General features: G+C 30.6%; 55 protein-coding genes (2 of these 55 cut by a window edge). 14 read left to right on the top strand and 41 right to left on the bottom strand.

The annotated features are described in order from the left end of the window. The 14 genes from ACREVX_RS04825 to ACREVX_RS04760 form a co-directional block, all read right to left on the bottom strand. On the bottom strand, window positions 1–447 hold the 5' end (the start) of the coding sequence (locus tag ACREVX_RS04825) for a DNA polymerase III subunit alpha (RefSeq protein ID WP_431543032.1). Its footprint begins 3,129 nt before the window's first position; 447 of the gene's 3,576 nt are visible here — the first part of the coding sequence; its start codon is at window positions 445–447; its stop codon lies beyond the left edge, outside the window. A 54-nt stretch (window positions 448–501) separates the two neighbouring features. Next, a complete protein-coding gene (locus ACREVX_RS04820) occupies window positions 502–1,806 on the bottom strand; it encodes a DRTGG domain-containing protein (protein ID WP_431543031.1) in 1,305 nt (434 codons plus the stop codon). 7 nt (window positions 1,807–1,813) lie between these two features. Then, complete coding sequence (gene whiA / locus ACREVX_RS04815) at window positions 1,814–2,764, bottom strand: DNA-binding protein WhiA (RefSeq protein WP_431543030.1); 951 nt, start codon at window positions 2,762–2,764, stop codon at window positions 1,814–1,816. Between the two features lie 20 nt (window positions 2,765–2,784). Continuing rightward, on the bottom strand, window positions 2,785–4,116 hold the full coding sequence (gene mgfK, locus ACREVX_RS04810; RefSeq protein WP_431543029.1) for a gluconeogenesis morphogenetic factor MgfK: 1,332 nt from the start codon (window positions 4,114–4,116) through the stop codon (window positions 2,785–2,787). Then, complete coding sequence (gene rapZ / locus ACREVX_RS04805; protein WP_431543028.1) at window positions 4,113–4,997, bottom strand: RNase adapter RapZ; 885 nt, start codon at window positions 4,995–4,997, stop codon at window positions 4,113–4,115. Before rapZ ends, mgfK begins: the two co-directional genes overlap by 4 nt. A 287-nt stretch (window positions 4,998–5,284) precedes the next feature. Next, the gene (gene murB, locus ACREVX_RS04800; RefSeq protein WP_431543027.1) at window positions 5,285–6,220 is read right to left on the bottom strand and encodes a UDP-N-acetylmuramate dehydrogenase; all 936 of its coding nucleotides are present in this window, start codon (window positions 6,218–6,220) and stop codon (window positions 5,285–5,287) included. Window positions 6,221–6,397: 177 nt separating this feature from the next. After that, window positions 6,398–8,263 (bottom strand): excinuclease ABC subunit UvrC, encoded by a 1,866-nt coding sequence (uvrC, locus tag ACREVX_RS04795; RefSeq protein ID WP_431543026.1) that lies wholly within the window; start codon window positions 8,261–8,263, stop codon window positions 6,398–6,400. Between the two features lie 234 nt (window positions 8,264–8,497). Next, window positions 8,498–9,928: a peptidoglycan D,D-transpeptidase FtsI family protein gene (locus ACREVX_RS04790; RefSeq protein WP_431543025.1), complete on the bottom strand. Its 1,431-nt coding sequence runs from the start codon at window positions 9,926–9,928 to the stop codon at window positions 8,498–8,500. After that, a complete protein-coding gene (locus tag ACREVX_RS04785) occupies window positions 9,921–11,165 on the bottom strand; it encodes an FtsW/RodA/SpoVE family cell cycle protein (RefSeq protein ID WP_431543024.1) in 1,245 nt (414 codons plus the stop codon). Before ACREVX_RS04785 ends, ACREVX_RS04790 begins: the two co-directional genes overlap by 8 nt. A 26-nt stretch (window positions 11,166–11,191) precedes the next feature. Beyond that, window positions 11,192–11,620 carry an FHA domain-containing protein gene (locus tag ACREVX_RS04780; protein ID WP_431543023.1) on the bottom strand — a complete coding sequence of 143 codons (429 nt, stop codon included), beginning with the start codon at window positions 11,618–11,620 and terminating at the stop codon, window positions 11,192–11,194. Between the two features lie 65 nt (window positions 11,621–11,685). After that, window positions 11,686–14,508 (bottom strand): excinuclease ABC subunit UvrA, encoded by a 2,823-nt coding sequence (gene uvrA / locus ACREVX_RS04775; protein ID WP_431543022.1) that lies wholly within the window; start codon window positions 14,506–14,508, stop codon window positions 11,686–11,688. Between the two features lie 54 nt (window positions 14,509–14,562). Then, window positions 14,563–16,548, bottom strand: a complete 1,986-nt coding sequence (uvrB, locus tag ACREVX_RS04770) for an excinuclease ABC subunit UvrB (protein ID WP_431543021.1) — start codon at window positions 16,546–16,548, stop codon at window positions 14,563–14,565. Between the two features lie 306 nt (window positions 16,549–16,854). Then, the gene (locus ACREVX_RS04765) at window positions 16,855–17,694 is read right to left on the bottom strand and encodes a YncE family protein (RefSeq protein WP_431543020.1); all 840 of its coding nucleotides are present in this window, start codon (window positions 17,692–17,694) and stop codon (window positions 16,855–16,857) included. A 38-nt stretch (window positions 17,695–17,732) separates the two neighbouring features. Continuing rightward, window positions 17,733–18,164 (bottom strand): hypothetical protein, encoded by a 432-nt coding sequence (locus ACREVX_RS04760; protein ID WP_431543019.1) that lies wholly within the window; start codon window positions 18,162–18,164, stop codon window positions 17,733–17,735. 230 nt (window positions 18,165–18,394) lie between these two features. Here ACREVX_RS04760 and ACREVX_RS04755 point away from each other — a divergent pair, with 230 nt between their 5' ends. The 3 genes from ACREVX_RS04755 (at window position 18,395) to ACREVX_RS04745 (ending at window position 19,972) form a co-directional block, all read left to right on the top strand. Further along, the gene (locus tag ACREVX_RS04755; protein ID WP_431543018.1) at window positions 18,395–18,580 is read left to right on the top strand and encodes a DUF2281 domain-containing protein; all 186 of its coding nucleotides are present in this window, start codon (window positions 18,395–18,397) and stop codon (window positions 18,578–18,580) included. Between the two features lie 258 nt (window positions 18,581–18,838). After that, complete coding sequence (locus ACREVX_RS04750) at window positions 18,839–19,237, top strand: hypothetical protein (RefSeq protein WP_431543017.1); 399 nt, start codon at window positions 18,839–18,841, stop codon at window positions 19,235–19,237. Window positions 19,238–19,582: 345 nt separating this feature from the next. Next, window positions 19,583–19,972: a hypothetical protein gene (locus tag ACREVX_RS04745; protein ID WP_431543016.1), complete on the top strand. Its 390-nt coding sequence runs from the start codon at window positions 19,583–19,585 to the stop codon at window positions 19,970–19,972. 562 nt (window positions 19,973–20,534) lie between these two features. Here the strand turns inward: ACREVX_RS04745 and ACREVX_RS04740 are convergent. The 12 genes from ACREVX_RS04740 to ACREVX_RS04685 form a co-directional block, all read right to left on the bottom strand. Continuing rightward, window positions 20,535–21,833: a PDZ domain-containing protein gene (locus ACREVX_RS04740; RefSeq protein ID WP_431543015.1), complete on the bottom strand. Its 1,299-nt coding sequence runs from the start codon at window positions 21,831–21,833 to the stop codon at window positions 20,535–20,537. Window positions 21,834–22,013: 180 nt separating this feature from the next. Further along, a complete protein-coding gene (locus tag ACREVX_RS04735; RefSeq protein ID WP_431543014.1) occupies window positions 22,014–23,285 on the bottom strand; it encodes a S41 family peptidase in 1,272 nt (423 codons plus the stop codon). A gap of 146 nt (window positions 23,286–23,431) precedes the next feature. Beyond that, complete coding sequence (ftsX, locus tag ACREVX_RS04730) at window positions 23,432–24,322, bottom strand: permease-like cell division protein FtsX (RefSeq protein WP_431543013.1); 891 nt, start codon at window positions 24,320–24,322, stop codon at window positions 23,432–23,434. Next, window positions 24,312–24,998 (bottom strand): cell division ATP-binding protein FtsE, encoded by a 687-nt coding sequence (gene ftsE, locus ACREVX_RS04725; RefSeq protein WP_431543012.1) that lies wholly within the window; start codon window positions 24,996–24,998, stop codon window positions 24,312–24,314. Before ftsE ends, ftsX begins: the two co-directional genes overlap by 11 nt. 307 nt (window positions 24,999–25,305) lie before the next feature. After that, a complete protein-coding gene (locus ACREVX_RS04720) occupies window positions 25,306–25,653 on the bottom strand; it encodes a type II toxin-antitoxin system PemK/MazF family toxin (RefSeq protein ID WP_071614469.1) in 348 nt (115 codons plus the stop codon). Beyond that, entirely contained in the window at window positions 25,613–25,933 is a 321-nt protein-coding gene (locus ACREVX_RS04715; protein ID WP_431543011.1) for a CopG family transcriptional regulator, read from the bottom strand. Before ACREVX_RS04715 ends, ACREVX_RS04720 begins: the two co-directional genes overlap by 41 nt. Window positions 25,934–26,092: 159 nt before the next feature. Beyond that, entirely contained in the window at window positions 26,093–27,253 is a 1,161-nt protein-coding gene (gene alr / locus ACREVX_RS04710; RefSeq protein ID WP_431543087.1) for an alanine racemase, read from the bottom strand. A 36-nt stretch (window positions 27,254–27,289) separates the two neighbouring features. Then, window positions 27,290–27,904 carry a germination lipoprotein GerS-related protein gene (locus ACREVX_RS04705; RefSeq protein WP_431543010.1) on the bottom strand — a complete coding sequence of 205 codons (615 nt, stop codon included), beginning with the start codon at window positions 27,902–27,904 and terminating at the stop codon, window positions 27,290–27,292. A gap of 118 nt (window positions 27,905–28,022) precedes the next feature. Continuing rightward, window positions 28,023–28,448 (bottom strand): holo-ACP synthase, encoded by a 426-nt coding sequence (gene acpS, locus ACREVX_RS04700; protein ID WP_431543086.1) that lies wholly within the window; start codon window positions 28,446–28,448, stop codon window positions 28,023–28,025. Between the two features lie 219 nt (window positions 28,449–28,667). Continuing rightward, a complete protein-coding gene (locus tag ACREVX_RS04695; protein WP_431543009.1) occupies window positions 28,668–29,021 on the bottom strand; it encodes a DUF6514 family protein in 354 nt (117 codons plus the stop codon). A 388-nt stretch (window positions 29,022–29,409) separates the two neighbouring features. Continuing rightward, a complete protein-coding gene (locus tag ACREVX_RS04690) occupies window positions 29,410–30,009 on the bottom strand; it encodes a hypothetical protein (protein ID WP_431543008.1) in 600 nt (199 codons plus the stop codon). Between the two features lie 141 nt (window positions 30,010–30,150). Next, window positions 30,151–30,609 (bottom strand): COG2426 family protein, encoded by a 459-nt coding sequence (locus ACREVX_RS04685; protein ID WP_431543007.1) that lies wholly within the window; start codon window positions 30,607–30,609, stop codon window positions 30,151–30,153. A gap of 254 nt (window positions 30,610–30,863) precedes the next feature. Here ACREVX_RS04685 and ACREVX_RS04680 point away from each other — a divergent pair, with 254 nt between their 5' ends. Beyond that, on the top strand, window positions 30,864–33,413 hold the full coding sequence (locus tag ACREVX_RS04680) for an FAD-dependent oxidoreductase (protein WP_431543006.1): 2,550 nt from the start codon (window positions 30,864–30,866) through the stop codon (window positions 33,411–33,413). 38 nt (window positions 33,414–33,451) lie between these two features. On the opposite strand, the gene ACREVX_RS04675 is transcribed toward ACREVX_RS04680, so the two are convergent. The 5 genes from ACREVX_RS04675 to ACREVX_RS04655 all read right to left on the bottom strand — a co-directional run bounded on the left by ACREVX_RS04675 (window position 33,452) and on the right by ACREVX_RS04655 (window position 36,405). After that, window positions 33,452–33,661, bottom strand: a complete 210-nt coding sequence (locus tag ACREVX_RS04675) for a hypothetical protein (protein WP_431543005.1) — start codon at window positions 33,659–33,661, stop codon at window positions 33,452–33,454. 70 nt (window positions 33,662–33,731) lie between these two features. Next, window positions 33,732–34,010: a hypothetical protein gene (locus ACREVX_RS04670; RefSeq protein ID WP_431543004.1), complete on the bottom strand. Its 279-nt coding sequence runs from the start codon at window positions 34,008–34,010 to the stop codon at window positions 33,732–33,734. Between the two features lie 107 nt (window positions 34,011–34,117). Beyond that, on the bottom strand, window positions 34,118–34,366 hold the full coding sequence (locus ACREVX_RS04665; protein WP_431543003.1) for an SHOCT domain-containing protein: 249 nt from the start codon (window positions 34,364–34,366) through the stop codon (window positions 34,118–34,120). Window positions 34,367–34,896: 530 nt separating this feature from the next. Continuing rightward, window positions 34,897–35,103: a hypothetical protein gene (locus ACREVX_RS04660; protein ID WP_431543002.1), complete on the bottom strand. Its 207-nt coding sequence runs from the start codon at window positions 35,101–35,103 to the stop codon at window positions 34,897–34,899. Window positions 35,104–35,421: 318 nt separating this feature from the next. Then, complete coding sequence (locus tag ACREVX_RS04655) at window positions 35,422–36,405, bottom strand: N-acetylmuramoyl-L-alanine amidase family protein (RefSeq protein WP_431543001.1); 984 nt, start codon at window positions 36,403–36,405, stop codon at window positions 35,422–35,424. A 260-nt stretch (window positions 36,406–36,665) separates the two neighbouring features. Here ACREVX_RS04655 and ACREVX_RS04650 point away from each other — a divergent pair, with 260 nt between their 5' ends. Next, window positions 36,666–36,824, top strand: a complete 159-nt coding sequence (locus ACREVX_RS04650) for a hypothetical protein (RefSeq protein WP_431543000.1) — start codon at window positions 36,666–36,668, stop codon at window positions 36,822–36,824. A gap of 230 nt (window positions 36,825–37,054) precedes the next feature. On the opposite strand, the gene yidA is transcribed toward ACREVX_RS04650, so the two are convergent. Next, window positions 37,055–37,900 carry a sugar-phosphatase gene (gene yidA / locus ACREVX_RS04645; protein WP_431542999.1) on the bottom strand — a complete coding sequence of 282 codons (846 nt, stop codon included), beginning with the start codon at window positions 37,898–37,900 and terminating at the stop codon, window positions 37,055–37,057. Window positions 37,901–38,264: 364 nt separating this feature from the next. On the opposite strand from yidA, the gene ACREVX_RS04640 reads away from it, so the two are divergent. Further along, window positions 38,265–40,601 (top strand): diguanylate cyclase, encoded by a 2,337-nt coding sequence (locus ACREVX_RS04640; protein WP_431542998.1) that lies wholly within the window; start codon window positions 38,265–38,267, stop codon window positions 40,599–40,601. A 99-nt stretch (window positions 40,602–40,700) separates the two neighbouring features. On the opposite strand, the gene ACREVX_RS04635 is transcribed toward ACREVX_RS04640, so the two are convergent. Beyond that, complete coding sequence (locus ACREVX_RS04635; protein ID WP_431542997.1) at window positions 40,701–41,237, bottom strand: cytidylate kinase family protein; 537 nt, start codon at window positions 41,235–41,237, stop codon at window positions 40,701–40,703. Between the two features lie 174 nt (window positions 41,238–41,411). Here ACREVX_RS04635 and ACREVX_RS04630 point away from each other — a divergent pair, with 174 nt between their 5' ends. Further along, the gene (locus tag ACREVX_RS04630) at window positions 41,412–41,864 is read left to right on the top strand and encodes a ferritin-like domain-containing protein (protein WP_431542996.1); all 453 of its coding nucleotides are present in this window, start codon (window positions 41,412–41,414) and stop codon (window positions 41,862–41,864) included. 355 nt (window positions 41,865–42,219) lie between these two features. On the opposite strand, the gene ACREVX_RS04625 is transcribed toward ACREVX_RS04630, so the two are convergent. From ACREVX_RS04625 to ACREVX_RS04615, 3 genes are all read right to left on the bottom strand, one after another. Continuing rightward, window positions 42,220–42,954, bottom strand: coding sequence for a ChbG/HpnK family deacetylase (locus ACREVX_RS04625; RefSeq protein ID WP_431542995.1), 735 nt, complete (start codon window positions 42,952–42,954; stop codon window positions 42,220–42,222). A gap of 73 nt (window positions 42,955–43,027) precedes the next feature. After that, a complete protein-coding gene (locus tag ACREVX_RS04620; RefSeq protein WP_431542994.1) occupies window positions 43,028–44,356 on the bottom strand; it encodes a family 4 glycosyl hydrolase in 1,329 nt (442 codons plus the stop codon). A 14-nt stretch (window positions 44,357–44,370) separates the two neighbouring features. Continuing rightward, on the bottom strand, window positions 44,371–45,987 hold the full coding sequence (locus ACREVX_RS04615) for a PTS transporter subunit EIIC (protein WP_431542993.1): 1,617 nt from the start codon (window positions 45,985–45,987) through the stop codon (window positions 44,371–44,373). Between the two features lie 304 nt (window positions 45,988–46,291). On the opposite strand from ACREVX_RS04615, the gene ACREVX_RS04610 reads away from it, so the two are divergent. Beyond that, complete coding sequence (locus tag ACREVX_RS04610; RefSeq protein ID WP_431542992.1) at window positions 46,292–47,041, top strand: MurR/RpiR family transcriptional regulator; 750 nt, start codon at window positions 46,292–46,294, stop codon at window positions 47,039–47,041. 129 nt (window positions 47,042–47,170) lie between these two features. Here the strand turns inward: ACREVX_RS04610 and ACREVX_RS04605 are convergent, their stop codons facing one another. Together ACREVX_RS04605 and ACREVX_RS04600 are read right to left on the bottom strand one after the other, a co-directional pair. Then, on the bottom strand, window positions 47,171–47,770 hold the full coding sequence (locus ACREVX_RS04605; RefSeq protein ID WP_431542991.1) for a hypothetical protein: 600 nt from the start codon (window positions 47,768–47,770) through the stop codon (window positions 47,171–47,173). 175 nt (window positions 47,771–47,945) lie between these two features. Next, complete coding sequence (locus ACREVX_RS04600; protein ID WP_431542990.1) at window positions 47,946–48,950, bottom strand: hypothetical protein; 1,005 nt, start codon at window positions 48,948–48,950, stop codon at window positions 47,946–47,948. Between the two features lie 192 nt (window positions 48,951–49,142). Between ACREVX_RS04600 and ACREVX_RS04595 the strand changes: the two genes are divergently transcribed. Together ACREVX_RS04595 and ACREVX_RS04590 are read left to right on the top strand one after the other, a co-directional pair. After that, complete coding sequence (locus tag ACREVX_RS04595) at window positions 49,143–50,966, top strand: MutS-related protein (RefSeq protein WP_431542989.1); 1,824 nt, start codon at window positions 49,143–49,145, stop codon at window positions 50,964–50,966. A gap of 236 nt (window positions 50,967–51,202) precedes the next feature. Further along, window positions 51,203–51,364 carry a hypothetical protein gene (locus tag ACREVX_RS04590; RefSeq protein ID WP_431542988.1) on the top strand — a complete coding sequence of 54 codons (162 nt, stop codon included), beginning with the start codon at window positions 51,203–51,205 and terminating at the stop codon, window positions 51,362–51,364. Between the two features lie 97 nt (window positions 51,365–51,461). Here ACREVX_RS04590 and ACREVX_RS04585 read toward each other — a convergent pair whose 3' ends face one another. Together ACREVX_RS04585 and galE are read right to left on the bottom strand one after the other, a co-directional pair. Next, a complete protein-coding gene (locus tag ACREVX_RS04585; RefSeq protein WP_431542987.1) occupies window positions 51,462–51,797 on the bottom strand; it encodes a hypothetical protein in 336 nt (111 codons plus the stop codon). A gap of 335 nt (window positions 51,798–52,132) precedes the next feature. Then, on the bottom strand, window positions 52,133–53,119 hold the full coding sequence (galE, locus tag ACREVX_RS04580; RefSeq protein WP_431542986.1) for a UDP-glucose 4-epimerase GalE: 987 nt from the start codon (window positions 53,117–53,119) through the stop codon (window positions 52,133–52,135). A 190-nt stretch (window positions 53,120–53,309) separates the two neighbouring features. On the opposite strand from galE, the gene mgtE reads away from it, so the two are divergent. Continuing rightward, the gene (mgtE, locus tag ACREVX_RS04575) at window positions 53,310–54,653 is read left to right on the top strand and encodes a magnesium transporter (protein WP_431542985.1); all 1,344 of its coding nucleotides are present in this window, start codon (window positions 53,310–53,312) and stop codon (window positions 54,651–54,653) included. 89 nt (window positions 54,654–54,742) lie between these two features. Here the strand turns inward: mgtE and ACREVX_RS04570 are convergent, their stop codons facing one another. Further along, window positions 54,743–55,483 carry a hypothetical protein gene (locus tag ACREVX_RS04570; RefSeq protein WP_431542984.1) on the bottom strand — a complete coding sequence of 247 codons (741 nt, stop codon included), beginning with the start codon at window positions 55,481–55,483 and terminating at the stop codon, window positions 54,743–54,745. A gap of 235 nt (window positions 55,484–55,718) precedes the next feature. Here ACREVX_RS04570 and ACREVX_RS04565 point away from each other — a divergent pair, with 235 nt between their 5' ends. The 3 genes from ACREVX_RS04565 to ACREVX_RS04555 form a co-directional block, all read left to right on the top strand. Next, window positions 55,719–56,345, top strand: coding sequence for a GntR family transcriptional regulator (locus tag ACREVX_RS04565; RefSeq protein ID WP_431543085.1), 627 nt, complete (start codon window positions 55,719–55,721; stop codon window positions 56,343–56,345). Between the two features lie 106 nt (window positions 56,346–56,451). Continuing rightward, window positions 56,452–56,628: a hypothetical protein gene (locus ACREVX_RS04560; protein WP_431543090.1), complete on the top strand. Its 177-nt coding sequence runs from the start codon at window positions 56,452–56,454 to the stop codon at window positions 56,626–56,628. A gap of 133 nt (window positions 56,629–56,761) precedes the next feature. Next, window positions 56,762–57,671, top strand: partial view of an ABC transporter ATP-binding protein gene (locus tag ACREVX_RS04555; protein WP_431542983.1) — the 5' portion only. 236 nt of this gene lie beyond the right edge of the window; the window shows 910 of its 1,146 coding nt (coding positions 1–910); its start codon is at window positions 56,762–56,764; its stop codon lies beyond the right edge, outside the window.

Raw genomic sequence — 57,671 nt, 5'->3', positions numbered from 1 at the left:
AAGACAAGCACTACTAGCAATTATTCCCTCGGTATGTTTTGACAAGAATTCAAAATCAACCCTTGGTTTATAATAAAAGCCCTTAATTGAAGCCGCTGAAACTATTTGCATCAGATTGTCATAGCCCAATGTATTTTTAACTAGTAGAACTAAATGATGAGTTTTATTTTCCCTATCAGCTTGTTTTATATTCATGGATTTTGCGGCAACATATATTTCGCACCCAATAATAGGTTTAATCCCTTGCTCTTTTGCCTGTTTATAAAATTCTACGCATCCATACATAACTCCATGGTCTGTTATAGCAAGACTCTTCATTCCTAGTTCCTTAGTTTTAGAAATGAGTTCTTTAATTTTACCAGAACCATCTAGCAAACTATACTCTGTATGGACATGAAGATGCACAAAACTTCCTAAATCTTCTTTTATCTTTAGTTCTTCATTCACTTTTTTCACTTCCCCTTGGACTATAAATTTTCTTATTATATTAGTAAATAAACGTTATTTACTAAATATTTTAGCAGAAATCATAGCTTTCGCAACAGGTTCCTTAAGTCTATTAAACATACTTATCTCTACCTTAGAAAAACTCCTACCTTTATCCACAACTTGTGCATATATATCTATATCACTACCCATTTGTACAGGCTTCATAAAATATGCAGTAATACTATCTACTGCAATATTTATATTGTTATTTTGCCTTAATGCCATTATTCCCATAGTTGACAATAACATATTAAGTGAGCTCCAAGAGGCTGTGCCAAAAGGATCTAGCATTTGAGGAATAATCTGACCATTAAAATGCAAACTATCTCCCTCATGTATACAGCTAAAATTCATTAAAACAAGATCCTCTATAGTTTCAGCAACTTGTGGTTGCCTTAATGCAAACTCCATTGCTTTCATAACATCTTGTATACTTAAAACTCCTACCAACTTCTTCTTATTAACTACAGGACAAAGTTTTTTTCCATCCCAACCCATAATATGAGCAGCATAAGCTACAGTTGTTTTAGGCGTAACACTTATAAGTTCCTTACTCATAATTTTATGTATTTGTTCATTTTCATCATCATGTCCTTGCACATCGCGAAAAGTAATCATTCCAATAAGTTTCATATTATCATCTACAACAGGATATCTTTCATGATTTGTGCAAGTCATAAGTTCTCTCCAAGTAGCTATAGTATCGCTGCCTCTGAGATACTTAGCATCACTTTCCATAACATCTTCAACTAAAATAATTTCTTTCTTAATCATACTGTCATAAATAGCTTTATTTATCATACTTGCTACGGTAAAACTATCATATGTTGATGATAGAAGTGGAATACCTTTTAAATTTGCAAGTGCCTTTATTTTTTCACTACAATTAAATCCACCAGTAATTAATACCGCAGCCTCATTTTCAAGTGCAAGTTGTTGTGCTTCTTCCCTATTACCAACAATAAGTAAGTACCCTGGCTTTAAATATCTACTTATGGATTCAACCGCCATAGCTCCTATAATAAATTTATTTAAACTTCTATTTATGCCTACTTTTCCACCTAAAATTGTTGCATCAAGTATACTTACAACTTCAGCATAAGTAAGTGCTTCAATATTTTTTTTACAAACTTTCTCAACCCGAATGGTTCCAACTCTAGGCACAGTTTTAACAATGCCCATATTTTCTGCTTCTTTCATAGCTCTATAAGATGTACCATCACTAAGCCCTAATTCTGAGCTCACTCCTCTTACAGAGATTTTAGCTCCAATTTGCAAGGAAAGGATATAATTAATAACTTCTTCACGTTTTGACATTATATGTTTACCTTCCTTCGCTTCTTAATTCTTCCGCAATCTTCTCTATTCTTCTTAATCTATGATTTATACCAGATTTACCCACAGGAGGTTCAAGTATAGCACCAAGTTCTTTTAAAGATTCGTCTGGATATTCAAGTCTAAGCTCTGCTATCTCCCTTAAATTTTTAGGAAGCCTTTGAAAACCTAGCTCTACTTGAATAAGTTTAATGCTTTCAACCTGTCTTACTGAGGCATTTACTGTTTTACTAAGATTTGCAGTTTCACAATTTACAAGCCTATTTACATTGTTTCTCATTTCCTTCATTATTCTTACGTTCTCAAGGAACAATAACGAATTATGTGCACCTATTATATTAAGCAAATCAACAATTTGCTCACCCTCTTTAATATAAATTACGAAACTACTTTTTCGCTGAATTATTTTTGAGAGTAATCCATAACTATTAATAAGTGTTTTTAGTTCCTCAGCATAATCACTATCATGTGTAACAAACTCAACATGGTAGTTTTTTTCAGGATTACTAATACTCCCACCACCTAAAAAGGCACCTCTTATATATTTACGTTTGCATTCCTCAGCATCAATTAACCGCTCAGGTATAGTATAATCTATTGAAAAAAAGTTACCGTCCTCAAGAACAGCCACTTGTTTTAGTAAGTCTTTAACGCCCATTTCATGCGTAATTATAACTACGTAAACATTCTTTTTCTTAAGAGAATTACTCCGTTTAACTAAAAGTCTTGCGTGAATACTAAAATGTTCCTTTAATAATTTAAATATAAGCCTTGCTATTGCAGGATTTTCAGTTGTTATTTGAAAATTTATTTGTTTGTTTGATCCAAGTCCAATAGTTCCACTAACCTTCATAATAGCAGCTAGTTCTGACATAGCTTCTTTCTTGCTCATATCTGTAAATCTACAAATTTCATTTTTAACCTTAGACGAAAATGACATTGTTTTACTCCTCATTGCATTTATTTATTTTTATTTTCTTTAAGCCTTTGTGATAAATAAAAGTATTCAACTATTTTCTTTTTATCGTTTAATAATTTTTTCTCCATAATTGTTTCAACTAAGGTTGATGCAAGTTTATCTGCATCATGTCTTACATATCCTTTTCCAATTTTAACAAAATCACTTTTAATTATTCCAATGCCTTGTTTTTTAACTAAGGACTCATTTATACTTACTAACTTAGAATTATCATTATTATATTTTTGCTTAAGTTCACTACTTATTTCCCCTGTGTTTACCACCACATAGTCAATAACTTTGCATCTAGTATGTTTATTAATAGCCTTTATGTGGTCTTCAACACTATAGTTGTCCGACTCACCAGGTTGCGTCATTATGTTTGAAACATAAATTCTTATAGCTTTTGTTTTACACAATGAATTTTTTATATCCTTTACTAATAAATTTGGGATAATACTAGTATAAAGACTACCTGGCCCTAGGACTATTGCATCCGCTTCATTTATAGAAGTTAAAGCTTCCTTAATGGCTCTAGCATCTTTAGGTTCTATAAAAACCTCATCTATAGCACTATCATTTTCAATTACGCCTGTAGGAATATTTGATTCTCCATCAATAATTTTACCATTTTTAAGTTTTGCCTTTAAAGTCATATTATCTAAAGTAACAGGGATAACTTTTCCCGTTACTGCTAAAACTGAGCTCATTTTGTGCACAGCTTCTTCAAAATTATTTGAAATCCCATCCATTGCAGCTAAAAACAAATTACCAAAACTTTGATCTTTAAGCCGCCCATCTTTAAATCTATACTGCAATAACTCTTCCATTAACGGTTCAGTATCAGCTAACGCTAAAATACAATTTCTAATATCACCAGGTGGAAGAATACCCAAATCTTCTCTTAAAACTCCTGATCCACCGCCATCATCCGCAACCGTTACTATTGCAGTTATATTGTTTGTATATTTTTTAAGCCCACGGAGCATAGTTGATAAACCAGTTCCGCCTCCAATAACTACAATTTTAGGCCCTCTTAAAAGCACCCTTTTTTCATATATTAAATCCCCTAATTTTTTAGAATTTATATCTACGTCCATACTTCCAGTATTTATTAGTAGGACAAAAAACTTAATAATTTTAATTATTGCTATATATACAAGCACTGCACCTATCAATATAATAAATATTAAAAATCCTACACTACTTATTGTAAGATTTTCATTATTTATAAGTTTAAGAATTCCAAAGGCTAAAACGGAGGTACCTAGAATGCCTAAAATAATCCACCTTTTTAAATTAATTCCAGGCGTAAGCAAATTACTGGGCATCATAGTTTAATATCGCTTCTAGTCACATCTTCATTTACATCTCTGTGATCTATATTTACATTGTACCCATTTTGTTTGAGTATTTCATGAATTCTATTAGATATTGCCACAGATCTGTGTCTTCCCCCTGTGCAGCCTATAGAAACTATGAGTTGTCTTTTACCTTCTGTCTTGTAATTTGGAATTAGAAAAAGTAACATCTCTTTAAGCTTATCTATAAATACCTTAGTACCCTCAAATTCTAACACATAATCTCGAACAAGTTTATCATTACCCGAATACGGCTTAAGCTCTGGAATATAATATGGATTCGGCAAAAATCTAACGTCAAATACCAGATCTGAATCCATAGGTATTCCATATTTAAACCCAAAAGAAAGCACAGTTATAACAATTTCTGTTTCTATTTGACCTTCCTCACCATAAATATTATTTATTTCTACTGTAAGTTCCCTTGCTGAGAGCCTAGTAGTATTTATTATATGATCAGCGCGTTCACGTACATCCTTAAGTTTTCGCCTTTCAGTATCTATTCCATTTAAGACTCTTCCCTCTGGTGCAAGTGGATGTTTTCTTCTTGACTCCTTATATCTTTTGATAAGTGCTTTATCTGAAGCCTCTAAAAATAGAATTTCATACTCATATCCTTGTTCTTTTAGGTATGATAAGCTTTCAAATAAATCGTCAAAAAACTTTCCACTTCTAATATCTATAACTAAAGCAATCCTATCTATATTCCCGTTGGATTTATAACATGCCTCCGCAAATTTTGGAATTAATACAGGTGGCAAATTGTCCACACAAAAAAATCCTAAATCTTCAAGATTTCGCACAGCTTGTGTTTTTCCGGCACCGGATAACCCTGTTAATATAACAAATCTCATTAAAAGCCCCCCTTTTTCATTCTCTATCTTTATAAATATGTTTAATATCTCTAATATGTTCTTTTTAAATGTTTTTCAACCTTTTATACTAATAAGTTTCACTTTTATTATAACACATTAAGCAATATTTATAGATGTGCATTAACAAAAAAAATGCATAACAAATAAACTTGTTATGCATTTTGAGTCCATACTTTTATATAAATTTTAGTTTGCCAATGATGTTGCAGCACCGAAAGTGATGATTACAGCACTAAAGGTGATGATTACAGCACTAAAGGTGATGATTAAGCCTCTTTAGCCAATAACAAGTCTTCTCCCAAAATTTTTACTTCGGTACTAAGTTGTACACCAAATTTCTCTTCTACTTGACGTTGAACAAGATTTATAAGATCTAAAATGTCCTTTGCACTGGCATTCTTTTTATTAATGATAAAACCAGAATGTTTCTGGGACACCTCCGCATCACCAACACATGTTCCTTTTAAATTACACTCTTGTATAAGTACACTTGCATAATGACCTTCTGGCCTTTTAAATGTACTTCCTGCTGATGCATATTCTAAAGGTTGTTTATCACTTCTTTTTTTAGCAAGGTCATCCATCCTTGCTTTTATAACTTCTCTGTCACCTTCTTCAAGTCTCAGAGTAACACTTATTACTGTATATCCGTATTTTAGAACTGCACTACTCCTATAAGAAAGTTCCATCTCATCTTTAGTTAAAATTAATAATTCACCATTATTATCAATAACTAATGTACTCTCAAGAACCATAGACATTTCACCATTATATGCTCCTGCATTCATTGCTGCCGCTCCGCCTATACTACCTGGAATACCATTTGCAAATTCAACACCTTTAAGTCCCTTAGATAATGCAACCATTGTAACATCATATAAACTAGCTCCACTTTGTGCTGTTATCCTGTTTCCGTCTACATTAATTTGGTTAAGTTTACATAGTTTTACAACAATACCTCGAATTCCACCATCACGAACAAGTAAATTAGAACCATTTCCAATCAAATAATAATCAACATCATTTTCTTTACATATTTTAACTATTGACTGAACTTCTATAACACTTTCTGGTGTCACTAAAATGTCAGCAGGTCCCCCTACCTTGAATGAAGTATGTTTTTCCATTAGTTCATCTATCTTTATATTTTCTTTTGCAGTTACTTTATTTATTTGTTTAATTATCGTCGCATATCTCATCATATTCTACTCCTTGAACGTATTAAGTATTTATATTCTTCCATATGGCGTCTCATATTACTAGGTTATGGAAGTCATAGTTATTATAGTTTAACCTTTTTATTAAAATATTTCAACATTTTAAACTGTTAATAATCCATTATTAATCTCTTTGACATATTTTATGCAGGTATTTTCCCACTATTTACTACTCTTAAAATATTCTATAACGTTTTGTGCGGCCTTACTATCTATGGATGGGGTCTCCATTAGTTCAACCTTACTTGCCTTTTTAATATTATCAATGCTACCAAATTTTTTAAGTAACTCTCTTCTTCTCTTTTCCCCTATATTGGGTATATTGTCTAGTATTGAATATAAAGTTCTTTTATCTCTTAACGTTCTATGATAAGTAATAGCAAATCTATGAACTTCATCTTGTATTCTTGTAATTAGATGCATGCTTTGAGAATTGCTTCTCATATTTATCTCTATATTATTATATATTAAACCTCTTGTTTTGTGCTTATCATCCTTAACCATTCCACATACAGGTATATTAATATTAAGGCTGTTTAAAACCTCAAGCGCCACATTAACCTGTCCTTTCCCACCATCCATCAAAATTAAATCTGGAAATATACAAAACTTACCCTTACTTAATTCTAAATTTCTTTGTTTTATTTTTTCCACTTCTTCTAGTCCATGAATAAATCTTCGCTCTAAGATTTCTCGCATACTATCATAATCATTAGCTCCTATTACCGATTTAATTTTGAACCTTCTATAATCACTGCTTTTAGGTTTACCATTTTCAAAAACAACCATACTGCCAACAGAATCCACACCCATTATATTTGAAATATCATAGGATTCTATCCTCTCGGGCACTTCATCAAGCTCCAATAATTCTACAATTTCCTCAAGCGCTATTTTGTGAACTTCCTTATCTTGCATGTCCTTTAATTTAAAATTCTCAAGGGTTATCTTAGCATTATTTTGAACCATATCTAATGTCTTTTTCTTTTCTCCCATCTTAGGAACCTTAATAATTACTTTTGATTCTTTCCTTGCACTAAGCCACTGCTCTAAAATCTCTACGTCATTTATAAATGGTACATATATTGTTTTGGGAACAAATGTAGCAGACCCATAAAATCTCTTAATAAATTCTTCAATAAGTTCATATCCTACCTGATCCGCTTCGTCATTTAAAATGAAATGTTCACGCCCTACTATCATACCATCTCGAAGGAAAAACACTTGAATACAAACATCTTTTTCATCCACATACATATTGATAAAATCTTCATTTTCACAATTTCCAATAACAATCTTTTGCTTCTCATTTATCTTATCTATAGCCATTATTTTGTCACGAAACATTGCTGCTTTTTCAAATTCTAATAATTGGGACGATTTCTCCATCTTCTTTTTTAAATCATCTTTTATAATTTTATCTTTTCCAGTAAGAAGCTCTATTATACCCTTTATTATTTCCCCATACTCCTGTTTATTAATATATCCTGCGCATGGCGCTTTACATAACCCAATATGATAATTAAGACAAGGTCTAGCTGGCAGTGACCCCTCTTTAATAGTTCTTCTACATGTTCTAACCGGGAATACTTGTTTTATAAGTTCAATAGTACTATAAACCGCTGCCGAATCTGTATAAGGTCCAAAATACTTGCATCCATCATTTGCTATGTTACGAGTTACAAAAACCCTTGGAAACTCCTCATTTATAGTTATCTTTATAAAGGGGTAGTGCTTATCGTCCTTAAGCAAAATATTGTATCTCGGACTATATTTTTTAATAAGATTACATTCCAGGATTAAAGCCTCCATTTCCGAATCCGTAACTATATATTCAAACTCAGATATGTTTTTAACCATAGCCAAAACTTTTACAGAATGATTTTTCGAGTTTTTAAAGTATTGTCTTACTCTATTTTTTAATATTTTAGCCTTTCCAACATATATTATTTCACCAAGATTATTTCTCATAAGATATACTCCAGGCTCGCCTGGAAGCATCTTTAGTTGATATTCAAAATCAAACACAATAACTCACCCCCCTTTAATTAGCTCCAAATTTGTTCATTATCTTCAATGTTATTCACCTTTATCAGAGCTTTTTTTCATCTTCGATAATGTTAAACATATACAGTCACAAGTCTACCTTTATAATAAAATTTCCTGGGCAATATGTCATAAAATAATATAAAGTCAAATATTGTAACAATATTTGACTTTATAATATTACCATTCAATACCTATTCCCTTATTTATATGCTTTTATTTTAAATAATTTTCAATTAGTTTCCCAGTTATTTTGGCAGCTTTCCCACCGCCAGTTCCACCTTCTTCTACAATTACCGCTATGGCAATTGTAGGATTATCATAAGGTGCAAATCCTATAAACCATGAATGAGCAGCTGTTTGCGTGCTAGCATCTGCTTTATGGTCCGCAGTTCCTGTTTTCCCACTAACCTCAATGCCATTAGCCGCAGCATTTCCGCCTGTACCACCAGTTACTACGCCTCTCATTAACTCCTTCATGGTGCTCGATGTTTCAGGAGTCATTACTTTTCCTAATTGTTTAGGCGCAGTCACCGCGAGTGATTTACCCTTGCTATTTAATATTTCTTTAACAAGCATTGGTTCCATCATAATACCGTTATTAGCAACACTACTTGCAACTAATGCCATTTCCATTGGAGTAGCTAAAACCGCAGCTTGACCTATAGCACTTTGAGCTATGTTACCTTTTTCATTACTTTTATAAGTTGGAAATTGACTATGGTCTATTGTCATCCCTGTTGCATTTATATCCTTATTAAAATAAAATTTTTCTGCAGTATCCCTTAGCGCTTTATTACCCAAATCAATACCTAGGGACCCAAAAAATACATTACTAGAATGCACATAAGCCTTCTTAAAGTCTATTTTTCCAAAAACTTCACCATCGTAATTCCTTAAAAGTTGTGTTCCATTTACCACTAGTTTACCATTATCAGTAAATCCCTTATTATAAACACCTTCAATGTTTTCTAAAGCACTTACTGCCGTTATAGTTTTAAATATAGATCCCGGCGGATATAAACCTGATACAGCCCTATTAAGAAGTGGAACATCATTATTTGTATTTAAACCTTTCATATCTTTTTTTAAATTATTCGGATCATAAGATGGGTTAGAGACCATCGCTAAAACTTCCCCAGTTTTAGGATTAAGGGCCACTATTGCCCCTTTATGGTTCGTTTGTTTTAAAAGTTCATATGCTTTTAATTGAAGTTTTGAATCAAGTGTAGTTCTTAATCCATTTCCTATTTTTTCCTCAGTATCTTGATTAAAGAAAACTAACTTTGAAATTGCTGATTCCCCAGAATCCATAAGCTCAGCATCATATTTTTTTTCAAGACCAGCAAGCCCATATATAGGGTCCATATAACCTATAGCATGTGAAAAAGCTGCACCTTGCAAATATTTCAATTTTTGTGATGTTTCACTTATTTTCGTACTTTCCGTTAAAGCATTCATATCTTTATCGTAAATTGTTCCTCTTAATACCTTATTTCTCTCTGCCCAAAGCCTTTTATTAAATGTACTGGCTAAAGTTGTTTCGCTTCTAAACATGAATGAATAAGTTATATATGAAATTAAAGCGATAAAAAGTATTAAAAACACCAACATAACCTTTTTTATATTATTTACGAAATCATTCATAACTTTGACCGTCCTCCGAAATTTTTTGAAGTACACCTAGCGAAAAGAAAGTTATTATCATAGAACTTCCTCCGTAACTAACCAGTGGTAGTGTAATTCCCGTTAATGGTATAGCCCCAACTACTCCGCCTACTATAACCAAAGCTTGAGCCGCTATCATTGTGCTGTATCCAACTGCCAGGAGCCTTGTAAAGTTATCCTTGCTGTAAATTGGCACTCTCATACATCTATAAAACATTAAAAAATATAAAATTAGTATAGCAAAACCAGTAAGAAGTCCCATCTCCTCAGAAATAGCTGAAAATATAAAATCTGACTCACGTACAGGTACCATTTTAGGATATCCAAGCCCAAGACCTGTTCCAAAAAGGCCCCCTGACGCTATAGAAATTAAAGATTGCACCACCTGATGTCCTTCTTTATAACCATATTTCCACGGGTCACCCCAAATCATAAACCTTAATTGAACATGCTCATAAAGTTTATAACTTATTAATCCCCCTATAATGAAAAGTCCTAAACATACTAATATATATTTAAAATTTGAAGTAGCAATATATAACATCGTTATTGAAATAGCAAAAAATATAAGTGCTGATCCTAAATCCTTTTGAATAACCATAAATCCAAGAGATACCATAACCACAATTCCAGGTTCAATTAAGGCCTTTATTTTTAATAATTCTGCTTTCCCTTTGAAGTTTTCTCCGTAATCCTGTAATGATGATGCCAAATATGCCACCAAAGATAATTTACCGAATTCTGTTGGTTGAAAAGTAACCCCAGCTATACTTATCCAGTTTTTCGCTCCGTTAACTTCTTTCCCGAATATACTTCCCATAGACATAAGTATAATTGTACATATCAAATAGAAATATTTGTACTTTGAAAACTTAGATAGACTTGGCATAAGTACTACTACTAAAATGAATGTTGCAATTCCAACGGTATACCATATAAGTTGTTTTAGGGCCATAGCCGAATCCAACCTATATATCATTCCCATGCCTATAACTGCCAAAACATTTGAAAATAGCAATATGTATTTATCACCATCTGGGAAAAATCTTCTTATAATGAAATGAGAATATGCAAAAATGAAGCATATTATACCCCCCATTATTAATGCACCTTTATCAAGCCCATTCTCCCCTACAAAAAATAAATTAAAAAATAAAACTATACTTAAAAGATAAGTATACATAAGAAGTTTTTTCTCTTCCTTTATGCTTTCCATAATATCACCTCACCCGCACTTTTAATTTATCCAATAACCTTAAAAATTGAGGTTCCTATTTTTATCTCGTCACCTTTTTTTATAACTACCGTATCCGTTACCTTTTTATTGTTTTTCATTGTACCATTAGTACTACGTAGATCCTTTAAAATATAATCTGTGTTTTTCAAATAAATTTTTGCATGAAGTGACGACACATACTTATCACCCAAAATCAAAAGATTATCTGCCTTTCTGCCTATTGTAAGCTCATCATTAAGGGGAATAACCGCACCTTGCCTTAAGTTAAAATTTTCTCCTCTTTCCATAACTTCAAGCCCCATAGTTTTTCGTGCCACTGGTTTCTTTTTTGGGCCACCCTTAATGTCTTTATACATTATTTTTAAAGCAAATATTATTATAATGTAAATAATAGCTATAATTGCATATCTCATAATCAAACTTATCTCAGCCATAATGAACTTCTCCTCACTAAAAAATTATAAAAGGCCAGCATAGTGTCATGCTAGCTTAATATAAATTATAACATTTTTTTAAGATATTGTCCTGTATATGAATTTACATTTACAGATATTTCTTTTGGCGTTCCTTTGCACAAAATGCTGCCCCCTTTGTCTCCACCCTCAGGACCTAAGTCTATAACATAATCCGCGCACTTTATAACATCTAAATTATGTTCAATTACAACTACTGTATTTCCGCACTCTACTAGTCTTTGCAGTATTAGTATAAGTTTACTAACATCATCAATATGAAGTCCTGTAGTCGGCTCATCTAAAATATAAAATGTCTTACCAGTACTCCTCTTAGATAGTTCTGAAGCAAGTTTAATTCTCTGAGCCTCGCCACCAGACAATTGTGTTGAAGGTTGCCCTAGCCTTACGTACCCAAGCCCAACATCCATAAGAGTCTTAAGTTTGCTATAAATTCTAGGAATATTTTCAAAGAATTTTAGCGACTCCTCCACAGTCATATTCAGAATCTGATCAATATTTTTTCCTTTATATTTAACCTCTAAAGTTTCTCTATTATATCTTTTTCCTTTGCAAACCTCACAAGGAACATATACATCAGATAAGAATTGCATTTCTATTCTAATTATTCCATCACCCCTACACGCCTCGCATCTTCCACCCTTTACATTAAAACTAAATCTACCTGGCTTATATCCTCTAATCTTCGCTTCTGCGCTCATTGAGAAAACATCACGAATCACATCAAATACGCCTGTATATGTAGCTGGATTAGATCTTGGAGTACGACCTATAGGCCCTTGGTCTATATTTATAATTTTATCTATATTTTCCGCACCTAATATATCTTTATGTAGGCCTGCATTTTTTTTAGATTTATTAACCTTTTTATTAAGGCCTTTAAATAATATTTCATTAACTAAAGTACTTTTCCCAGAACCTGAAACTCCAGTTACCGCAGTAAATACTCCAAGTGGAAATTCCACGCTAATGTTCTTAAGGTTATTTTGCCTAGCATTAAGTATTTTTATACTATGCCCATTAGATTGTCTAGTTTTTTTAGGTACATCAATTTTCTTTTTACCACTTAAATACTGACCAGTAATTGATCTTTCACAATTTTTAACATCCTCAATTGTTCCTGCAACCACAATTTCTCCACCATGTTCTCCAGCTAGCGGTCCAACATCTACAATAAAATCCGCCGCCTTCATAGTATCCTCATCATGTTCTACAACTATAAGTGTATTACCTATATCTCTTAAATGTTTTAATGTCTTAATAAGTTTATCATTATCTCTTTGATGAAGACCAATACTAGGTTCATCTAAAATATATAAAACTCCCATTAAACTAGAGCCTATCTGAGTAGCTAATCTTATCCTCTGTGCTTCTCCACCAGATAGTGTTCCTGCAGATCTTGATAAATTTAAATAATCAAGACCAACATCCTTAAGAAAATTAAGTCTGTCATTTATTTCCTTGAAAATTTGATTAGATATAATCTTATTTTTCTCTGAAAATTCTACTTCTTGTAAAAATGTCGCTTCATCTGTAATTGATAGTCCGCAAAACTCACTTATATTCTTGCCACCAACTGTTACAGCTAGTGCTTCAGGGCTTAATCTTGCACCTTTACACTTAGGACATGGATTATCACCCATATATTGTTCTACATCTCTTTTTATATAATCAGATGAAGTTTCCATATATCGCCTTCTTAAGTTATTGATGATACCTTCATAAGAATGATTAAAAGTACCTGATCTATATTCCTTAACGTACTCCACCTTAACCTTTTCTCCATTTGTCCCATATAAAAGCATTTTAAGAGTTTCAGGATCATAATCTTCTATAGCTGTATCTAAACTAAACTTATATTTGAGGCTTAATGCTCTCAGAACTGAAAAAGTCCAAGAATCTTCCTTAAGGCTACCTTCACCAAAAGATAAAATAGCGCCTTCTTTAATACTTTTACTTTTATCTGGTATAATTAAATCCTCATCAATTTCCATAAGTGTACCAAGCCCATCGCAAGTATCACACTTACCAAATGGTGAATTAAATGAAAACATCCTAGGTGCTAATTCTCCAAGACTAATTCCACAATCAATGCAAGCAAAATGTTCACTAAAAAGAATATCTTCTCCATCCGAAATGCTAGTGATAGCAGTACCTTCAGCCAGCTTTAACGCACTCTCTAAAGATTCAGAAAGCCTACCGCGAACCTCTTCCTTAACAGAAATTCTGTCTATTACTATCTCTATACTGTGTTTCTTAGTTTTAGCAAGCTTAATATCTTCTTCCATAAGTTCTACGGTGTTTCCGTCAATTCGCGCACGTACAAATCCATTCTTTTTAATATTCTCTATTACTTTGAGATGTTCACCCTTTTTTCCTCTTATAATAGGAGATAAGATTGAAATCTTAGTTTTTTCAGGTAGTTCCATTATTCTATCCACCATTTGATCTACCGTCTGCTGCGTAATCTCCTTGCCACATTTAGGACAATGAGGTGTACCAACTTTAGCATAAAGAAGTCTCAAATAATCATAAATTTCTGTAACAGTACCCACTGTAGACCGTGGATTTCTATTAGTAGTTTTCTGATCTATAGAAATAGCTGGAGATAACCCCTCTATGTACTCTACATCTGGTTTATCCATATTACCTAAAAATTGCCTTGCGTAAGCTGAAAGAGACTCTACATACCTTCTTTGTCCCTCAGCATATAATGTATCAAAAGCAAGTGATGATTTACCAGATCCCGAAAGTCCAGTAAACACCACAAACTTATCTCTTGGTATCTCCAAATCAACATTTTTTAAATTGTGAACTTTAGCGCCCTTTATAAAAATCTTATCTCTCATGTTATCTCCTCTGCATTCTAATAGTAATAATACTACTCTTACTATTAATAATAATTATACTTCCTTAATCTGTTTCTTAAGTTTATAAAGTATATCTCTAATCTGAGCAGCTCTTTCAAAATGTAAATCCTTAGCTGACTGCTTCATCTCATTCTCATATTTATCCATTAACTTCTTAGTCTCATCATAATTTGCACCCATTGCAGCTTCAAGGGTTTCGTATACAACCTCATCCTCAGCTACCATTACAGCCCCTATTACATCCCTAATATCTTTGACAATAGTAGTTGGCACTATATTATTCTCTTCATTATATTTCATCTGGATTATTCTACGCCTTGCTGTTTCATCTATACACTTCTTCATAGACTTTGTAATTCTGTCTGCATACATTATTACCTTGCTCTGCGAATTTCTCGCAGCCCTACCAACAGTTTGAATAAGAGATGTTTCAGAACGGAGAAATCCTTCCTTATCTGCATCAAGAATTGCAACAAGAGCTACTTCTGGAATATCTAGCCCTTCTCTTAAAAGATTTATACCTACAAGCACATCAAATGTACCCAGCCTAAGGTCCTGAATTATCTTCATTCTCTCTATAGTATCAATATCAGAATGTAGATAAGTTATTTTCATATTCATTTCTTTAAAATATTTAGTCAAATCCTCCGACATCTTTTTAGTAAGAGTAGTAACTAAAACTCTAAATCCTCTTTCTATTGTTTCCTGAATGCTGGCATATAAATCATCTATTTGCCCCTTAACAGGCCTTATAATTATTTCAGGGTCAAGTAGTCCTGTAGGTCTTATTACTTGCTCTGCTACATTCTCACTATGCTCAGCCTCATAAGTACTTGGGGTAGCGCTTACGAAAACTGTTTGATTTAAACTATTCTCAAACTCTGGAAAAGTTAGAGGCCTATTATCATATGCGGATGGAAGCCTAAATCCATATTCAATTAAATTAGTTTTCCTTGATTTATCTCCACCAAACATAGCCCTAACCTGTGGTAACATTACATGACTCTCATCTATAAACATTAAATAATCATCCGGAAAATATTGCATCAAGGTTTGAGGGGCTGTCCCTGCAGGTCTACCATCTAGTATCCTAGAATAATTTTCAATTCCAGTACAGTAACCAACTTCACGCATCATCTCAATGTCATAGTTTGTCCTTTGTTTAAGTCTTTGAGCCTCTAAAGCTTTATCTTGTCCTATAAGTTCCTTTAATCTTTGCTCTAGCTCCTGTTCTATTTGAGCTATACCAATCTCTAATTTATCTTTTGAAGTCGCGAAATGGGATGCTGGAAATATAGATACGTGTTTTCTATTCCCAGTAATTTCTCCTGTAAGCGAATCAAATGATCTAATCTTTTCTATCTCATCCCCAAAAAACTCTACTCTAATTCCTTCACTCGATGAAGCTGCAGGGAATATATCAATAATATCTCCGCGAACTCTAAAAGTTCCGCGAATAAAATTAATATCATTTCTCTCGTATTGTATGTCTACTAAATGCCTAATTACCTCGTTTCTATCCTTTTCCATACCAACCCTTAAGGACACTGTAAGTTTTTTATACTCCTCAGGATTTCCAAGTCCATATATACATGAAACAGAAGCCACAACAATAACGTCATTACGCTCAAGCAATGCAGATGTAGCTGAATGTCTTAATTTATCAATATCATCATTAACTGATGAATCTTTTTCTATAAATGTATCCGTCTGCGCTATATAAGCCTCAGGCTGATAATAATCATAATATGACACAAAATACTCAACACAATTATCAGGGAAAAACTCCCTAAACTCTGAGCAAAGTTGTGCAGCTAAAATTTTATTATGAGCAAGCACTAATGTAGGTTTTTGAACTTTCTCAATAATATTTGCCATGGTAAAGGTCTTGCCTGAACCAGTTACTCCTAAAAGAGTCTGATACTTTTTACCTTCCTCAATTCCGCTCACCAGACTATCAATAGCCCGAGGTTGGTCTCCAGTAGGTTTGAACTTTGAGTGCAACTTAAACTCATGCATAAAATCACCGCCTTGTATTCCTTATCTGAACGTTTGTTCGCTACTTACATTTTAACTATAAGTTTTTAATATGTCAACATACCTTTTAAATAATATCTACTTACTATAATAACATCATTATCTATTATTATAGAGCCTTCTAGCAATATTATTTCTAGTAATTATTTACTTTATATTATATATATTACAATAATATTAAATATTATTCAATAATAATTATTTATTTAATTCTTTTTATCAACTTAAATAAGGGTTATGAAATTAATCATAACCCTTATTTAAGTTATAGTATCTATTGTATACTCTTTATGATTTAATAAGTATTTTATAAAATCTATTTGGAGAATTGTATCCTACCGCTAAATACGTAGCTCCATGGTCTGATATTATTGTTATTCCTTCACTCTCTCCTCGTTTATTAACATGGTAAGTTGCAATTATTGCCCCCTGATAATTAAATACTGTAATTTTATTATTCGTATAAAGATAAATATATTTTCCATCCGTTTCTAATCCTTGTGGAACACCTTTGCAAGCAACGTTAAAAGAATTTATTGCTTTCATTTTAGCTAAATCTATAATAGTAAATGTAGGATTTCCAGCATCTCCATGATTTAAAACAGTATGCAATATTAAATAATCATGGACATTATCTATAGCAAGCAAAGCAGATGTTCCCAGCCTTTCATAGTTTAAAGTACTTTGTATTTCACCTTTTTCATAATCAACAACATAAATTCGGGTTAAATTATTCCCTCCACCATTAGCCACATAAATTTTATTAGTTCTGGTCCTATAACTAAGGTCAGCACAATGTCCTAGCATCATTGGTTTTGTTTGTGAAATTCTTTCTCCCGCCATATTATATTTAACTATTTTCCCCTTTCCACCACCTATATCAAACCCACAATACAAATACTTATTAAAGAATGTAATCCCTTGAAGATTATTCTTATCCTTTATATTAAATAGTAAATCATTTTCAAGCAACGTAGATTTTTCTTTTTTATTATTGGAATTAACCGTATAATTTATTTGACTTGATACCTGTGATGTTTGTACTGTAGCTGTTACAACTTTATTTGGAGTGTCTGCTATGATAAAGAATAACACCAACATACATAAATATACTTTATGTCTTTTCAATTAAAAACACCCCCTATTGATATGAATCTAATAAGATTTTAAGAGGATTTCAGTTTAAAATCTAAAATCTTTGATAAAACATCTATGTCACCCTTGAATGGGTAACAAAGTAATTTATTTTCATCATCAAAAATTATAAAAAATGGCATATCCTTTTCGGGAATTATAATATAGACATCATTTACAAGTATATTTAAACATTTACCCTGCACTCTAACCTTAGGATCGAGTGGCACTCTAATTGCATATCCATCATTTGTAATTGGGTTACTTTTACCATAGATATCATCCACATCCTTTATCCAGGCTGTTACCATATTATTAATATCTTCATTTAACTGAACTAGTTTAACTACCTTCTCTTGCTTTGGATCAAAAATTTCCACATATTTAAACTCTTGCGCAAAAACCATTGTTGAATGTAAACTAAAAATAAATAAGAATATAATTGCTAGTATTTTTTTATTCATACGCATCACCTACTATTAACATTCCCATAATTATTTGTACTTATGTTGAAAATAAATATTTATTAAAAATTATGAAGTTTTAAATTTTGGCATTTATTATAATTATTACTTAAATACCATAAATATCTTTATATACCTAAGATAACTTAAAATAACAAATAAAACATTATGTATTTTATTGCATTATAGTATATAATTATAATTAAAACCCACAAAGTGAGGTGAAATTAATGACCTTATCGGAAAAACTAATAAAAGATTTTGAGTCGCTTTCAGAAGACAAAAAAATAGAAGTATTAGACTTTATTGATTTCTTAAAAAATAGAGAGCAATACAGATCAGAAAACACAATGGATCTAATTATTACAGACAATAATCAAGCGCTCAAGGAAATAAACAAACAATTAGAAGTTTAGCTGTTAGAAATTAAGGGATGTCTAAAAATGATTTAAAATTATTTCAAGGCAACCCAGTTTTTCAAATTGTACATCCAAAAGTTTCACATCATCTTTTTTTAGTTTGCATTGAAGTTCTTCTAAAAAGTAAAAATTAATAACCCTCTTATATACAGTTATCACCAATTGTATACGCTTACATAACGTGCTATAATTAAGGTAATAAACTCAGGGTGTACTTAACTAAAAGTATTATTTATAAGGGGGGGACACATCAGCATGTATAAATTAAAAGACAATATAATGATGCATAATAATGATACCGAAGTAAAAAACATTTCATTTGAGGGAATAATAATAGGCAACATATCTTTTGAGCTTAATAAAAATCATATGCTCGTAAACAATATAAATATAGATATTAAATATACACATAAGAAGCATGCAACAAATTTATTAATACAATTAGTAAAAGAATTTAACATTGATATTATCTATGGTACTGGAACATATGATGAAGGAGAATACTTCTGGGAAAAGTTAGGCTCTAAAATGTCAGAGTATATATATACTAAAGATATTATAGACACCCAAGGAGACACTCCACAAAATTGTTGTTTAGGTAGGAATTTTAAATTGACAAGAGAACAACTAATAAAACATAGTAACCTAGTTTAAATATTATAGAAAACAAATGTGGTGCAAATTTATTTTATTTTAACGACATTTCGCTTTATGCCCCCACGTTTCCTAACTATTGAAATGTAAGCCATCATTATAAGATTATATCCTTTTCTTAGAGAATGCACTACAGTATATATTTCGTAGAATGCGTTCGAATTAGCCCCTTAGTCTGTATAATTTAACTACCGCACAACCACCTATTAGTAAATTTTAATTCTTAAAATTATATATATTTTTACAAGTATATAGAAATCATGTTATAATTTTCTTATAAGCTGTTTATCACATTTTCTATTAACCAAATAAAATAATAGACAACGTAAGAAAGGAGATATTAATATGTCAATTACTATTAAACGAAATACTGGATGGCAGGGCATGGGCTCAAAAATTCAAATAAAAGTAAACGGAGAAAAGGCAGACAGTGTCATGGAAAATAGTAGTGTAGACATTGAACTACCAGATGGTAAAGCTCAAATAAAAGTCACACAATTTGGAATAAAGAGCAATGAAATGGCAGTTAAAGAAGGAGATATAATACGATTAACATCAACAAGATGGCTTCGAATGAGTTTCCCTTTAATATTGATTATATTCGTTTTAACAATTTTCCTTCCTAATTTAACATATAGACTAACCGTATTTTCCATTTTATGTGTATTGATTGTTATTAGTATATTCTTGTTTAATGGATTTAATCTTAGCGTTTTTGACAGAGAAAATGGATAATGATATTTTCAAAAATTAACGAAAACAGAACTTCTTATAATATATCGAAATAACTCCATATCTAATAATGTGAGGTTTAATATTTTTTATAGTTGAACATTGAGAGCTTATCGGAGGGGATTGAAAATTAAGAGTTTATATGGAGCGAATTGAAATGAGTATTGAAAAAATGTTATTTAAAAAAATGCGCTAAGATTGAAACAAATTATTACATATTCTAAAAATAACCTTTTTCTTTTAAATCCTCAAAACCCGCCAGCCTACCAGCTAAAAGATCTTAAGGATTTTCAAAGTTTTTAAGTGTTTTGGCGCAATTCATTTTTTTTCTTAGAGGATGCTAACAAAAGTATATATTGCGTAGAATGCGTTCGAATAAGCCTTAGTAATTCTTAATTTATTTTATTTTTAGGTGCGTAAAGAAAAATGCATGTTTGAGCGATAGTGAGTTTGCATTTTTTAGCAACTGAAAATAGAATAAATTTTAGAATCACTTGGCGAAGTGAGCGCATTTTAGCAATATATACTTTTAGTTACAGCATCCTCTAAGAAAATCGAAAACCTTCTATTTTTTATCTTTATCTTTGTCTCTTATCTTATCCATCACATCTTTAAATGTCTCATCATGAATATTTACTACAGTAGTATCTTTTGGTACCTCTCTAGGTACAATTACAATTCCAAGTCTTTTTTTCTTAGCCATATTGTTAAAAGCAATGTCTTTTAACTCCCCCGAAGCCTTCTTAATCTTCATAGATAAGAAACTAAAATTCCCTTTAATCACATTGAAAATTTCATCTTCAATCTCTATTTTTTTATCATTAAGTAATACAATTAAATCTCCGCTTTCAATTCCCATCTCAAATGCAGGAGAATTCGGTGCTACTGCAAGCACCATAATTCCTTCTTCACTACTAACAAACTTAGGTTTAGAAGTAAACTCCATATGTTTTTCAAATCGAAGCATCCCCTCATGAAGAGCAGCTGTAAATATTAAAATAAATAATTGAAAGCCTACCCCAAATACTGCAAGTTGTGATATAGCCGTTACAATTAAACCATATCCAACTATTAATGCTCCAGAAGTAAGAGTCTTGCGTTTTTTACTCTTAGTAAATGTGATGCTGCCATATCCTATAACTCCGTACAAAGCAATAGTAGCTATAACTGAATTCTTAACAATTCTATTTATTATATCTCCTTGTATCAAATGCCTCCACTCGGGAATCATTACACTCTGCGCAACCACTGTATCTGCTGTAGTTGAACTTAATAATATAAGTAAAGCAATTGGTAATGCCCAATATCTTTTTAAAGAGAACCCACCAAGAATTTTGTTATCTCTGTTAGTAAACACTGGAATAGCTCCTCTTGAACCATCAATCATTACTAAACTTCCCTCTATAATGTGCAATATACCAACCAATGTCATCAAAGTTAGAACATCTATGTTTATAACATCTAGTTGTGGCATATTGAAAGTACTAGCTAAAAATTCAAATAATAGGCTAGCTAAACCTAAAACTGCGCCAGAATATGAAAAACAAATATACCTAGGCTTAAATGCCATGAAAAATAATGACACCATAAACAATAAATAAATATTTGAATTTTCATCAAAAACTAATCCAGCATATGTAAATATTAGACTCGCTATAGCCCCCGCAAAAATCCCTATTACAACTTGGGATATAGTTAGTTCGAATGGTGTATCCAAACTTTCTCCCATTATCATTTTCTGCATTGCTGCAATTTTCTTGTTTTTGTTATAAAAAATTAGCGATATCATTATTAAAATAAACGCATTTGATGGGTCTACAATTGCATAAGCGACTGCTCTTAAAGTATGTATTGCAATTTCCATTCAATTAAATTCTCCTCCCCAAGCTCTTCCCAGTACAATCACTCATAACACATTATATTTTCCATATAGCCTGTGTCCCCTTGCCTAAGTGATTACATTAAATAACAAGTATCTACCAAATTTATTTGGTAGATACTTGTTATTTATTAAAATGTGCCTTTCACAAATATCCTTATGGTATTACTTAACTTTATCCTTTGCTAGCTGTAAAGCCTTTATAAATTGTGGATCTGTTTTTCTATCATATGCTTTTTCTTTAAGAGCTGCTGGGAACTTAACTTCAACTTCTGGTTTTATTCCTATATGATGTATATTCTCACCATTTGGAGTATAGTATTTAGATATAGTTACTTTTAATGCAGTACCGTCATCAAATCCATCTTGACTTCTGTAAAGCATAGTTTGAACAATACCTTTGCCAAAAGTTTTTTCTCCAACTAAAGTACCAACTTTATAGTCCCTTATAGCACCAGCAAAAATTTCTGAAGCGCTTGCACTTCCTCCATCTGTTAATACTGTTAAAGGCATTCCTATAGCAATACCACCATTAGATTTATATTCTGTTTTTTTCTTATTTTTATCTATTGTATACGTTATATTTTTTCCCTTTTCTACAAAGTTAGAAGTTAGTGCTACAACTTGATCTAAAAGGCCACCTGGGTTTCCTCTTACATCTACTATTAGACTTTTCATACCCTTGTCTTTTAATTCTTGTAATTTTTTTTCAAAATTCTTAGAAGTATTTTCATCAAACATTGTAAGCTGAATATACCCAACATTATTTTCTAGCATCTCACCTTTAACTGTTACTAAATCTATCTTAGCACGTTTCATTTTCACATCAAACATACCTTTTTCTGCTCTATTAATAGTTAAAGAAACCTCTTCACCTTCTTTTCCTTTCATCATTGTAACTGCCTTTTCAAGTTCTTTGCCAGTAACTTCTGTTTTATTAACCTTTTCAATTATATCTCCAGAAATTAACCCCGCTGCTTTAGCTGGTGAACCATCAAAAGGTGCAATTACAACTATATTGTCATCTTTAACTCCTACTTGTAATCCAAGACCAGTATAGGCTCCTTCTGTTTGAGAATTAAAGTCAGTAAACTCTTGTTTATTCATAAAAGTTGTATAAGGGTCTTTTAGAGAATCAGTCATCCCCTTTATAGCACCTTCTACTAAAACATCATCGCTTACCTTGCCATCATAGTACTCATATAATTTATTTCTCACTAAAAACAGTTTTTGAAATTTTAATACCTGGTCATAAGCTTCTCTCCCAATTAGCACTTTTCCATTAGGTAATGCTAAAGAAAGCTGTGTTGTAGCAAACAAAGTTATGGCATTAGTAACCAAGACTAATACTACAACCATCGCTATCCATTTTTTCTTTTTCTTTTTATCTCTTTCGCTACCATTCCCTACGATTTTAACTTTATTTTCATCGCCCATTTTATACACCTCTTTGCAATTCTCTATATATTATTATGTTAATATAATAATTTTATAACACTAATATTAAATAAAATTTATTTTAGTGTAATTATAAATCCCATTCGGAGTCATAATATCATAGCTTCGGAAATAATTATTTAATATTATACAACCAAGAATTTTCTTATTGATAGAGCGCTTCCTATTGCTCCAATAACTAAACCACCAAGTGTAAACTGCCATAAAAGAGTACTTAATATAAAATGTGGGTTAATTAACGTCATTCCTAGTAATGCATTAGTGTACTTTAAGAAAACCAATCTATATGCATAGTAAATTAATCCAGTAGAAATAAGTGCTCCTGATATTCCCAGAATCATGCCTTCAATAATAAATGGCCATCTTATAAACCAATCAGTAGCTCCAACAAATTTCATAATACCTATTTCTTTTTTTCTAGAATAAACTGTAAGTTTAATTGTGTTTCCTATTAAGAATAAAGATACACTTATTAAAATTACAAATAGTACAGCTCCTATTATCTTAAGAGTGTTAGTTATGCTTATTACTTTATCAACAACTTCTCTAACATCCTTAATCTGGTCTACACCACTTAGTCCCTTCGCTGACTTAACCACATCATCTACAATTATTGGGTTTGAGACCTTTACAACATATGCACTTGGAAAAGGATTCGTCTTTTCAAACCCTTGTACTAAAGATTCACTATTTTCTCCAAATTGTTTTTTTACATTATCAAGTGCATCATCTTTATCCTCAAATTTAATATCAGATACTCCCTTAACTTTACCAACAGCTGCTTCTATGGCTGATTTATCCCCTATTGTTACATTATCCTTAAGATAAATCTTAACCTCGAGCTTAGCCCCTAGTTCCTGAACTCCTGCATTAACATTAAAGACGATTAATAAAAACACGCCTAAAATGAACACAGTAGCTGCTACTGTAGCAACTGAAGCTATACTAACTGTACTATTTCTTTTTAAACTCTTTAAAGCATCTATAACATAATATTTAATTGTGCTAATCTTCATAACCGTATCTTCCTCTCTGCTCGTCTCTAACTATAATACCTTTTTCTATAGCAATTACTCTCTTTTTCATAGAATCTACTATGTTTTTTGCATGTGTCGCCATAATTATTGTAGTTCCTGCCTTGTTTATATCATTTAAAATATCCATAATACCTAATGCAGTTTCAGGATCTAAATTCCCTGTTGGCTCATCTGCTATAAGTAAAGTGGGATTATTCACTATAGCTCTAGCAAGAGAAACTCTTTGTTTTTCTCCACCTGAAATCTCATTTGGAAAAGCCGTGTATTTTTTTGATAATCCAACTAAATTTAAAACATAAGGTACTTTTTTCTTAATATCCTTAGCGGAAGCCTCCGTAACCCTTAGAGCAAACGCTACATTTTCATAAACATTTAAAGTATCAATTAATCTAAAGTCTTGAAACACTACTCCAATTTTTCTTCTAACATATGGTATATTTTTTCTACGCAGTGCTGTAATATCAGTTCCGTCCAAAGTAACGGTTCCTGTAGTTGCTTCTGTCTCTTTTAGTAACATTTTTACAAAAGTAGATTTACCTGCACCACTAGGGCCAACAAGAAATACAAATTCTCCTTTTTCAATAACAATATTAATATTCGACAAAGCTATTACATTGTTATCATAAATCTTAGTTACGTTCTTTAGTTGTATCATATTTAACTCTCCTTACCATGTTTATGTAGTTTATTTCAGTAAAATCACTAATAACAGTATAACATAATGACTCAATATGTTATAAATTTTTATATAAAATTTTCGTGAATATTAAATAATATATGTTAATTTGTTATATTACCCCTAAAACTTATTCCTAATTTTTATTGTTTCCTAAAAATCGAAAAAATATTATATATATTAATTTCTAAATCTAAGCAAAAATAAGGGCACTCATGCCCTTATATATTTAGTAAGTGCATAAATGTCCTTATTTATCTATCAAAGCAAAATGCCCCTATGCATTTTATAGACCCACACTAATTAAAAGTGCAGTATCTACCTTTTTCATATCTCCATCAGTCATATGACCAATTTTTTCCTTTAGTCTCTTTTTATCTAATGTTCTTATTTGTTCAAGCAAAACTACAGAATCTTTATTTAGACCATACTCCTCTGAAGAAATTTCAACATGAGTAGGGAGTTTTGCTTTATTTATCTGAGAAGTAATAGCTGCAATTATAATAGTGGGACTGTACTTGTTACCAATATCATTTTGAAGTATGATTACTGGCCTAATCCCGCCTTGTTCCGAACCTACAACCGGGCTCAAATCAGCATAAAATATATCTCCTCTTTTTACTATTGTTGTCATTTGACAAATCACTCTCCGAAAGCTTAACTTCGTATTCTTTAAAATCTTTGATATCAGTCTCAAAACCCATATTAGATATTTTTAAATTTAACTCCGCCATTTCTAAATATCCTTGTTTCATTTCATTAATATAATTCAGTTTTTTCTTTTCCTCACTATATAGTATTATAGCAACCCTAATAAATTCACTTCTTTTTTTACAATCTTTTTGAAGTGCCTTATTAAATTGCATATAAAGTTTTTTTGAGAGGTTTATTACTAATTTCTTTGAAGTTGACATAGAAAATTCAATACCTCCTATTAAGTAAAGCAACAATATGTATGAAATATATTATAATTCAACCTATGTCAGTCTGTCAAAGAAATTATTCGCATTTTCGCCTTTTTTCAACAATTGATTTACATTTTTTTGTATTATTATACATATAAAATATACATTTTATATGTATTTTCTTATTTTTACAACAACGCCATCTTTAATGTACACTCTTGGAACTCTTTTCCCAATCATGCAAACTACTTCATAACTTATAGTACCTATTAATTCCGCGATAACTTCTGCAGTAAATTTATTATTACCATCTTCTCCAATTAATATAACCTCATCTCCAACTTTTGCTCCCCTAATGTGCGTAACATCAATCATGCATTGATCCATGCAAATTTTACCTATCACAGGAGCAAATTTGCCTCTTAAAATCACCTTTGCCTTTTGAAATAAAAGTCTTGTATATCCATCAGCATATCCAATAGGAAGTGTCGCTATAACAGTTTCTTTCTCTGTTTTATATTGTCTTCCGTAACTCACATATTCTCCAGGTGGAAGTGTTTTTATGTTTACTACATTTGTTTTCAAAGTCATTACTGGTAATAAATCTATGTTTTCCTTATTTACTTCGTCAGACGGATAATATCCATATATTATTATCCCTGGGCGTACTGCCTCATAATGGGTTTGTGGTAAATCTATAATAGCTGCACTATTGGCAATATGCCTTATCTTTATGTATACTTTTTTAGCTTTTAACTTTTCATAAAAATCATCGTATTTTTTAACTTGCCCATAAGTGTAAGTCTTATCCTTTTCGTCAGCCGATGAGAAATGACAAAACATTCCTTCTATAATTATATTAGGTAACCTACTTATCTTATATACTTCCTCGCAACTTGCGTCACTTGGCAGAAAACCTATCCTCCCCATACCCGTATCTACGGCTATGTGAATTTTAGCTATTTTATTTTTCTTAACCGCCATCTTTGATAATCTTCTTGCAAATTCAAAAGAATATACAGTCTGCTCAATATCATATTTAAGCAAATTATCTATTAAATTTGGTGGTGTAAACCCTAAAATCATTATTGGACATTCTATGCCTGAGCGTCTTAACTCCACCGCTTCGCTTTGGACTGCCACGGCAAGTCTATTAGCACCGTTCTCAAGGAGCACTGGAGCCACATCAATTGCTCCGTGTCCATAGGCATCTGCCTTTACAACTGCTATAATATTCTCGCTTTTAGCTATCCTCCTAATTTCTCTCATATTATGTGCTAATTTATCTAGATCAATCTCTGCCCATACAGGCCTTAAATGTTTAAAAATAATGTTCACCTCATTTGTTTATCTTTTTATCTCACCTTATGGAACTGAAAATACTGAAGGTTCAATTTTTACATTTGGCAAAAAGTTAGTATATGATATGTTGATTTTCTCTTTACCGTTAACATCATAGATAACCATTTTATCTGGTATCATTTTTTTAGTATCAACATACAGTAGTGCCTTATTAATATTTTTATTGCTTCCAGGTATTAATAAATCAATTACTGTGTATTCGGTATCATTAATTGTCTTGGTAACGTATTTTATTTCTTCATTTGTATACAATAATCCTATGTATTCACCAATAAAACTTAGTTTAAAGACCTCATCGAAATCTTTGCTTTGTACATACTTAGTTCCATTGTTTTTATCATTAACATAAATTTTGTTATCGTTTTTATAAATAAACACTCTGTCTTCGTTTAATTCTAGTTTATATCCACCTCCCAGCAAATATGATTGTTTTGCTTTATAATTAATTGTCTGTTTTGGATTGATTACATCGATATTCATATCTGTAGTGTAACTGTCCATATTTTTCAAAAACCTTGTTATATCATTAGTATCTTTTGGTTTTGTAACACAAGAAGTAAGTAGCACTAAGCCTATAATCATTAAAGAACTTAGCAATAATAGTAGTATTTTTTTCATAGTTATCCTCCTAGCATTCCCTAGAGATGCGAAATAATTATGGATTGTTTATGCTAAATCAAATCAATCTACTATTAATACTATTACTAATGGTTTAATACTATTACAAAATAATTAATTACAATGATTCAGGCACCGCCAACTCATCTTCACACTTATCATAAGTTTTCTTTTCAACATCTAATATAGCATAAGCCACCGCGCTATCTTGACCATGAGAAATACTAAGATGAATGGTATATTCACCTTCTTTTTTAGCAATTAATTTTGCTTTACCTTTTAAAATTACTATTGGTTTTCCAAGAATCGTCCTGTCAATTTCAATATCCCTAAAATCGAACCCTCTAAACCCTGTACCTAAAGCTTTTGCCACTGCTTCTTTAGCAGCAAATCTTCCTGCTACATATTCAGCCCTTAAATTTCTACTTCTAAGATATTCAAGTTCGACACTTGTAAAAATTTTCTCTAAAAACTTACTATTGCTTTCCATAGCCTTTTTTATACGTGGTATTTCAACTATATCAATACCTACACCAAAAATCATAAATATCACTCCCACCGTTAATCTATGTCTGCAAAGATTACTATCATTGTTAACATAAATTAATGAAACAAATTTTATATTTATCATTACACATCTATAAGCATAATACAATAATATAAAAAATAAAAGTTTTATAAGTTTCCAGTGAACAACAAAAAGAGAAGAAATATTCTCGCATGGAGAAAACGTCTCCTCAATAAGTTAGTCTCCCTTAAAATATTAACAAGTAGCTATGTCTTTTAACCTCTCATCAAAATCACTAGTGTATTCATCAATATATTCACCCAATATATCAATCATGTGAATAGGTGAAACTGTGTTATCGTATACTATTTTAAAAAGATTTTTAACTTTATGTCTTTGCGGACTTATAGTTTCCACGCAATCTCTTTGAATACTCACAACACTACCATTTACTACATCTTGTTTTTCTATTTCAATACCATATGCTTGCACATTGGTAACTTCATCATACATCGAAACAGAAATTTGGCTTTTTACCATTCTATAAAAATAATTATGGGTTACTTCTCCATCTACAATTTTTTTATTTAAACTTTCTATAACTACCATATACTTTCCCCCCTATGCTTTCTTATTAAAATCATATTAACATTGCGTTTGGGAGAAATCTGTCATTTTATGATTCACGGTTCAAAGGAATTATCTCTTTAAAACGACACCTTAAACCCATTACATCCACAATCTTATAATTATTAAAGTAATTCAAAAGACATCGCATGATAAGTGATGAATTATTTTGTCGAATTTATAATAATTATAGCTAAAAGTTTTTTATTAAATATAGAATCTTTTTTTAATAAATAGGAATTGTCATGTATGATTACCTTTACATAACATAAATCTCAAATTTTATGTTAATATTTGTCATATTCCATGATGATTATACAATCTATTTCCGCTACTTTTTAATTTAACTCGAATTATTAATTTTATAATTCTAATTATATATCTTAGTTTTTATTATATTTACCATTTTATGTCTATTGATTCCAATATACTTACATAGGTTCTCCAATATTATTTGGGCTGCTATAACCATAGTGCAATCATTCTCTTTATAGTCCTCTAAAGCATAACGATTTCTATAAATGACCATACTAGTTTTTTTACAACTAATAGTTTTATATAATTCATTAAGGGTATCATACAATATGGAATATGAAATTAAAATAAAATCGCCTTTTGATTTTTCACTTCCATTAACTATTCCTCTAATAATTTTATTCAATGATGTGTTTTTATAATACTCAAGCATTTTTAGGCTATAATTATCTTCAATAAATTTACCAACTATCTTAGCATCTATAAGGGTTATTTCACCCTTTGTATTAAAAAACACACCTGCATCTAAAATATCGCTTTTTTCTTCATTAATCTCTGCTATAATTTTTTTCATCCTGTAATTAAAATAACTAGTAAATTCACCTTTTATAATAAAAACTTCAAGTTCTTTTACACTGGCTACATAAACAAGCTTTGAAAAGCTTTTATAAGGCTTATTTAAATAATCTTTATTGTTTCCATCTATATCACACATATCTTTATCTCCCCACACTTTAATAGACTATCTAAATTCTTAACTATTCTATTTAGTGTGGCTCAAAAAATTTAAACTATACTAGGAAAAAATAAAAATCTCCTACCATTAGGTAAGAGATTTTTTATTCTAGAATATTTATTAAATAATTTTGAAAAAGGCAGGTAAAGCTATAGACACACCTGTAACAATAATTCCACATATAAATGACCCTATAACTGCGCACATAACAGATCTTTTAAAATCAAGCTTTAAAAAAGCAGCTACTGCAGTCCCTGTCCAAACACCCGTTGTAGGAAGTGGAATTGCTATAAATGCTATAAGCGCTATTTCCTCAAACTTTTCAAATCTAGATCTATTCTTGGTTATTTTTTTATCTATTAGATTATATAAGCCACCAAAATGTTTAGATTTTCCTAACCATTCAAATATTTTATTAAAAAATATTAGAACAAAAGGCACAGGCAATAAACTTCCAATGAAACTTAATATAAATACTGTTATAGGATTCATACCGCACTTATATAATCCAAATGGGATAGCTCCTTTTTGCTCCATAAGTGGCACCGCCGCCATGAATAATACAATTAACCAATTCATATAAATTCTCCTTGTTTCTAAATTTTCTTATGTTTAGTAGTTTTTTAAAAGCTCTTATGTATTTAATATTTAAAAATTATTTATAAGTACTATATTGTAGTATTTTTAAATAACATTAAAACTATAGCATAAAAAACATTTACTGTAAAACACAATTAATTATATAATCAATTGTTATTGCATTATCAATGTTATTATATTATAATTTAATCAATAATTATTATTTTTAAATAGTTGTTAAAGGAGTGTTATAAATGAAAGCATTAGAAATAAAAAAGGACATCTACTGGGTAGGTGCATTAGACCCTAAACTTAGAATATTTGATATAATCATGTATACTCCCTTTGGTACTTCTTATAACTCTTATGTAGCTTGCGGTAGTGAAAAAACTGCAATATTCGAAACCGTAAAAGTGAAATTCTTTGATGAATATCTAGAAAGATTAAACTCTTTAGACATTAACATAGAAAAGATTGACTATATAGTAGTAAATCATACAGAACCAGACCATGCAGGTTCAATTGGAAAACTTTTAGATATAGCTAAAAATGCTAAAATAGTTGGATCTCAGGCTGCCATTAATTTTCTTAAAGAAATTATAAATAGAGATTTTGAATATATAATTGTAGGTGATGGAGATAAAATAAGTCTTGGAAACAAAACTTTATCATTTATTGATGCACCTTTTCTTCACTGGCCAGATTCAATATATACTTATATTGAGGAGGATAAATTACTTATTACTTGTGATTCATTTGGAAGTCATTACTCAAGTGAGGCGATTTATAATGATTTAAACGAAAATCAGGAAAATTATGAGGAAGCCTTAAAATATTATTTTGACGCTATCATGTCACCCTTTAAACCTTATGTATTAAAAGCCATTGATAAAATTAAGGACTTTCAAATAGATATGATATGCCCAGGTCATGGACCGGTTTTGAGAGAAGACCCTTGGAAAGTAGTGAATCTATACAAAGAATGGAGCCTTCCACAAACAGATTCATCAAACCCTGAAATCACCTTATGTTACGTTTCAGCTTATGGTTACACCGAAGCTGTAGCTAAAAAAATAGAAGAAGGCATAAAAGCAACTTCTAATTTTAAAGTTAATATGTATGATGTTATTTTACATAACATAGATGGTATTTTAGCTAGTATAGATAAATCGGAAGGAATAATTTTTGGTTCCCCTACTATAAATGGAGACGCTCTAAAACCAATATGGGATATATTAATAAACTTAAACCCAATAGTTCACGGTGGAAAAGTAGCTTCTGCATTTGGTTCTTATGGTTGGAGTGGTGAAGGCGTTCCAAATATAGAAGATAGATTAAAACAAATAAATCTTGATTTATATCCTTCAATGAACTTTAACTTTAATCCTAGTGAAAAAGATTTAAACTTTGCCTATAATTTTGGTGAAAGTTTTGCACAAAAGATATCAGAGAAGATCAAAAAAAGAAATTCTCCTAATAAACCATCAACCGAGAAGAGATGGAAATGTGTAGTTTGTGGAGAAGAATTTGATGGAGCAAGACCACCTGAAATATGTCCTGCTTGTGGTGCAAGCTCAGATCAATTTATCGAAGTATCAGAAGAAGTAATAACATTTAGTTCTGATAAAAAAGATAAATTTGTAATTATCGGTAATGGCGCCGCTGGATACTATGCTGCTGATGCCATAAGAAAAAGAAATAAACAATGTGAAATAGAAATAATATCTAATGAATCACAATTAACCTATTACAGACCTTCTATATCTGATGGTTTAAGTGAAGATCTTAAAGATGATGATTTTTATTTGTCTAAAAATGAATGGTATACCCAAAATAATATAACTCTTACTTTAGGCGTAAATGTTCAAAGCCTAAATACTGATGAAAATCAGGTATTACTTGAAGGTGGTAAATCTATTGGTTATGATAAATTAATTATAGCAAATGGAAGTCAAAACCGTATGATTCCTACAGAGGGGTTAGATAAACAAGGAGTATTTACTTTAAGAAACCTTAAGGATTTAGAAAACATTAAGGATAATATGAAAACCGCTAAAAGCGTTGTAATTGTAGGTGGCGGACTTTTAGGACTTGAAGCAGCATATGAGATAAAAAAAGCTGGTCTTAAAGTTAGCGTAGTTGAATTTAGTGATTCGCTACTTGTAAAACAATTAGACAATGAAGGTAGTCTTATACTTAAAGCTGCAGCCCAGGCACAAGATATTGAAGTTCTCGTTGGAGACTGCGTAACAGCTATAATCGGTGAAAAAAATGTATCCTGCGTTAAATTACGAAGTGGAAAAACAATAGATGCAAGCCTTGTCATATTCTCAACAGGCATTGCTCCGAATAAATCCATAGCTGATAAAACTAGTATAAATACTAACAGAGGAATACTAGTCAATGATTATATGGAAACTAATGTAAATAACGTTTTTGCTTGTGGTGACATTGCAGAATTTGAAGGCACAGTATATGGTAACTGGCCAGTTGCTGTAGATATGGGTAAAATAGCAGGTACAAATGCAGTAGGAGATAAAAAAGCCTACGTACACGCACTAGGAGTCATATCCTTTAACGCTATGGGCGTTGAACTATTATCTGTAGGTCAAATATCTAAAGATAAATTTAAAGCCATCAGTGCACAAGATGATGAAAATAAAATTTACAAGAAATTATTCTTCAATAAAGATATTTTAGTTGGTGGAATAATAATAGGAGACAACAAATCATCAGCTTCCCTCATAACAGCTATTGAGGAATCAAAAACACTTGAAGAAGTATTAAAAGGAACATTAATTTAAGTAAAATTGCAAGCAAAAGCACATAAGATTTAAATATCTTATGTGCTTTTATTATCTACTATATTTTCATCCTGTGTTTCTAAAAAGCTACTCTGCGCCGCAATTGTCGAAATACTAGCCCCAATATCTACTATAAAATTACCAACTGAATTCTGTTGATTAACATTAAGTTTAGCAGCAATTGCAGCTCCTATTATTGCTGCCAGTGAAGTAAGTTCGTAAGGCGAATAATCTTCTATCTTTTTCATATAGACCCCTTTTAAAGATTATTATACTACATTATATACAATTCATTTATAACGTGTATATAAATGAATATTATATGTTCATATTGTCTTCCATTCTTTCAACATATTTTTTAAGTTCATCAATCTGTTTTTGTAAGTCATTACTAATGTCCTTCCCACATTGTTCCACTTGCAATCCTTGTATAGTTGCAGACTGCGCCGCAATTGTTAAAATATGCTGTCCCACTTGTGACAAAAAATTACCAATTACATTTTGTTGATTAAGATTATTTTTTTTAGCAACAATAATTCCCAGTGTTGTTGCCAGAGCAACTAATTCGTAAGGGGAATAATCTTCGATTTTTTTCACAATAAACCTCTTTTAAAAATTGCTATATTGTATTATATTCATTTTCTAAGTAAAATCTACTAGGGGTCTCACAGCGTCAACAAAAGTAAACACGAAATAGAAATAATTTAGAGTGTTTTATTATTTAATAATATATTTTTTTTACTATTATATTCTTCTTCATTTATTTCTCCACGAGCAAATCTTTCATTTAAGATATCTAATGAATTATCTCTAGTTCCTATGTCTTTAATATTTTTATTTTGCAATAGTTTATATATTGCAAATACAACAATTGCAATTATAATTATAGGAATAATCATTCCAAATACTCCTCCCATCATATTGTTTCCATATCCATATCCATATCCCATCATATTAAATCATCCTTCCCTTAATTTTTATTTTATTTATCCATTAATTTGTTATATTAGTTTCCCATCATGCTCTCATGAACATTTGTCATATCTCCATTATTTATGGATTTCATGCTATCTGCCATAGATTCGTACCCATTCTCTCCCATTGTGTCTATTATCTTTTGATAATCCTTATCACTTATGCTTCATCACTAAAGCTATTATTTTTCATTTAGTATCACTCCTCTAATGTTTTTTTGTGTCTGTTTTACTCTATGCGTTTATTGTACTACTTAATTGTGGAGTAATTATGAAGCTAATACTTTTTTCCACTGGCATACTCTCACCAGTAAATATTCATTCATAGAACTACAAATAATATTTTAATATCATCATAAATATCATCTACAACACCGTTTCGAGCGCTAAATCAACCTTATAAACAATGATTTAGATATTCTTAAATAAAAATAATCATATTGTACACCAACAAAAAAGCACTTAAAAATAGCCATTCTCTTTAAGAGAATGGCTTTTATCCAATTTATCTAATTTTTATTTCTAGTTCCTTGCTTAGCAGATTGAATTCCTGCATTCCCATTAACCTTATATCCGTTTTTGGCATTTTTACTTTCTATACTATTATCAATAACACTCTGTTCCTTTTGTTTTATACTCATATTTTGGCTAAAACTATCTTCACCATTAGGTATAATATTTTGATTGTTTTCAGCTATAGTTTTATTTTGACTCACAAAAATCACTCTCCTTAATTTAGTATTCTATATTATGATGCCTTTAACTTAATATACTTATACTAAATGCTACCCTTAATTTTTCTTTAATAATTTCATAATAACCACCCAAAGCATAAACCCTCTCCAGGTTGCATAACAATTGAGAATTGTTATGTCCCCCAGAGAACGACCCAGAGGTCCAGGCTAGCGAACGTGAGCCAGGACGGCGAATGTGAGCGCTAGAGAATTATGTGTAAGCAAAACACTAGAATTTCTTAATGAAATTTCACGTTTCAAGCTCATATTGCAAGGCCCGTGGAGAGTTGATCTTTCTCTCTACTTCATTGCCTGATCTATTCCCTCTGCCAATCCCTTTGCTATTTTATCCTGATAAGCCCCACTTATTAACAGTTTGTCCTCAGTAGGATTAGATTGAAAACCCATTTCTACTAATATAACAGGAACTTTAGACCAATTAAATCCTGTTATATCACTGCGCTCATTGACTCCTCTATTTTTCATACAAGCGGTGTTAATTAAACTACTTAATACTTTTTGACCGTATTTTTTGCTTGCACTATATATAGCACTAGTATTTTTAGTGTTTGACGGTACAAGCATTGATGCTCCATTAACAGAAGAATTATTATTTCCATCCGCATGAATTCTTATAACTAAATCTGCATTAGCATTATTGCCAACTTCAGCTCTTGCTATATTCCCAAGCATCTGGCTAATTTGCGTTTTAGTCATTTTTACAATATACCCTTTTTCTTGCAATAAATCTCTTAACTTAAGTGCTACCGCCATGTTAACCACATACTCTGGAGTTTTTGTATTTATACCTTGAGTTCCACCTGGTTCTTTAACTTTCATTATATTTGATCCTGGGGCTTGCTGCTCTTTTACTGAGCTAGTAACACTAGCATGTCCTGGGTCAATTACAATAACTTTTTGAGAACTTGAAGCTTTTTTCTCTTCCAATGCTTTTTTCTCTGCAAATGCTTTTGCTACCAAAACTCCTTTTGCATCCGCCTCTTTTTTTGCTTTTGCTACGGCTTCTGCTTTTGCTTTGGCTTGTACTTTTGCGTCCGCCTCCTTTTTAGCTAAAGCATCCGCTTCATCTCTAGCTTTCGCCCGTGCATCTTCCTTTGCTTTAGCCATCCCCTCTTCTTTTACCTTTGCATCCGCTTCTTGTTTAATCTTTATAGCTTGTACAGATTTTTCATGTTTTTTTATAGCATAGTTTGTACTATATAAAGCCCCACCAATAACAAATATACACATGAGCACTAATAAACCTTTTTTCTTTTTCGACATCTTAAACCTCCTAATTATTTTCTTATTATTATAGCAACTGTTATTGCTCATTTTTATTTATTTTTGCGAGTAAACGTAAATATAATTATATCAGATTTTGTATGAAAATTTAAAAGTATATTTTAACATTATAAAACATTATATCCATAATATATTTTTAATTATGTTTTTTTATTAAATTCCAAGGATTTCATAGTATTACAAAGAGACAAAAAACCTAAAATAGTAATAATGAATTTTTTAAAAAAGGAGGAATTTAAATGATAGATAATAACAATAGCAATTACTACGACAAGGACCGTAATAAAATAGAAAAAGCTAATAGAAAAGAGGAACTAAAAAGTATAGAAAAAGGAATACTTGATCAGAGTGACACGTTAACTAGCACTGTTATATTGTGGAATAAAATAGACCAATAAATTAATCTAAGATTTAAATTATGTAATACAAAAAAAATAAAAGCTAGTAAAATAAAATTTTACTAGCTTTTATATACTTATTCAAAGGGGTAAGAATTGGGTTACAATATTAATTTTTTCTCTCTCTTGGGGGATAAAGATAATTAATATTGAATTTATTAATAAAAATGTATTAATAGTTTCTATATATTTATTATATATCCGTTTTTATTATTTGTCAATAACAATTATTAATTAATATTTTCTATGTTGCAAAAATCAAATTCCTCTTCTCCATGCAAAATGAACTTATTGATAATATGTGCTACACCATCTTGCTCATTAGTTTTAGTTATAAAGTTTGCAACTTTTTTAACCTCTAGAAATGCATTTCCCATGGCAACTCCTAGACCTGCATATTCTATCATATGAATATCATTACCTGCATCGCCTATGCATATAACTTCTTCTTGTTTAATATTCAACTTTTCTGCAAGCGACGCTACTCCTGCACCTTTATTAACCGCTTTATTAAGAAACTCTAAGTAGAATGGTGCACTTCTAACTACCGTATATTTACTACTTATTTCTTCAGGAATAAGTTCAATTATTCTCTCTATAATTTCTGGCTTATCTACAAACATAACCTTAACTATAGTAGTGTCTGCATCTACATCATCCACAGCAATTATTTCATTAGGAATATTATTCCAATTTGCTTCTTGCCTTGTATACTCACTATCTTTAGGAGAAATTACTGAAGTATTTGTTAATGCATGTATATTCACATCTAGCTCTTTGCTTAGCTTGTACAAACTTTTATAATCTTCAAGAGTTAATGGAATTTCAGATATTATTTTGCTACCTTCAGCACTTTGAACAAGTGCTCCGTTAAAAGCTACTGCATAATCATCTTCTGTTACTAAGTTAAGTTCGTCTAAATACTTTTTAAATCCAACTAAAGGTCTTCCTGATGCTAATACAACTTTTACTCCATTTTCTCGCGCTTGTTGTATCGCCTTATAATTTGCTAGCGAAATTTTCTTTTCATCATTTAACAATGTTCCGTCCATATCTATTGCTATTAATTTATACATAAATTACCTCCGTGTAACCACATTTCGTACTAAAGCACCTCTACAATAATGAAGAGACTTCTACCTTAATAAATAACCTTCTTTACTAAGTATAGCATAGTATTTTATACGTAATGGTTTTCACATTCTGTAAAATTTGCATTAATTTTTATATGCCAATTTTTATTTCTCCCTACATTTAAAAATACATTCATTTTTATTAAAATATGTATTGTAATCAGTTGTAAATATTATTACTTAATATTTATAACTAAAATTTTGTAGAAAGGAATTTTTCACTATACTAATGTAATATATTGTATTATAATATATTTATTATTTAAATTCAACAATATTTGTTTTAAGAACGGGAGGATATAATATAATGCTAAAAAAAGAAAAACCATTAATTATTACACTATCTATTATTATTTTATCAGGAATATTATTCTATATTATTTTCTCCTTAAATAAATTGGCTATGCCCAATACATCATCAAATATTAGTTCACAAAAAGGTGTATTAGAACTTTCAAATTGGGATTTTAATAAAAATGGATATACTTCACTTGGAGGCGAATGGGAATTTTACTGGAAACAGTCATTAACTCCAAAAGATCTACTTTTGAGCAATAAACCTGCCTCTTATGTAGATATGCCCATGGCTTGGAATAAATACGATAAAAATTATAGTTCAAATGGTTATGCTACATATAGTTTAACAATAAAATTAAATCCAAAATATAAAGACGCTCTTTTAGGCTTAAGTGTTCCTTCCATGTTATCCTCATATAAATTATGGGTAAATGGCAAGCTCTTTTCATCTAATGGTATTGTTGGGACGAGTAGTTCCGCGCAGACCCCTAAATCCGCACCCCTAACCAATTATTTTTTTAATAATAATGATAAAATTAATTTAGTGCTTCAAGTTTCAAATTATGACTTTAGAAATGGCGGTACAAGCGGTGAAATTTATCTAGGTACGCAATCTCAAATGACGAACAAACGAGAGGCCTCAATTGCACTTGAATTTTTCTATTTTGCAGTATTATTTATAATGGGCTTATACCATCTATTTTTATATATGTTTAGAACAGAGGATGAATCCAAACTTTATTTCGGCGCTCTTTGCATAACTATATCTTTGAGGGCATTAATTATTGGTAACAAGTACCTTCTATCTTTGTATAATAATCTTAGTTATAGCCTAGAACTTAAACTAGAATACTTATCCTTTTATGCCGCAGTTTTTTTTATGTTAGGTTATGTATTTGTAGTTTTCAAAAAAAGCTCGTCAAAAACTATTAACGCGATTTGCAAATATTTTTGTTTATTTTTTATAGTTGTTACAATTTTCATTTCTCCACTGCTTGCATCTAAGATACTTATAATATTTCAAATATCTACTTTGCTTATGGTTTTATATGTTATTTTGGTTATATTAAGGTCCTATCATAACAAAAATAATGGATTATTAATAGTTATACTCGCTAGCTTATCTGCTATTATAATAAGTGCAATGTCAATATTACATTATATAGGTATGCCTCATATTCATGACTTTTCTTTATTAGTTTTTTTTATTTTCATACTTTTAAATTCTTTCATATTGGCAATGAATCAATCTAAAGCATATGAAAGAATAGAAAATTTATCAAAAGTGAAAGATCAATTTTTAATAGCTCAGAAACTTAGAGAAGCTACCTTTCTCTTAAATTCTACCTTGAATTTAGATAAGGTGTTAGATAAATTGTTAAAAGGCTTAAAAGAGCTAGTTCCTTATGATAGCGCATCATTTTTCATGGAGGAAAATAACCAATTTACTATTACTTCAGCATATGGTTTCAAAAACTTAGATGAAATCTACAAAATTAGTATTGATAAGCATGAAGATAAGTTATTTAAAGAAATCTATGAAACTAACGCTATATTAGTAGTTACAAATGTTAAAGAAGATCCTCGTTTTACTCATTATGTGGGTCTATCTAATATTGAAAGTTGGATGGGAATACCAATAATATTTAAAAATAAAATCATTGGTATTCTAACACTAGATTCAACTAAAAAGGACATTTATACTAAATATCACTGTGACATAGCATTATCAATCGCCTATCATGCTGGAATGGCAATAAAAAATGCTAAGTTACATGCTAAAACTAAGCAACTTTCACGCATTGACCCTCTAACTAATTTATATAACAGGCGAAGTTTTTTTGAACTTGCAAATATAAATTTTACTAAAGCTAAAATAGCTTCAGAACCTATTTCATCTATTATGATCGACATTGACGACTTTAAAAGAATCAATGATCGCCTAGGTCATCATACCGGTGACTTAGTCTTAAAACGTCTTTCTAAAGTTTGCTTGGATAATTTAAGTAATAATCATATTTTAGGTCGTTTTGGTGGCGAAGAATTTATTGTATTATTACCTGGCACTCCCTTTAAAGAGGCCGAAATGATCGGTGAACTCCTCCGAAGTGCCATAGAAAATAATCCTTTAATTATTAGAAAATCAGATTCAATACCCATTACTTCAAGCCTTGGTGTTGCCTGCCTTACTCCTACTGTTCAAGATTTGGATTATTTGTTTATATCAGCGGATAAAGCTATGTATCGAGCAAAATCTCAAGGAAAAAACAAAGTTATATCAATAGATTTAGATGCTAAACTCGCAGAAAAAACATTAAATTTAACCGAAGTTATTTGTCACAAATAACTTCGGCTATGAATAGTTTTATTTAAAATAAAAAAACCTTAATTATTTAATAATTAAGGTTTTTATAAATTTCATCACTTTTCTTCAGTGCTATTGTTGTTAAGAGCGACCTCTTACCTTTTCTAAAATTCTCCCCACTACTTCCTCCATAGAAATATGAGAAGTATCAATAGCCAAATCATAATTACTATCCTCATCTATGCTTACATTATAAATATCCCTAAATCTAGAAACCTCGAGTCTTCTTCTTTGAGTTATATGATCCTTAGCATCAGACTTTGACGAATAATTTTCTGATTTTCCTCTCTCACTTTTTAGAGCCCTATCTACTGCAACATCAATTTCAACTTTTAAATATATTTTAAAGGAGTCCGGTATAAAATGCCACGCAAGCCTAGCATCAAAAATAAAGTTTTCCTTTTCTAATCCGATTTTTATAGTTCTATCATCAATTTCTTTATCTAAATTATTCTCAAACACATAAGTATTATATTCTGTAATAGACATACCCTTTTCTACTGCTAATTTTCTTTGCAATTCCCCCACACTATAATAAGTATAATTTAAAGTCTCGCATACAGTCTTACCCACGCAGCTTTTACCAGAATATAAGTCTCCTGCTATAGTTATTTTCAATTCTATCAGCTCCCTCATTTAAAAAACTTTCGTATAAGTAGTGCATTAAGTTACATTGAAATTATACCTTAAAATTTTGATTTTAAACAGTACTCTTCTCAATCACAACTAGAGCCTACTTTTCATATTATATAATAACTATCTCTTAATTATAATAATATAAGGAGGTTTCAAATGTATGAACAATATCCAATGTATGATTCTGAATTATTAAAAAAATCCTTAGAAGCGATTAAAGCAGCCGTTCAAGGTGAAAGAGAAGACGAATTATTCTATGATTACTTAATAAGTGTTGCGCCTACTATTGATGAAAAAAGAATAATAACATCAATAAGAGATGATGAACGTCACCATAATAGAATGTTTAGACAAATATATAATAACATAACAGGAATTGATGTATTAATGAGCCCAGGTGAAGAATTTGTGAAACCCGCTTCCTATCTTGACGGCATTAAAAAGGCATTATTCGGTGAGCTTGCAGCTGTTGAAAGATATAGAGAAATAAGAAAAGGGCTTCCATCCACAATGTATAGAGATATACTTTTCAATATCATAACTGATGAAATAAAGCATAGTTCAAAATACAATTACTTATTCACATTAAATATGACAAAAATGAAATAATCCACTATTTGGTCAGTATTTTTTAAGTTGACTACGTAGTTTAAGAAAGCATTAGATACGCGCATAAGATAATGTATTTTTTACTTTCTATAAATAGAATAAGATCATTTGTTTTCATTAAAAACACCCTAATAATTTATAAGATATACCCTGTGATAAGGTATTCAAATCGATTATTAGGGTATTTTGTCAACGATAATTTTACTATAAAAAAGCCTTTAGGTGTAGCTATGAAGGTCCATAATAAAATATATTCTAATTTTGATGGTGAATTTATTCTAGTTCCTAAACATTCTTTAGGGAAGGGTTTAAGTTGCAAAATTAAAAAACAAATAATTCAAAAAAACTAATACCTCTATTTTCTCACATCACTATAGCTAATTAAATTAATATTATTTTTTTTGATTAGCTCACTAATCTGTATTGATGTTAAAAATTCCAGCTCAATTGCTCTTTGGATATTATATGATGAATTATTATAAACTTCTATATCAACAAATCCAGGATGTGTCATTATTTCAACATACTCATGTTTTATTATGTCACTGAAATACTCAGCAACATAATCTAATGTAGGCTTTGCATTATAGTTTCTATAATTAACAAATTCAACATGATGATATAAATCTATATCATAGTTTCTAAGTGCAATTTCTTTTTCTATTGCAAGCTCTACTGATAATTTTCTCATCTGTGGAACCTTATCACTGCTAAACAAATGTGAATCTATGTGGGAAGGTTTTTTTCCAACTAATTCTATATATCTATTGTATTGAGTCCATATCTCATTTCTTAACTCTTCCAAATCATATTTATAATCATCAGGTAAATTATCAGGCTTCATGAAATTTCCTTTTTCATCAACTAACGTTTTTCCACTTGTCAAAGGCTTTCCTAATGATATATTAAGATGTAATCCTACATCCATAGCTTTTAGACCTTTCATCAATTCTACTGCATGTAATGTCCCACTCATATTTACCATTAAAGTTGCTGATGTTAATACCCCCCTTTTGTGTGCTTCAATAATTCCATAATTTATTCCTTTGCTATAGCCAAAATCATCCGCATTAAATATTAAATTTGTCATAATAACCTCCCAATGTATGTCCTTAATTCGCAAAAAAATAGTGATGGTTATACACCACTATTTTTGCTATCATTTATTTTAGTTCTGGCCAATATCCCTTGTTTGCTAATATAAGTCTGTCTAATATCCTTCTTGCCTTTTTGGCATCTATAATAGTTCTATTTAAAGTAAGCGCCTGTAGTGCCTTTGTATAACTACCTTGCTGAAAAGCTTCTACAGTTAATTTTTCAAATGCATATTGATTCTCAAGTAATCCCTTATAAAATGTATCAATTTTTCCTACATGGAACGGTATGGGCCCTCTATTCCCCAATATACATGCTACCTCTGCAATTGCATCGTCTGGTAAATTTGGAATTATTCCGTTATTTTCAACCATCACAATGTATGTTTTATTTTTATTATTATATATTGTGTCAGCAATTTCGACAATCATTTGACCATGAGCATCATTACAAACAACATCGCTTCCTATGGTTGTACCATCTTTTACAGCTTGTGTACATTCTGCAAAAACTTTCTTTTCCCTGCCATTTATAACTTCGTTTGCACGGGTGTACTTAAGATCTAACTTACTTGCTTTATATTCTGGATATAGGTAGTACTGTACATAAGTGCTTGGGACATATTCCGGAAAATCTCTAACCATGTCCTCAACAAGTGCATAAGTATCTAGCCATGATTTATCTCTTTGCTCTGCATCCTTTGGTGCAAATCCATTCTCTAAAATCAATTCTTTAAGTCTAGGTAGTAAATCAACTCCATTTTCATCGTATATATGGGTAAACCATCCGAAATGATTTAGTCCAAAATATGAAGGTGTAATTTTTTCAGGATCAACCTCAAGGATTTTAGCTATTGAATAAATCATATTAATTGGCTGATCACAAATATTTAAAATTCTCTTATCATCTTTGAAAGCTTTTGTAAGTCCATAAGCAACTATAGCTGCTGGATTTGTATAGTTTAATATCCAAGCATCTTTGCTATATTTCCTTACATCATTAACTATTTCTATCATATCCTTTAAAGATCTAATACCGTAAGCAAACCCACCTGCACCACAGGTTTCCTGTCCTACGGCGCCTTCTTCTAGTGGTATTTTTTCATCTAATTTTCTCATTTTATATCCGCCTGTTCTTATTTGGCAGAAAATATAGTCCACATTTTCATATGCGATCTTTTTATCTGTAGTATAAATAAATTTAATATCTGGACAAAGCTCTTTAAATAACAACTTACCAAATTCACCTATGGGCTTTTGTCTTTCTTCAACTATATCATATAAAACTAATTCCTTTAAGTTTAAAGATTTCTTATAAGTTGTAATTGCTTTTAATATGCCTGGAGTCCATGTAGAACCGCCACCTACTATTGTAATCTTAGTACCTTTATTTATCATAAACATAACTCCTCCTATTGGTTTTTTATTTTATTACTCCTTAATGTTTTTAAGTATGATTTAACCTCACTTGCAATTTGATCAACCTTTAGTCCATACACTATTTGTATGTCTTCTTTTGTGGGTCTAACAAAACCTGATGCTCCTGTGTTTTTTAATATTTTTTCACTTATAAGCTCACTATTATCTACAACAACCCTTAGCCTTGTCATACAGTTTTCTAAACTTAAAATATTTTCACTTCCACCTAAAGCTTCTACTATAGTATGGGCTAAATCACTAGATTTTGTATTACTGTCTAATTCCTCTTCCGCTAAATCATCATCTTCTCTCCCTGGTGTCATAATATTGTACTTCCTTATAATATACACAAATGCATAATAATAAATTGCTGCAAAAACTAAACCAACTAAAACGATTAAGTACCATTTAGTCTCAAAGCCTCTTAAAACTCCAAACACTATAAAGTCTATTAATCCACCTTGTACTCCTCCAACTGAAACTCCTAATATAGCCATTATCATATAACCCAGTCCATACATAATTATATGAATTCCAAATAGTACTGGCGATATAAACATAAACATAAATTCTAATGGTTCTGTAATACCCGTTAAAATTGAAGCTGATAAACCAGCAATAATTAATGCCTTAATTTTTTTCTTGTTTTCCTTTTTAGCACATCTAATCATTGCAATACCTGCTGCAGGTAACCCAAACATAACTGAGAGCATATGTCCTTGCCCTATATATTTGCTTCCAATTGAAAATATTTCAGTTGGTATATTTGATTTAGAAGCTATTGCTGCATTGAATATATTTAATGATCCAACTACTGTTTGTCCATCGATATTAGCTGATCCTCCAATTTCAGTAAATCTAACCACTTGATTTAGTATATGGTGTAATCCTGTTGGTATTAGTAATCTGTTTAATGATCCATATATAAACGGCCCGAATGGTCCGGCTGTTTGAATTCCACTTCCGAGTAAAGAAATAGTAGCATCAACAAACGGCCATATAAAATACAAAATCAAACCAACTATTGGAACCACCACTAAAGTTATTAAAGGTACAAACCTTTTACCCCCAAAGAAATTTATCGAGCTTGGTAGCTTTATTTTATAAAATTTATTGTGTAAAAATGTAACAGTAAGACCAACAATAATACCTCCAAAAACATTCATTCTATATGTGAAATATCCAAGCACCGTTTCATATTTTGCGTTAATTAAACTTGCTTCTAGATTTGATAGACCATCATTATTCATTAAATAATCTATTGAAGTTGTCTCTACATTTAAACTATTTAACCCCAGTATGTAATTTAGTGTTAAATGTAGCGCTAAAAATCCTATTAATGCAGCAAAAGCCGCAGTAGATTTTTCTTCTTTAGCCATACCTAACGCAATAGAAATTGCAAAGAACACTGGAAGATTTCCAAAAACCAAGCCTGCTAGCTTTCTAATGAATCCAATAAAATTCTGTACTCCTTGTATATTAGCAAAAGTTTCTCCTACAATTTCACTATTCTGTAACGCGGCTGCAAGCCCTAAAAAAATACCTGCTGCTGCTATTGTTGATATTGGTAATAATAAAGATTTACCGAATTTTTGCATAAAACTTTTCATTTACACTCCTCCATTTTATAAATTTAAAAGGTTACCTTCTTTAAAATTAGTATATCAGCGATATAGACTGTTATCAACGTTTACAAGAGACCTTATACTATTTTCACAAATTATTTTTTTTTCACATTTTGTGACTTTTTTCTCAAGTGTTTTAAGTATGTTTATTAATGATTTACAAAATATTTTTATTAATGTATAATTGTCTTTAAATTGGTCTAAAAAACTTTTCTGAAAATGTATCAAGAGTTAGCAATGCTTTAAGAGTTTCCGAGAGTGTACTTAAATTATTTGTGAGGTGATCATTTTGCTTTTTTATGAACGTATTTCAAATAATAATATTTCAGTTAACAATACAGAGAAAAAAATAATTGAATATATATTAGATAATTCAAACTCTTTTTCTAATATTATAATCAATGATATGGCTAGTTATTTGTACATATCCCCAAATACAATAATAAGACTTTGTAAAAAATTAGGGTATTCAGGCTTTTCCGAGCTAAAATACGAGTTAGTAAATAACTCAAAAGGAGTTACACAGGCTTCCCTAGATAACTCCGTTATTACTATTCATAATTCTATACTAGAAACTCTAGCCATTAATAAACTAGATACGCTTAAAGAATGTGCAGATTTAATGCATAAATCTAAAAAAATAATTATTTTCTCGCTTGGTTTATCGCAATATCCATCTCTTGCTTTTGCTAAAAAGCTACAGTATCTAAATAAACTCTGCTTAGTCCCAGAAGATAGAGATGCAAACATCTTATATGCCAAAAACTTAAAGGATGGAGATCTAGCCTTAGTTGTAAGTAGTTCTGGAAATACTGATATTATAAGAACAGTATTTACCATAATTAAAACAAAAAAGGTTCCAATGATAACTCTAACTGGATTTTCACAAAATATCTTATCTCAATTTAGCGATATAAAATTATATGCTTATTTAAAGCAATATAATATTGATAATAATGACTTAACCTCAAGATTAGGTTTTAATATAGTATTAGATTTATTAATTGAACAATATTATAATATCTTAGAAATAAAATAATCTAACTTTATAGCGACAAAAAATAACATGGGTAATCTTATTTTAAGAAAACTTAGATGTTTCAACTTTGAAGATTTTTGTGATATAGAAAAAAATGTTTTTATATTTTATTTTGTATATTCTTCAGATTCAGTTTTGTACTCCCTTGAATCCAAGAGCTCCTACCATTTTATCTTCTTTAATTTCTAGACTATTTATCTTCAAAGGAAATTTTTCCGTATTAATTTTAACTATATTATCCTCTACATAAAATATATCTCCCTTACCACTCTTTGAAATTTGTGACATTACAAGTGCTTTAGGCAGTGTTATCTTACCAATCTTAAAATTGTCAGCAACATATGTTATTTCTCCATCCATTACATTTAGTTTACCCGTGGTAGAAAATAATAAATCAATATTCTTATAACTCATAGGGGCCTCAATTAAAATTTCACTATTTTTCATTTCTGTATTAATCTCCTTAACACTTATATTGCCTTTACTTAAAGGTTCTTTAAAATACAGTTTAATTAATCCATTCATATCCTCCTGGGTTATTTCAAACTCACCACCATTAATCAAAACTTGTGTTGTGAGTTTTTTTATAACGTTTGAAGAAGCCGTCTTTTTAGTCACCACTTCACCATTATATAATGACATATAAACAAGAGTTCCCAGTGTAACTATTAGTAATATAATTCCCACCCATACTGATTTGCTTTTCCTTGATTTCTTAATTCTAGACATGCTCTCACTCCTTAATTAGTGTACTTATATATTATCACAGTTGCTATAATTTAAAACTTTAAATTATACAATTATTAAATCATCTCCTGCCGAGCTGCAATATTATCCTCCAAAACATAAAAAAAGCTATTAAAATACCTCTAGTGTATTTTAATAGTTTTTTGTTGTTTACAATTTATAGTCCAAAATCTTGTCTTAATTGTCCTAGATTTTTTTGATCAACATTAGTAAATAACGCAATCTTAACTCTATCTTGGCTATCAGCATCCAAAGTATCATAACTAGATTTGACAGCTGCCTGATCTTTTTTAGCATCATAGGAAGAATTTTTCTCCATTTTACTAACGGTTGATTGCATTTTTGATATTACCTTCTGCTCTTTTGGAGTCTTAACCTGATTATAAGCATCACTTAAATCTTTCTTAGCTTTTTTCAATGAAACTTGTTTAGTCTCAGTTTGTTTCTCAGTTGTTTGTGCAGATTTTGCTATTTCTCGCCCTTTATTACTATTTGTGGGTTTATTCACAACTTTATCATTTCCATTAATAGAATTATCTATAACCTTTTTCTCATTATTCATATTTTTAGGTGATTTTTTTGAACTAACTATGGAAGCTGACCCCTGTATTTTATCATCTTCAACTTTAAAATTGTTTATCTTAATTGGAGATATATTTGGATCAATTTTTATTAAATTATCCTCAGCATAAACATTCTCATTATTAAGTTTTACAACCTGAGACATTACAATTTTTTTCGGTAATTTTAGCTTACCAATTTTAAAATTTTCAGGATCATATGTAATTTCACCATTTGAAGTACCTAATTTACCTTTTGATGAGAGTAATAAATTAACCTTCTTGTAACTGTTGTAAGTAACAGGCGCCTCAATTAAAAGTTCATCCCCAACAATGTCTATATTAACTCCTTTAAAGGCAACATCACCTTTTGTTTTAGGCATTAATAAATTGCTTAACTCATCTATATCCTTTTGAGTGAGTTCAAATTTTCCACCTTGTCCATGTATATCTTTAAGTTTATTCATAACCTCTATTGAAGCAGTTTGTCTAAGAACTACACCACTATTATATAATATGCTATATGAAAAAACCACTAGCCCCCCTAATAAAGTAATTAGTGAACCTATTAGTATACTTTTCTTTATTTTATTTTTCGACATAATGCCCTCCTATTTCCATTTATATAATCATAATACCACATCTAACATTATTTTAGAATCAAATTAGATAATTAATAAATAATTAATACATATTATCATTATAATTTGTAATATTATACTAATATAGAAAATTGCGGTCCAAGCCTTTATTATGGTATTATATAGCTAATGAATAACACCTAGGAGGATATTATGGGAACTAAAAAAACACCTTATATTAACCGTAAAAAACATTACGATAACCTATTAAAAAAGCAAAATGAGAGTATAGGATTTATAGGCTTATTGAGATTAATCGTCTTCGTATCCGGAGCCGCCTTTACAGTGTTTTTCTATATGAAAAACTCTTATTATTTAAGCTTAATCGTATTAATTACCACTATTATTACATTTATATCTTTGGCAATTAGACATAATAAAATAAAACACAACAAAATTAGGTGCCTAGTATTATGTAAAATTAATGAAAACAGTCTAAAACGCATTAATAATAATTGGAAAGACTTTCCTGATAGTGGTGATGACTTCACCAGCGAGGATCACAGCTACTCAAAGGACTTAGATATATTCGGTGAGAATTCCCTTTTTCAATGGATAAACACTTGCATAACTTATCTCGGTAGGCAAAAACTAAAAGAAGCTCTATCTAAACCTAAATATAATATTGAGGAAATTTATAAAAGACAAGATGCTATAAAAGAGCTTGCAAGTAATACTGGTTGGACACAAAGGTTTGCGGCAGAAGCAATACTTAGTGAAAATAAAAATCATGACCCTGATGCATTGTTTGATTGGGCAAGCGATAAAAACGATTTTTTCTTAAACCCTTTAATAATCCTTGTAATAAGGATATTACCAATAATAACTTTTTCTCTTTTAGTATCATGTATTGCACTCCCATTTGTTTCCTATAGAATATTCCTTATAGATATTGTCCTTAATATAATACTACTGGTAATCGGTTATAAAGAAGTAAGTAAAAATTTGGATACTATATATAAATATAAAGATACCATTATTATATATAACAACCTTCTTAAACACATAGAAAAAAAGAACTTCAAATCAGAACATTTGATAAAACTAAAGGAAAGACTTATAAATAAGTCTGGAATGAAAGCATCTTTTCAAATTAAAAAATTAGCAAATCTAGTAACCTTAGTATCTGACAGAAAAAATATTTATTATTTGCCTATAAACATACTTCTCCTTTGGGATTATCAATGTTTAATTAATCTGCAAAGATTTAAAAAAGAAAGTGGTGCCTACTTAAGAACTTGGCTAGATGTTATAGGTGAAATAGAAGCTCTAAATAGTCTATCAACCATATCATATGAGCATAGCGACTGGTCAATTCCCAGATTTGAGAGCGGTTCCCCTATATTTAACGCCAGGGATATGGGACATCCACTACTTGGTAATAACAAAGTATGTAACGATATCAGAATTGAAAAGTCGCAAAATGTCCTTTTAATAACAGGCTCTAATATGTCTGGTAAAAGCACATTGCTTCGAACTACAGGCATTAACTTAGTTTTAGCTTATGCTGGTGCATCTGTATGCGCGAAAAGTTTTACCTGCTCCATAATGGATATTTACACCTGCATGAGAACAAGTGATAACTTAGAAAAAAATATTTCATCCTTTTATGCAGAACTTTTAAGAATAAAAAAACTTGTAACAGCAACCGAAAGTAAAACTCCAATTTTCTTTTTATTAGATGAAATTTTCAAAGGAACAAACTCTATAGACAGACATACTGGTGCTAAAATATTAGTTTCTAAATTAAGCACTGAAAATGCGCTAGGATTCGTATCCACTCATGATTTAGAACTAGGCGACATAGAAAAAACTAACAAAAGAGTTAAAAATTATCACCTTAAAGAATATTATAAAGATGATAAACTATTCTTTGACTATAAATTAAGAACTGGCGTATCAACAACGCGTAATGCATTATACTTAATGAAAATGGCTGGGCTTGAAATTCCTCCTGATATTGAACTTCCAAAATAAAATAAAAAAGTATATATTACACTAATGCATTCACTTCGCTAAGAGCTTAAAACTACTTTTATTTACTAGTATCAGTTATATTTTTTTGGAATATTCATCTAAATTAATTTCCATATACATTTTTAATTAACAGTTCACCCATGTATATATTTTACCAATTTCCCTGTGTTTCAATAGGTTTTTTATTTTGTTTTTGAGCAAAATAATAACATAGATATGGTGAAAGGAGAAACCTTATGAAAACAAATTTAAAAATGAAAAATTTTATTTTAATAATCTCCATACTTGCAATTTTAAAAGGTTTTTTCTTATCTGGTGTTGTTAACAAAAACAAAGATAATAAAGGTAGATATGGTGTTTATCTAGTCTTTGCTGAAAGGGTCAATAAAATTCATTAAATGAAAAATGGTTGTATAAGTCAATCAAAGGATATATTCAACCTTTGGTAGACTTATACATTTTTTTAAAAACAAATAATATATATACATTAAGAATTCAGCTTTTCTTTACATTGCTTGTCCTTTTAGTATATTTAATTTGAATAAATATTCTCATTATATATTTTAATAAAACTATTACTGGTAAATAAAAACCTATATACTTATCAGAAAGTATATCAGCATATATTAAAAAACTCGATATTAATAATAAAAATCCTATTATTAAAGAACTAATTTTATACTCTTTTAAAAAACCCTTTTTATTTGAAATTTTAGCATCTGTAGTTAAAGCATACAAAAGCATATTAAAATTTGTTTCATTCCTTGTCATTCCATACAGTATAATGCACAATCCTACTATTACATTCATTAATATAATAATGTTATTCATAACTTTACTGCTCCCCCTTACTTTATAATATTATAACAATTTAACAATATTACTCCATTTAGAGATTCTTCTTTTGTCTATTAAACTCGCAGCCTACCGGCTAAAACCTATTGGGTATGATGGATTATCTATCTTTCTCACTTCTTTTTTCTTTACCGCCCATTCTAAATACATCTCATTCTTAGCGTAACCACATATAAGTATGAACTTTCTCCATAGCGACTTGCAATAAGAAGCGCAGGAACATTGAAATTAGAATTTCTTAATCAAATTTCACGTTTCAAGCTCTAATTGCAAGGCGCACCGGAGAAAGTTCATACTTGATTACCCCTGTTTTATTTGCTATACCCATCTGGATGACTTTCATGCCATTTCCATGCAGTTTCTATAATAGTTTCAAGCGATGCATATTTAGGTTCCCATCCAAGAATTTTCTTAGCCTTATCACTAGAAGCTATAAGTACTGCTGGATCTCCCGCACGTCTAGGTGCCATTTCAGCCTTTATCTCGTGGCCAGTAACTTTTCTTGTTACATCAATTACTTGCTGAACAGAAAAACCTAGTCCATTTCCAAGATTACAAGTTACACTATCTTCGCCTCGTCTAAGCCTTTTAACTGCAAGTAAATGAGCACTAGCAAGATCAGTTACATGTACATAATCTCTAACACAAGTTCCATCTTCAGTTTTGTAATCATCGCCAAATACCATAATCTTCTCTCTTTGACCAAGTGCTACCTGAAGAATAAGAGGAATTAGATGAGATTCTGGTCTATGGTCTTCTCCTATTTTTGAACTAATGTGAGCACCTGCTGCATTAAAATATCTTAAAGCAGTATATTTTATACCATAAGCATTATCACACCATTTTAAAATCTTCTCCACGCAAAGCTTGGACTCACCATATGGATTAGTTGGAAAAGTTTTATCCTCTTCAAGTATAGGGATATTGTCTGGTTCTCCATAAGTTGCTGCAGTTGACGAGAAAACAATATATTTAACATTATGATCTCTCATTGCCTTAAGTAAGTTTATTGTTGAACCAATATTATTTTCAAAATACTTTAGAGGTTCTGTGACACTTTCCCCTACTAATGAATCTGCTGCAAAATCTATAACTGCATCTATAGTGTTCTCTGAGAAAACCTTATTAAGTATATTATCGTCCCTTAAATCTCCAGTGTAAAGTTTCCCTCCAAGTAATGAATCATGATGACCCTTTTGAAAATTGTCTAAAACAACAACCTCTTCTCCTTTTTCTAAAAGCTCAGCCACCATATGACTTCCTATGTAACCTGCTCCACCGCATACTAAAATAGCCATTATATAATTTCTCCTCTCATAAAAACTTATTATTAAATATATACTTATTTTAACACATTGTTTGTACTTTTCATAAATTTATTGCATGATTTGGCTATTTGTACATAGTTGACAATTCAGTTCTAACGACATATAATTTATTGAGCAAATATATAAACATTTTAATATTATTTTTTATTGGAGGAAGTTTATGTCTCATAGATTAAATGAAAAAGAACTAACTGAATTTTTATTAAATGAAAATATAGATGAAATAAATAAACTTATCGGATTTATTCATCCTACTGATATTTTGATAGCTATTAGATTATATGATGGAAATACTCTAGATTTAATTCGAAATTTATCTCCAAGTGTTATTGCGGATATTATTGATGATGCAGAGGATGAGGAGAAATATGACCTCTTATCCATTCACACAACCATCATACAAAAGAAAATTATTCACGAGATGTCATCAGATGAATTAGTAGATTTGCTAGAAGCGGTAACAGACAATGAAGCTAAGAGCATTATGAAAAAGATGAATAAAGAAGATGTTGATGAGGTAAATGCCTTGTTAACCTATCCTCCTGACAGTGCCGGAGGAATTATGGCCACTGAGTTTATAAGCGTTAAAGAAGACATGACTATAGGTGATACCTTAAGTTATCTTCAAAATGAAGCTACAGAGGCTGAAACTTCTTATTATATATATGTAGTTGGAGAAAGCGCTCTTTTAAAAGGAGTTATATCTCTTAAAGACATAGTATTAAGTAGCTTTAATATGAAGATATCAGATATCATGAATAGTAACATTATGAGTGTTCCTTTTGATATGGATCAAGAAGAAGTTGGACATATTTTTGAAAAATATGGTTTTTTAACTATGCCCGTAGTGAATGACAATATGCATATTTTAGGAATTATAACTGCAGATGATATAATGGAAATCCTTAGTGATGAGCATACCGAGGATTTGTATCGTCTTGCTGGATTAAAAGAGAATGAAAAGGTTACTGGTTCTCTTAAATCTTCGGTCAGCAGTCGATTACCTTGGTTATTTGTAAATTTAATAACTGCAATTCTTGCAGCTGCAACCGTTAGTATTTTTGAGGGAACCATTCAAAAAGTTGTAGCCTTAGCTGTTTTCATGCCCATAGTTGCAGGTATGGGAGGTAATGCAGGCACTCAAACTCTAACTATTATCATTCGTAGCATAGCTCTTGGCGAAATAGATGCTAAAAATTCCAGGAAGATATTATTAAAGGAATTTGGCGTAGGTCTATGTACAGGTATTGCAGTAGGAACTGCCGTAGCTTTATTAGGATACTTTTGGGAGAAGAACATTGTTTTCGGAGTAGTTATTGGTCTTTCTATGGTTCTTAACATGATGGCGGCCACCATAGCAGGTTTTGCAGTACCACTTATCCTTAAAAAGTTTAACATCGATCCAGCACTTGCCTCTGCTGTGTTTGTTACCACGGTAACAGACGTTTTAGGTTTCTTTTTCTTCCTAGGACTTGCAACATTATTTTTACCTTACTTAATATAGTCTGTACTAAACGTATTTTAGCTTAAATTATGTATTTAAATAAAAACTACCAAAGTGCATGTTTATCACTTTGGTAGTTTTACTAATTTTTATTTGTGTCCGTGGTAAGCATGATTATGATGTGGCAATATTTTTTGTATTTCAATATCTTGCTCTTTTGTTATAGTGCCATTATCAATTAATGCCTTTATTGGGCTAATATTAGTATCTCTCATCTTTTTCATGTAGGCCTTTCTTTCACCATCGCTCATGTCCTTCATTTTTTTATAAATTTCAGCTCTTTCGACTTGCCTTGCGTTCATTGCATTTTCAACTTTATTGCTTTGCTCTATGGTTATCACTTTTTTAACTACTAAATCATTTAACCCCTTCTTCAACTCCATAGTCCTCATCTGTGTTTTTTTAGCATACATATTTTTTCTAAGGACATCAGATTTCTCTTGTGTTAAAATACCTTCTGTTACTAAGTCATTAAATAATCCGCCCTTAGACCTATCACAGTCTCCTTTTTTACATTTATTCTCTTGTGTACTTTTTTTATGTTTTTTCGCATTGGCGTACTCTAATACCTTGTCACCTTCACTTTTAGTAATAGCATTTGAATCTACGCCCTCCTTAATTACAAGTTCTAATGTAGCTTTCATCTGCGCATGTCGGACTTGTGCCTGCTCTTTTTCAATAGCTGATCCTTTAAAATCCACGCTAGTTACGGCGTTATCATTTATGCTAGCACTATTTTGTGTGGCAGCAAATGTAAGATTTGCTCCCGAAAATGCCAATCCTGTGCACAATATTCCGCTTAATATCTTTATTCTTAAAGATGTGTTCATTTTTTTGGCCTCCTCAAATCGTTTGTTGTACTTACTTATTGTTACTGTATTGATAAGATTATATTCATATCTCTAACAAACCCTAATCCTCTATTTACAATACTATAATATTAATTTATAATTAATTATAAAGAACATAATATTCATTAAGTGTTTTGTTTTTTGAAAATAATTCTACCTTAGAGGGGGGGGAAGTTTATCAAAAGTTGAAATAATTCTTTTGATAAAATTAAAAATGCATAATGACTGTATACAAAAACCTATTTATAAAAAAATAGCTATTGACATTACTAATCGAATTTTAACTGGCGATTTTTCTGTTGGAGATAAGCTCTATGGAAGGTCTTCTCTTGCCAGCGAATATAACGTATCGCCGGAAACAGTAAGAAGAGCTGTAACTCTTCTAAGTGACATGGATATAGTTACAGTAACAAAAGGCAGTGGTATAGTTATAACCTCAGTAGATAACTGTTTGAAATTTATTGATAATTACAAGGATATAGATTCCATAAGTTCTATTAAGAAAAACATTGTTGAACTACTTGAAAAGAAAAAAGAATTAGATAAAAATATAGATTGTTCTATTGATGAATTAGTAGATTATTCCAGTAGATTTAAAAATAGTAACCCATTTATACCCTATGAATTTGAAATACATTCTAAAATGAGTGTCATAGGTAAAACTATATTCGACACTAAATTTTGGCAAAATACAGGTGCAACCGTTATTGGAATAAGGCGAAATGACAAATTAATACTTTCTCCAGGGCCACAAACTACATTTAAAAATAATGATACATTTGTAGTAATTTGCGATGAAAGTAGTTATTCGAGAATTAAAACCTTTCTATTAGGAAAATAATAATTTAATATTAACCTTATATCACATTTCATATAAAAATGTGATATAAGGTTTTTTTATTTTGCTTGACATAATATTTACAAAGTAACAACTTGATGATATAATTATGTTGTTACTTTATAACAGATGTGGTGGTAGATATGGCGGTTTAGGATATCTAGTATTTTCTGGTGCCCAAACTGTTAATAACAATATGATACTAGCAGGAGCTATTCCAGCTTGTTTTCTTGCTATTTTTCTGGACTTCGTTATAGGAAAGGTAGAGGGAATAGTTGTTCCCTAGGGGATAAGAATAACAAATAATGAATAAGTATTAATCAAATAACAAATTATATATGTTCATACAATCTTTACTACGTAACAACTTAGTTGTATAATACAATTTGTTACTATTCAAAAATTTAGGAGGTTATATTTTGATAGAATTTAAAAATGTATGTAAAAGTTTTAATGGCAGAAAAATATTAAAAGATATTAATATTACTATAGAAGATAAAGAATTAGTTGTTTTTATTGGACCAAGTGGTTGCGGAAAAACTACAACTCTTAAAATGATAAATAAATTACTAACTCCAACTTCTGGTGAACTATTAATTAATGGTAAGAAACTTGCAGATAAAAACACTATAGAGTTAAGACGTAATATGGGTTATGTTATACAACAGGCAGGCCTTCTTCCTCATTTAACTATAGGTGACAACATTGGCTTAATAGCCTCTATTGAGAAAATGCCAAAGGATATACTTGCAGCTAAAGTAATTGAGTTATTAAATTTAGTAGGTCTTGATCCTGATATATATTCAAATAAATACCCTAATCAGTTAAGTGGTGGTGAGCAACAAAGAGTAGGCGTTGCAAGAGCTCTTGTAATGGACCCTGACGTAATACTCATGGATGAGCCTTTTAGTGCATTAGACCCAATAACTAAAGCTCAACTTCAAGATGAGATATTTAATATACAACAAAATGTTAAGAAAACTATAATATTTGTAACTCATGATATGGATGAAGCATTAAAACTAGGAGATAAAATTTGTATCATGGAGGGCGGAAATGTTGTTCAATTTGATACTCCAGAGGAAATATTAAAAAATCCTATTAATGATTTCGTACGTGAATTTGTTGGAAAAAATAGAATATGGAATCAGCCAGAACTCATCAAAGCAAAAGATATTATGATACAAAAACCTATTAAATCAGTTGGAGAGAGAACAATCCTCCAAGCAATTGAAATTATGAAAAGTAATAATGTAGATAGTTTACTTATTGTTGATAAAACGAACGTTTTAAATGGTCTTATTACATTAAAACAAATTCGAACAGCTC

This window comes from Clostridium sp. (assembly GCF_050717545.1).
Taxonomy (GTDB): domain Bacteria; phylum Bacillota; class Clostridia; order Clostridiales; family Clostridiaceae; genus Clostridium_AD.
Note: the sequence above shows the minus strand (reverse complement) of the source record. Positions and strands in the feature narration are given on the sequence as shown.

Excerpts from the sequence above, each read along its gene's own strand:
- ACREVX_RS04750 (WP_431543017.1), top strand. The coding sequence starts at position 18,839 with ATGTATAAATTAAAAGACAATATAATGATGCATAATAATGATACCGAA.
- ACREVX_RS04690 (WP_431543008.1), bottom strand. The coding sequence starts at position 30,009 with ATGTGTGATATAGATGGAAACAATAAAGATTATTTAAATAAGCCTTAT.
- ACREVX_RS04785 (WP_431543024.1), bottom strand. The coding sequence starts at position 11,165 with ATGGAAAGCATAAAGGAAGAGAAAAAACTTCTTATGTATACTTATCTT.
- yidA (WP_431542999.1), bottom strand. The coding sequence starts at position 37,900 with ATGTATAAATTAATAGCAATAGATATGGACGGAACATTGTTAAATGAT.
- ACREVX_RS04605 (WP_431542991.1), bottom strand. The coding sequence starts at position 47,770 with ATGTCTAGAATTAAGAAATCAAGGAAAAGCAAATCAGTATGGGTGGGA.
- ACREVX_RS04570 (WP_431542984.1), bottom strand. The coding sequence starts at position 55,483 with ATGAACACATCTTTAAGAATAAAGATATTAAGCGGAATATTGTGCACA.
- murB (WP_431543027.1), bottom strand. The coding sequence starts at position 6,220 with ATGATGAGATATGCGACGATAATTAAACAAATAAATAAAGTAACTGCA.
- ACREVX_RS04620 (WP_431542994.1), bottom strand. The coding sequence starts at position 44,356 with ATGATAAATAAAGGTACTAAGATTACAATAGTAGGTGGCGGTTCTACA.
- ACREVX_RS04565 (WP_431543085.1), top strand. The coding sequence starts at position 55,719 with ATGCATAATGACTGTATACAAAAACCTATTTATAAAAAAATAGCTATT.
- ACREVX_RS04760 (WP_431543019.1), bottom strand. The coding sequence starts at position 18,164 with ATGAATAAAAAAATACTAGCAATTATATTCTTATTTATTTTTAGTTTA.
- ACREVX_RS04625 (WP_431542995.1), bottom strand. The coding sequence starts at position 42,954 with ATGACAAATTTAATATTTAATGCGGATGATTTTGGCTATAGCAAAGGA.
- ACREVX_RS04735 (WP_431543014.1), bottom strand. The coding sequence starts at position 23,285 with ATGGGCGATGAAAATAAAGTTAAAATCGTAGGGAATGGTAGCGAAAGA.
- ACREVX_RS04780 (WP_431543023.1), bottom strand. The coding sequence starts at position 11,620 with ATGGCTGAGATAAGTTTGATTATGAGATATGCAATTATAGCTATTATT.
- ACREVX_RS04705 (WP_431543010.1), bottom strand. The coding sequence starts at position 27,904 with ATGAAAAAAATACTACTATTATTGCTAAGTTCTTTAATGATTATAGGC.
- ACREVX_RS04615 (WP_431542993.1), bottom strand. The coding sequence starts at position 45,987 with ATGAAAAGTTTTATGCAAAAATTCGGTAAATCTTTATTATTACCAATA.
- ACREVX_RS04740 (WP_431543015.1), bottom strand. The coding sequence starts at position 21,833 with ATGGAAATTGCAATACATACTTTAAGAGCAGTCGCTTATGCAATTGTA.
- ACREVX_RS04790 (WP_431543025.1), bottom strand. The coding sequence starts at position 9,928 with ATGAATGATTTCGTAAATAATATAAAAAAGGTTATGTTGGTGTTTTTA.
- ACREVX_RS04675 (WP_431543005.1), bottom strand. The coding sequence starts at position 33,661 with ATGAAAAAGATAGAAGATTATTCGCCTTACGAACTTACTTCACTGGCA.
- ACREVX_RS04665 (WP_431543003.1), bottom strand. The coding sequence starts at position 34,366 with ATGATGGGATATGGATATGGATATGGAAACAATATGATGGGAGGAGTA.
- ACREVX_RS04590 (WP_431542988.1), top strand. The coding sequence starts at position 51,203 with ATGAAAACAAATTTAAAAATGAAAAATTTTATTTTAATAATCTCCATA.
- whiA (WP_431543030.1), bottom strand. The coding sequence starts at position 2,764 with ATGTCATTTTCGTCTAAGGTTAAAAATGAAATTTGTAGATTTACAGAT.
- uvrB (WP_431543021.1), bottom strand. The coding sequence starts at position 16,548 with ATGCATGAGTTTAAGTTGCACTCAAAGTTCAAACCTACTGGAGACCAA.
- ACREVX_RS04695 (WP_431543009.1), bottom strand. The coding sequence starts at position 29,021 with ATGGTAGTTATAGAAAGTTTAAATAAAAAAATTGTAGATGGAGAAGTA.
- mgfK (WP_431543029.1), bottom strand. The coding sequence starts at position 4,116 with ATGATGCCCAGTAATTTGCTTACGCCTGGAATTAATTTAAAAAGGTGG.
- ACREVX_RS04630 (WP_431542996.1), top strand. The coding sequence starts at position 41,412 with ATGTATGAACAATATCCAATGTATGATTCTGAATTATTAAAAAAATCC.
- ACREVX_RS04640 (WP_431542998.1), top strand. The coding sequence starts at position 38,265 with ATGCTAAAAAAAGAAAAACCATTAATTATTACACTATCTATTATTATT.
- acpS (WP_431543086.1), bottom strand. The coding sequence starts at position 28,448 with ATGATTTTTGGTGTAGGTATTGATATAGTTGAAATACCACGTATAAAA.
- ACREVX_RS04820 (WP_431543031.1), bottom strand. The coding sequence starts at position 1,806 with ATGTCAAAACGTGAAGAAGTTATTAATTATATCCTTTCCTTGCAAATT.
- ACREVX_RS04715 (WP_431543011.1), bottom strand. The coding sequence starts at position 25,933 with ATGTCAACTTCAAAGAAATTAGTAATAAACCTCTCAAAAAAACTTTAT.
- galE (WP_431542986.1), bottom strand. The coding sequence starts at position 53,119 with ATGGCTATTTTAGTATGCGGTGGAGCAGGTTACATAGGAAGTCATATG.
- ACREVX_RS04755 (WP_431543018.1), top strand. The coding sequence starts at position 18,395 with ATGACCTTATCGGAAAAACTAATAAAAGATTTTGAGTCGCTTTCAGAA.
- ACREVX_RS04600 (WP_431542990.1), bottom strand. The coding sequence starts at position 48,950 with ATGTCGAAAAATAAAATAAAGAAAAGTATACTAATAGGTTCACTAATT.
- ACREVX_RS04655 (WP_431543001.1), bottom strand. The coding sequence starts at position 36,405 with ATGTCGAAAAAGAAAAAAGGTTTATTAGTGCTCATGTGTATATTTGTT.
- mgtE (WP_431542985.1), top strand. The coding sequence starts at position 53,310 with ATGTCTCATAGATTAAATGAAAAAGAACTAACTGAATTTTTATTAAAT.
- ftsX (WP_431543013.1), bottom strand. The coding sequence starts at position 24,322 with ATGAAGATTAGCACAATTAAATATTATGTTATAGATGCTTTAAAGAGT.
- ACREVX_RS04650 (WP_431543000.1), top strand. The coding sequence starts at position 36,666 with ATGATAGATAATAACAATAGCAATTACTACGACAAGGACCGTAATAAA.
- ACREVX_RS04585 (WP_431542987.1), bottom strand. The coding sequence starts at position 51,797 with ATGAATAACATTATTATATTAATGAATGTAATAGTAGGATTGTGCATT.
- ftsE (WP_431543012.1), bottom strand. The coding sequence starts at position 24,998 with ATGATACAACTAAAGAACGTAACTAAGATTTATGATAACAATGTAATA.
- ACREVX_RS04680 (WP_431543006.1), top strand. The coding sequence starts at position 30,864 with ATGAAAGCATTAGAAATAAAAAAGGACATCTACTGGGTAGGTGCATTA.
- rapZ (WP_431543028.1), bottom strand. The coding sequence starts at position 4,997 with ATGAGATTTGTTATATTAACAGGGTTATCCGGTGCCGGAAAAACACAA.
- ACREVX_RS04720 (WP_071614469.1), bottom strand. The coding sequence starts at position 25,653 with ATGACAACAATAGTAAAAAGAGGAGATATATTTTATGCTGATTTGAGC.
- ACREVX_RS04745 (WP_431543016.1), top strand. The coding sequence starts at position 19,583 with ATGTCAATTACTATTAAACGAAATACTGGATGGCAGGGCATGGGCTCA.
- ACREVX_RS04560 (WP_431543090.1), top strand. The coding sequence starts at position 56,452 with ATGTTGTTACTTTATAACAGATGTGGTGGTAGATATGGCGGTTTAGGA.
- uvrA (WP_431543022.1), bottom strand. The coding sequence starts at position 14,508 with ATGAGAGATAAGATTTTTATAAAGGGCGCTAAAGTTCACAATTTAAAA.
- ACREVX_RS04685 (WP_431543007.1), bottom strand. The coding sequence starts at position 30,609 with ATGAATTGGTTAATTGTATTATTCATGGCGGCGGTGCCACTTATGGAG.
- ACREVX_RS04595 (WP_431542989.1), top strand. The coding sequence starts at position 49,143 with ATGGGAACTAAAAAAACACCTTATATTAACCGTAAAAAACATTACGAT.